This window comes from Streptomyces sp. NPDC056486 (genome assembly GCF_042795295.1).
Lineage (GTDB): Bacteria > Actinomycetota > Actinomycetes > Streptomycetales > Streptomycetaceae > Streptomyces.
Genome location: NZ_JBHTSF010000074.1, coordinates 1 through 44,210 on the forward strand (window position 1 = coordinate 1; position 44,210 = coordinate 44,210).

Annotated in this window: 40 protein-coding genes and 1 pseudogene; 20 read left to right on the plus strand and 21 right to left on the minus strand. The window is 69.9% G+C overall.

Translation table 11 applies throughout. The features are described 5' to 3' along the window. From ACFQ7F_RS26205 to ACFQ7F_RS26235, 7 genes and pseudogenes are all read right to left on the minus strand, one after another. Positions 1–185, minus strand: a pseudogene (locus ACFQ7F_RS26205) (glycosyltransferase); the annotation flags it as partial. Between the two features lie 196 nt (positions 186–381). Further along, complete coding sequence (locus tag ACFQ7F_RS26210) at positions 382–816, minus strand: PPOX class F420-dependent oxidoreductase (RefSeq protein WP_383274732.1); 435 nt, start codon at positions 814–816, stop codon at positions 382–384. Between the two features lie 67 nt (positions 817–883). After that, positions 884–1,981, minus strand: a complete 1,098-nt coding sequence (locus ACFQ7F_RS26215; RefSeq protein WP_383274735.1) for a YhcG family protein — start codon at positions 1,979–1,981, stop codon at positions 884–886. Between the two features lie 99 nt (positions 1,982–2,080). Next, positions 2,081–2,863 (minus strand): VOC family protein, encoded by a 783-nt coding sequence (locus ACFQ7F_RS26220; protein WP_383274738.1) that lies wholly within the window; start codon positions 2,861–2,863, stop codon positions 2,081–2,083. Between the two features lie 73 nt (positions 2,864–2,936). Beyond that, positions 2,937–3,110 carry a DUF397 domain-containing protein gene (locus ACFQ7F_RS26225; protein ID WP_383274741.1) on the minus strand — a complete coding sequence of 58 codons (174 nt, stop codon included), beginning with the start codon at positions 3,108–3,110 and terminating at the stop codon, positions 2,937–2,939. After that, entirely contained in the window at positions 3,107–3,298 is a 192-nt protein-coding gene (locus ACFQ7F_RS26230) for a DUF397 domain-containing protein (RefSeq protein ID WP_383274744.1), read from the minus strand. Before ACFQ7F_RS26230 ends, ACFQ7F_RS26225 begins: the two co-directional genes overlap by 4 nt. Further along, positions 3,295–4,197: a helix-turn-helix domain-containing protein gene (locus tag ACFQ7F_RS26235; RefSeq protein ID WP_383274747.1), complete on the minus strand. Its 903-nt coding sequence runs from the start codon at positions 4,195–4,197 to the stop codon at positions 3,295–3,297. Before ACFQ7F_RS26235 ends, ACFQ7F_RS26230 begins: the two co-directional genes overlap by 4 nt. Positions 4,198–4,530: 333 nt before the next feature. On the opposite strand from ACFQ7F_RS26235, the gene ACFQ7F_RS26240 reads away from it, so the two are divergent. Further along, a complete protein-coding gene (locus ACFQ7F_RS26240) occupies positions 4,531–4,950 on the plus strand; it encodes an ATP-binding protein (protein ID WP_383274750.1) in 420 nt (139 codons plus the stop codon). Here ACFQ7F_RS26240 and ACFQ7F_RS26245 read toward each other — a convergent pair. Continuing rightward, positions 4,940–8,056 (minus strand): NACHT domain-containing protein, encoded by a 3,117-nt coding sequence (locus ACFQ7F_RS26245; RefSeq protein WP_383274753.1) that lies wholly within the window; start codon positions 8,054–8,056, stop codon positions 4,940–4,942. The genes ACFQ7F_RS26240 and ACFQ7F_RS26245 overlap by 11 nt on opposite strands. A gap of 500 nt (positions 8,057–8,556) precedes the next feature. Between ACFQ7F_RS26245 and ACFQ7F_RS26250 the strand changes: the two genes are divergently transcribed. Next, positions 8,557–9,219, plus strand: coding sequence for a M23 family metallopeptidase (locus tag ACFQ7F_RS26250; RefSeq protein ID WP_383274756.1), 663 nt, complete (start codon positions 8,557–8,559; stop codon positions 9,217–9,219). Positions 9,220–9,256: 37 nt separating this feature from the next. Here the strand turns inward: ACFQ7F_RS26250 and ACFQ7F_RS26255 are convergent, their stop codons facing one another. Continuing rightward, complete coding sequence (locus ACFQ7F_RS26255; RefSeq protein ID WP_383274759.1) at positions 9,257–9,868, minus strand: TetR/AcrR family transcriptional regulator; 612 nt, start codon at positions 9,866–9,868, stop codon at positions 9,257–9,259. A gap of 171 nt (positions 9,869–10,039) precedes the next feature. Here ACFQ7F_RS26255 and ACFQ7F_RS26260 point away from each other — a divergent pair, with 171 nt between their 5' ends. Continuing rightward, positions 10,040–11,749 carry an MDR family MFS transporter gene (locus ACFQ7F_RS26260; RefSeq protein WP_383274762.1) on the plus strand — a complete coding sequence of 570 codons (1,710 nt, stop codon included), beginning with the start codon at positions 10,040–10,042 and terminating at the stop codon, positions 11,747–11,749. A 139-nt stretch (positions 11,750–11,888) separates the two neighbouring features. On the opposite strand, the gene cseC is transcribed toward ACFQ7F_RS26260, so the two are convergent. The 5 genes from cseC to ACFQ7F_RS26285 all read right to left on the minus strand — a co-directional run bounded on the left by cseC (position 11,889) and on the right by ACFQ7F_RS26285 (position 16,425). Then, entirely contained in the window at positions 11,889–13,259 is a 1,371-nt protein-coding gene (gene cseC / locus ACFQ7F_RS26265) for a two-component system sensor histidine kinase CseC (RefSeq protein ID WP_383274848.1), read from the minus strand. 66 nt (positions 13,260–13,325) lie between these two features. After that, positions 13,326–14,039 (minus strand): two-component system response regulator CseB, encoded by a 714-nt coding sequence (gene cseB, locus ACFQ7F_RS26270; protein WP_383274765.1) that lies wholly within the window; start codon positions 14,037–14,039, stop codon positions 13,326–13,328. A 9-nt stretch (positions 14,040–14,048) separates the two neighbouring features. Next, positions 14,049–14,669 (minus strand): hypothetical protein, encoded by a 621-nt coding sequence (locus tag ACFQ7F_RS26275; RefSeq protein WP_383274768.1) that lies wholly within the window; start codon positions 14,667–14,669, stop codon positions 14,049–14,051. Between the two features lie 20 nt (positions 14,670–14,689). After that, positions 14,690–15,238, minus strand: a complete 549-nt coding sequence (locus ACFQ7F_RS26280) for a SigE family RNA polymerase sigma factor (RefSeq protein WP_383274771.1) — start codon at positions 15,236–15,238, stop codon at positions 14,690–14,692. 254 nt (positions 15,239–15,492) lie between these two features. Continuing rightward, positions 15,493–16,425, minus strand: a complete 933-nt coding sequence (locus ACFQ7F_RS26285) for an A/G-specific adenine glycosylase (protein ID WP_383274774.1) — start codon at positions 16,423–16,425, stop codon at positions 15,493–15,495. A gap of 281 nt (positions 16,426–16,706) precedes the next feature. Between ACFQ7F_RS26285 and ACFQ7F_RS26290 the strand changes: the two genes are divergently transcribed. Further along, a complete protein-coding gene (locus tag ACFQ7F_RS26290; RefSeq protein WP_383274777.1) occupies positions 16,707–18,305 on the plus strand; it encodes a sensor histidine kinase in 1,599 nt (532 codons plus the stop codon). 13 nt (positions 18,306–18,318) lie between these two features. Beyond that, positions 18,319–18,972: a response regulator gene (locus ACFQ7F_RS26295; protein ID WP_383274780.1), complete on the plus strand. Its 654-nt coding sequence runs from the start codon at positions 18,319–18,321 to the stop codon at positions 18,970–18,972. A 6-nt stretch (positions 18,973–18,978) separates the two neighbouring features. Here ACFQ7F_RS26295 and ACFQ7F_RS26300 read toward each other — a convergent pair whose 3' ends face one another. Then, on the minus strand, positions 18,979–19,632 hold the full coding sequence (locus tag ACFQ7F_RS26300; protein ID WP_383274782.1) for a phosphatase PAP2 family protein: 654 nt from the start codon (positions 19,630–19,632) through the stop codon (positions 18,979–18,981). A gap of 185 nt (positions 19,633–19,817) precedes the next feature. Here ACFQ7F_RS26300 and ACFQ7F_RS26305 point away from each other — a divergent pair, with 185 nt between their 5' ends. Beyond that, positions 19,818–20,636: a hypothetical protein gene (locus ACFQ7F_RS26305; RefSeq protein ID WP_383274785.1), complete on the plus strand. Its 819-nt coding sequence runs from the start codon at positions 19,818–19,820 to the stop codon at positions 20,634–20,636. 92 nt (positions 20,637–20,728) lie between these two features. On the opposite strand, the gene disA is transcribed toward ACFQ7F_RS26305, so the two are convergent. Together disA and radA are read right to left on the minus strand one after the other, a co-directional pair. Further along, positions 20,729–21,853, minus strand: coding sequence for a DNA integrity scanning diadenylate cyclase DisA (disA, locus tag ACFQ7F_RS26310; protein ID WP_383274788.1), 1,125 nt, complete (start codon positions 21,851–21,853; stop codon positions 20,729–20,731). A 79-nt stretch (positions 21,854–21,932) separates the two neighbouring features. Continuing rightward, positions 21,933–23,342: a DNA repair protein RadA gene (gene radA / locus ACFQ7F_RS26315; protein WP_383274791.1), complete on the minus strand. Its 1,410-nt coding sequence runs from the start codon at positions 23,340–23,342 to the stop codon at positions 21,933–21,935. 198 nt (positions 23,343–23,540) lie between these two features. On the opposite strand from radA, the gene ACFQ7F_RS26320 reads away from it, so the two are divergent. Continuing rightward, positions 23,541–25,265, plus strand: a complete 1,725-nt coding sequence (locus ACFQ7F_RS26320) for a hypothetical protein (protein WP_383274794.1) — start codon at positions 23,541–23,543, stop codon at positions 25,263–25,265. An 82-nt stretch (positions 25,266–25,347) separates the two neighbouring features. On the opposite strand, the gene ACFQ7F_RS26325 is transcribed toward ACFQ7F_RS26320, so the two are convergent. Beyond that, positions 25,348–26,199, minus strand: a complete 852-nt coding sequence (locus ACFQ7F_RS26325; RefSeq protein WP_383274797.1) for a hypothetical protein — start codon at positions 26,197–26,199, stop codon at positions 25,348–25,350. Positions 26,200–26,270: 71 nt separating this feature from the next. Between ACFQ7F_RS26325 and ACFQ7F_RS26330 the strand changes: the two genes are divergently transcribed. From ACFQ7F_RS26330 to ilvD, 4 genes are all read left to right on the plus strand, one after another. Then, positions 26,271–27,203: a Ppx/GppA family phosphatase gene (locus ACFQ7F_RS26330; protein ID WP_383274800.1), complete on the plus strand. Its 933-nt coding sequence runs from the start codon at positions 26,271–26,273 to the stop codon at positions 27,201–27,203. 157 nt (positions 27,204–27,360) lie between these two features. Then, a complete protein-coding gene (locus ACFQ7F_RS26335) occupies positions 27,361–28,185 on the plus strand; it encodes a sugar phosphate isomerase/epimerase family protein (protein WP_383274803.1) in 825 nt (274 codons plus the stop codon). Then, positions 28,182–28,826, plus strand: a complete 645-nt coding sequence (locus tag ACFQ7F_RS26340; RefSeq protein ID WP_383274806.1) for a TetR family transcriptional regulator — start codon at positions 28,182–28,184, stop codon at positions 28,824–28,826. Before ACFQ7F_RS26335 ends, ACFQ7F_RS26340 begins: the two co-directional genes overlap by 4 nt. Positions 28,827–28,988: 162 nt before the next feature. After that, positions 28,989–30,842, plus strand: a complete 1,854-nt coding sequence (gene ilvD / locus ACFQ7F_RS26345; protein ID WP_383274809.1) for a dihydroxy-acid dehydratase — start codon at positions 28,989–28,991, stop codon at positions 30,840–30,842. A gap of 114 nt (positions 30,843–30,956) precedes the next feature. Here the strand turns inward: ilvD and ACFQ7F_RS26350 are convergent, their stop codons facing one another. Beyond that, positions 30,957–31,529 carry a helix-turn-helix domain-containing protein gene (locus ACFQ7F_RS26350; protein WP_383274812.1) on the minus strand — a complete coding sequence of 191 codons (573 nt, stop codon included), beginning with the start codon at positions 31,527–31,529 and terminating at the stop codon, positions 30,957–30,959. A 134-nt stretch (positions 31,530–31,663) separates the two neighbouring features. Between ACFQ7F_RS26350 and ACFQ7F_RS26355 the strand changes: the two genes are divergently transcribed. The 4 genes from ACFQ7F_RS26355 to ACFQ7F_RS26370 all read left to right on the plus strand — a co-directional run bounded on the left by ACFQ7F_RS26355 (position 31,664) and on the right by ACFQ7F_RS26370 (position 35,422). Next, positions 31,664–33,196, plus strand: coding sequence for an MFS transporter (locus tag ACFQ7F_RS26355; RefSeq protein ID WP_383274815.1), 1,533 nt, complete (start codon positions 31,664–31,666; stop codon positions 33,194–33,196). Positions 33,197–33,215: 19 nt separating this feature from the next. Further along, complete coding sequence (locus tag ACFQ7F_RS26360; protein ID WP_383274818.1) at positions 33,216–33,866, plus strand: SAM-dependent methyltransferase; 651 nt, start codon at positions 33,216–33,218, stop codon at positions 33,864–33,866. Between the two features lie 53 nt (positions 33,867–33,919). Next, complete coding sequence (locus ACFQ7F_RS26365; RefSeq protein WP_383274821.1) at positions 33,920–35,011, plus strand: alkene reductase; 1,092 nt, start codon at positions 33,920–33,922, stop codon at positions 35,009–35,011. A 117-nt stretch (positions 35,012–35,128) separates the two neighbouring features. After that, on the plus strand, positions 35,129–35,422 hold the full coding sequence (locus ACFQ7F_RS26370) for an SH3 domain-containing protein (protein ID WP_383274824.1): 294 nt from the start codon (positions 35,129–35,131) through the stop codon (positions 35,420–35,422). Positions 35,423–35,474: 52 nt separating this feature from the next. Here the strand turns inward: ACFQ7F_RS26370 and ACFQ7F_RS26375 are convergent, their stop codons facing one another. Then, on the minus strand, positions 35,475–37,784 hold the full coding sequence (locus tag ACFQ7F_RS26375; protein ID WP_383274827.1) for a PQQ-binding-like beta-propeller repeat protein: 2,310 nt from the start codon (positions 37,782–37,784) through the stop codon (positions 35,475–35,477). A gap of 260 nt (positions 37,785–38,044) precedes the next feature. Here ACFQ7F_RS26375 and ACFQ7F_RS26380 point away from each other — a divergent pair, with 260 nt between their 5' ends. From ACFQ7F_RS26380 to proC, 5 genes are all read left to right on the plus strand, one after another. After that, a complete protein-coding gene (locus ACFQ7F_RS26380) occupies positions 38,045–38,560 on the plus strand; it encodes an EamA/RhaT family transporter (protein WP_383274830.1) in 516 nt (171 codons plus the stop codon). A gap of 95 nt (positions 38,561–38,655) precedes the next feature. Beyond that, on the plus strand, positions 38,656–39,420 hold the full coding sequence (locus tag ACFQ7F_RS26385) for a class I SAM-dependent methyltransferase (RefSeq protein WP_383274833.1): 765 nt from the start codon (positions 38,656–38,658) through the stop codon (positions 39,418–39,420). 520 nt (positions 39,421–39,940) lie between these two features. Continuing rightward, a complete protein-coding gene (locus ACFQ7F_RS26390) occupies positions 39,941–40,759 on the plus strand; it encodes an ABC transporter ATP-binding protein (protein ID WP_383274836.1) in 819 nt (272 codons plus the stop codon). Continuing rightward, entirely contained in the window at positions 40,756–41,493 is a 738-nt protein-coding gene (locus ACFQ7F_RS26395; protein WP_383274839.1) for an ABC transporter permease, read from the plus strand. The genes ACFQ7F_RS26390 and ACFQ7F_RS26395 overlap by 4 nt, the downstream gene beginning before the upstream one ends. Before the next feature lie 88 nt (positions 41,494–41,581). Further along, on the plus strand, positions 41,582–42,394 hold the full coding sequence (gene proC / locus ACFQ7F_RS26400; RefSeq protein WP_383274842.1) for a pyrroline-5-carboxylate reductase: 813 nt from the start codon (positions 41,582–41,584) through the stop codon (positions 42,392–42,394). 59 nt (positions 42,395–42,453) lie between these two features. Here proC and trpS read toward each other — a convergent pair whose 3' ends face one another. Beyond that, entirely contained in the window at positions 42,454–43,464 is a 1,011-nt protein-coding gene (gene trpS / locus ACFQ7F_RS26405; RefSeq protein WP_383274845.1) for a tryptophan--tRNA ligase, read from the minus strand. Positions 43,465–44,210 lie beyond the last annotated feature (746 nt).

A 44,210-nucleotide genomic window follows, 5' to 3' on the forward strand; every position in this document is an offset into this window, starting at 1 on the left:
ACCGAGCGCACGGTCGGACCGAGCGGCACCAGTGGCACGCCGACGCGCGCCAGGAGCGCCGCGAACTCCTCGTCCGGCGGCGCGCACACCCGCGCCTGCGCGCCGAGCTCGCGCAGCGCCACGGCCAGTGCGGCCAGCGGTTCGATGTCTCCGCGCGATCCCCAGCTCGTCAACAGCACTCGCACTTCGGGCTCCCATTTCCGCAGGATGTGGCCTGTCGGCCGCCGATTCTGCGGCAGGAGCCGGGGCTTGTAGCAAGCCCCCCAGTGAGCTATACGTTGGAAAGGGAGAGGGGTGCGCTGGGCCGCACTGCAAGAAAGTCCCGCTGGACCGCGCCCCCGCACGGCGTGTCGCGAGACTTTCCTGCAATCCCCATCTCCATCAGGCCAGGCTGGTGCCGTACACGTTGTCGACCGTCATCGTGATCAGGACCCTGCGGTCGGAGACCATGACCTCGCGGTACTCGTCCCAGTTCGGGTGCTCGCCGGCGGCGGCGCGGTAGTAGTCCACCAGGGCCTCGACCTCCGGGCCGTCCGGGTCGGTTCCGGGGCCGGTGAGGGTGGCGGTGCCTTCGACGGTGGCCCAGGCGCGTCCGTCCGAGCTGGTCACCTCCAGCGTGGCGCGGGCGTCGCGACGCAGGTTGGCGAACTTCGCGGTCTTCGCCGTCGTCGATACGCGGATGACGCCTGCGGAGCGGTCGTACGACGGCATGACGGGCGAGAGCTGCGGGCGGCCGTCGGACTTGATCGTCGCCAGTACGCCGAGGCTGCTCCGCGCGAGCAGGGCGTGGGCATCGAAGTGCGTGTCTGTGGTCATGTCTGGCCCAACTCGCCGCTGAGGGCGGGGTATTCCGGCCCTCGCTGGGCCAGGCGGATGGTAGTTCTCAGGCCTCGACGCCGTCGATGGCATCCTGGACCACGCGTGACAAGTCCTCCTCGGTGGGGACCAGTTCACGATCCGCCGGCTTGAGCGTCGAGTAGGACGTGACGGCCATCGGGTTGTTGCTGGCGTCGAGAGCGAGCTGCACGGCAGCCTTGTTGTGGCTGGCTCCGAGGAGGAAGCCGATGGTCGCGTCGTCGCGTCGCGGGTCGCGCACCAGCTGATCGACCACGCTGACGTAGAAGTTGAGCTTGCCGACGTGTTCGGGGCGTACGTCCTTCGTCTTCAGCTCGAAGACGAAGTAGCGGTGCAGCTTCAGGTGGTAGAAGAGCAGGTCGATGCGGAATTCGTCGCCGCCGATGACAACGGGGTACTGGCGGCCGACGAAGGCGAATCCGACGCCGAGTTCGGTGAGGAAGCGGATCATCCCGGCGATGATCGCCTCTTCGAGCTCACGCTCGGCGTGGTGCTTGTCGAGCCCGAGGAAGTCGAGGCGGTACGGGTCTCGTGCCAGCTCCTTGAGGGTGTCGGAGCCCTCGGGGACGGTCGCAGCGAAGTTGTTGGCGGCGGAGCCCTGGGTGAGGTGAAGACCCTGGTGGATGAAGCGGTCCAGGATGGCGCGGGACCAGCCGTTGCGGACGGCTTCGGCGGTGTAGAAGTCCAGCTCGGGGCGGGTTTCGAGCTTGGTCATCAGGACGGTGATGTGGCCCCAGGGCAATTGTCCAACAGGCTGTTGGACAATTGGGTCCGGCCAGGTGCGGGCCATCTTGTGCATGTACATCAGGTTGCTTCGGGAAAAGCCGCGTTGGCTCGGGAAGGCTGTTTTGAGATCTGCGGCGAGCCGGGACACGACCTTCGTGCCCCAGCCCTCTTGTTGCTGACGGACGAGGATCAGCTTTCCGATCTGCCAGTACATCTGGACCAGTTCGGTGTTCACGGCCCGTTGGGCGCGGGTGCGTGCGCCTGCGACGGTCTCCTTGACCTCGCCCAGGAGGTCGCCGTACCAGGACGGCAGGGTGTTCGGGTGCGGCTGGGCGGGGACGGTGGCCTTGGGCTCGGGGTCGGGCTTGATCCCGGCTTTGGCCTCGGTGTTCTTGCGCATGAGGCCGAGAATTGCGTACGAGGCCTTTACAGGTGGGGAGTTGGTGTCACATCACCCGATTGGGTGGTTGCGTCCGCCCCGGTCGTGCTGCGGTGCGGTTCAGAGCCTCGTGATGACCGAGAACTCATTGCCGGCGGGGTCGGTGAGGGTCGCGATGCGGCCGTACGGGATGTCCTGTGGGGCGGTGGATGTGCCGCCGCCTGCTGTGGCCTTCTGCGCCACCGCGTCGGTGTCGGCCACCTCGAAGGTGGTGGCCCACATTGATGCGGGGGAGGTCGACGCGGGGTCGGCCGGGGTGCCGAAGATTCCGCCGATCTCGTGGCCGTCGGGGCGGCGTAGGAAGGTGAAGTCCGCGTCCGGCATGACGTCGTTGAGGTCCAGGGTGTAGCCGAAGACGGAGCTGTAGAACGCCCGGGCAGGCCCGGGGGACGGGGTGCGCATGTCGTTGCGGACGAGTGAGCCCGGCTCGTTCACGACTTCGCAGCCGATGTGCGTGTGGCTCTGCCAGAGACCGAAACGGGCGCCTACCGAATCCTCGGCGACGGCCATGCGGGCACCCTGGCCTGCGATCTCTTCCGGTCCCTTGAGCAGGGTGCCGCCCGCCTCCGTGACGCGCTTGGCTGTGGCGTCGCAGTCGGCGGTGGCGAAGTGCATGTTCCATCCGAAGCCTGTGATGGCCTCGGCCTGCGTGATCCCGGCGACGGGCTTGCCGTGCAGCAGACATGTCGCGCTCCTGCGCCGCCGCCCGCCCTCCGTGGGCTCCTCGGAGTACTCCCAGCCGAAGAGCGCGCCGTAGAACTCCAGCGCACGGTCGTACGCGGGCACGCGGAGGTCGATCCACGTGGGGGTGCCGTCGGGCTGGGCGGTCGTTACGTGGCTCATCGTTCGCTCGCTCCTCGTGTCCATCGGGGGAGGGGAGCGCTGACGTTAGGCGGCAAGTAGGTCAGGGGCCGGCCTATTTGAGGGTACGTATCAGTACGGCGAGGGCGGCGGTGGTTGTGGTGAGGGTTGTCTCCGGGGCATCGCTCTCACGGAGGCGCACGGTGTCGTCGGAAGTGGCGGAGACGTAGAGGCAGTTGTCACCTCCGGCTTCGCTGAATGTGGATTTCTGCCACGTGATTTCCGTCATCGGTACGTCCTCGCTGTGAGGGTGCGTATCAGTGCGGCGAAGGTGGGGGGTGTGGTGGTGAGGGTTGTTTCCGGGGTGTCGCTCTCGCGGAGGTGGATGGTCTTGGTGGCGGGGGTTGCGGCGACGTAGACGCAGTTGGCGCCGCCTCCTTCGCTGAACGTCGACTTCTGCCAGGTGAGTTCGGTCATCGGGGTCCTCCGCTGTGGGTGTACAGGATGTGCTGGACGAGGCCCCAGGAATCGGGCCCCTCATGGCCATCCGGTGTGTCCTCGCGGGCGAGCGCGGGGAGTGCGCTTTGGGCCAGCGCGGCGATGGTCGCTTGATACTGGGCCACGGCGGTGGCGTCGTGCAGGGTCATGCCTGCGGCAGGGTGCTCGACGAAGACGGTCTCCAGCCCAGGCACGCCCGGTGCGATGAGCAGGAAGGGGGCGCTTCGCCACGCCTGCGTCCCTTGGTCGAAGGGGAGGATCTGGATCGTCACCTGCGGATTGGCGGCGATGTCATTCAGGTGGGCCAGTTGCCTTCGCATGATGTGCGGGTCGCCGACGACCATGCGCAGGGCAGCTTCGTGGATGACGGCATGCAGCTGCGGAGGGCGCTCCCCGGACAGGACACTCTGGCGTGCAAGACGGAACCTCACGAGGGTGTCGATCTCGGCGGGTGTGGCGTCGGGCCGGGCGCTCCGGAAGAGGGTGCGCATGTACGGCTCCGTTTGGAGCAACCCAGGGACGAGCAACGTTTCGTAGCTTGCGATGGCAGTTGCGCGGTCTTCTAGTTCCGCCAGGTCGAGCACCTGTTGGGGCAGCGCCTTGCGGTACTCCGACCACCACCCCTTGCCGTTGCTCTCCGACATGCGAACCAGCTCATCGATGTACGGGCTACTAGTGCACCCGTACTTGCCGACGAGGGTGCGGAGCCGTTCCGTGGAGATGCCGGTCCTGGCCGCCTCGACGTGCGTCAGGTGCGGACGCCCCATGTCGATCAGCGCAGCCGCTTCGATGAGATTGAGCCCCGCGTTCTCGCGCAGCTTCCGTAGCTCGATGCCGAGCCTTCGCTGGCGCTCGGTGATGCGCAGCCGCAGTGCCAAGGTTGGACCTCCTGGGAGTTCGGGCTCAGTTTGCCGCGTTAGTCGCGAAGGATCCACCGATCGAGGCAACTAGGTTGCACTAGTGGGCCGTTGTTGCTTACGTTGAGTACGGCGACGCTCACACGCTGATGGTGGAAGCCTCGTTGTCGACGCAGCACAACCCTGCCTGACCGCAGAAGCGCACTGCCCGATCCAAGTTGCCGTGCCGGACGGGGACTTGTTCGCGAGGGGCAGTAGGCCACTGCGGCCGGGCGACGCTCAGCAGGGCAGGCGAATCACCGTCACAGCGAACCCCCACAGCGAACCCCCGACGCGCGCCTTGGAGGCGTCTCAATGGGCGTAACCGTGCATGACTACTCCGCATGCGGGCCCGAGCCCGAACTCCCCCAGACCTACACCCTGTTCGCCCCCGCCGACGCCAGCTCCCCGAAGATCTGCCGCGACTTCGTGCGCAGCGCGCTGGTCACCCTGGGGCTCGGCCACCTCGCCGACGTCGCCGCGCTCTGTACGTCGGAGCTGGTGACCAACGTCCTTCAGCACGCCAAGGGTGACGTGCACTTGAGAGCCGCTGTCGCCGCGACCCACGTACGCATCGGCGTGTATGACGGGAGCCCACAACTGCCCTCGCCCCGACGGGCGCCCGCCGAGGACGAAGACGGGCGGGGGCTCTTTCTCGTGACCGCGTTGTCGGATGTCTGCGGGGTGACGCCGACCGGTGGCGGTAAAGAGGTGTGGTTTCAGCTCAATCGGTGATCTTGACACTGAGGTACGCGGCCAGCGAGATGCGGGCGGGTAACGCGTCAAGTCCGACCGCTGGAGGGACGGGAACCTGCAGGTTCTCCAGGGTCGGGTGGTGGGCGAGGGGGGCCACATCGAGAGGTCCCTGCCTGTTGGACGCCTCGATGGCTATGCGCTTGACCCCGGGCAGGAGTTGCCCGATGCGGCGCATCGCCGTATGCCAGTCCCGTGTGGCAGACAGCTGCAGGTCCGTGATGCCCGGCAGGCTCAGCCCGGCAGGGGCGCCGGCAAGGCTCTCGGACGGCAGTTCCAGGTAGGTGAGTCGGGGGAGACGGGTGAGCGCCTCCCACTCCGTGACGGAGTCCGGGCTCCCGTCCCCGAAGGAGATCTCCTCCAGCCCGACCCACCTTTCGAAGGCGTGCGGGCTCCACGCGTAGTAGTGGCTACGGATGAGCTCAAGGGAACGCACCGGGGCGTCGGCAGGAAACATCGCCAGGCTCCACGGCTCCTGGATGTCTGACAGGCGTAGGTGCTCCAGCCCGCTCAGTGCGTCGAGAGCCTCGGTCGTGAGGTCGGCCGGACAGATCATGAGCGTCAGGAGTGTGGGCTCGCAGGTGGTCAGCAGGCGGGACGCGACTGCGGGGGAGACCCCGGCCCTGATGTCCAGGTGCTTCGGTCGTAGCCCCAACCGCTCCAACTCCGCCGCTTGTTCGTCGCTGTGGATGGTGAAGTGCGTTTCACCGTCGTCGAGATGAGCGATGATCTGTTCCGCGTACGGTCGGCACTCGTATCGATGCCACGCCCACATCAGCTGGCTGCGCACTCCGAGGTGGGGGAGCTGCGCAAACCGGGCGAGGAACGGGATCGCCGCCTCGGACTGCACGTGCGTCGCCGTGATCGTCACCTCACGGGCCTCGAATTCGTTCAGACCCTCCGGACCCGGCAGCAGGTCGAGCACCATGGTGCCCACCTTGGCGAGCGCGCGGGCTTCCTGCGGTCCGACCGGCGGGATCAGCGCCGCCATCCGCTGCTCCACCTCCCTGCGAACCCCGGGCGTCAGCTCCGCCGCATGCTCCAAGCAGGCCGCCGCCAGCAGATGAACCCGCTTGCGCCCCTGGTCGTCCGGGTCCCTGTCGCCCCGACCGATCAGTTCCCGGAGAATCTCCACTCGCTCACGCGGCCGTGCCTGCGCCACGGCCATGCGGATGACGTCCGCCCACTGGTCATCCGTCGCGTGCCGGGCCAGAACCCCGAAGTCTCCGTTGTCCAGCGCCGCCCGCGCTCCCAGGAAGTCCTGGAACGTGCGGTGGATGAAGTCGACCGTGCCGCGTCCCGGCTCACGGAGGAGCCCGCTGCGGTGGAGGAAGTGGCCGAACACCGCCCGCGCATCGCCCAGTGCGGCCAGCTCCGGGACGGCGGGCAGAGCGTCCGCGATGATCGACTCCGCCCGTGAACGGTCCATCACCGTACGGCCGTTGCGGAGCAGCCAGTAGGCGAGGCGCTGGAGGAGCTGTAGCTGCGGCTCCTCCCTCAGCTCCGGTACGTGCATGTCGCGCTCGCGGTCCCGGCGGATCAGCAGCATCGACAGCGCCGCCGAGTACAGATCCTTGCGGCCCAGCGGGAGGAAGCCCCGCCGGTCCCTGTGCAGCGCGCAGATCAGACCGCACATCAGCGGGTTGGTCGCGAGGCGGCCGAGGTCCGGCTTCACCCCTACCGCTTCCAGGAGCTGGCCCTCGTACGCGAGGAGGGGTTCGTCCTCCTCGGGCGTACCCGTGCGGGCCGCCCCGTGCCAGCGGTGGATGAACGCGGCCACCTCCGACCGGCTCATCGGCAACAGCGTCAGCTCCGTGAAGCCCTGCTCCGCCAGCCAGTCCTCACGTATCGCCGACGGGCGCGACGTCACCAGCCACCGGTTGCCGGGGTACGCGTCGATCAGGTCGCTCAGCCACGCCCGTGTGCGCGTGCGCTCCGAGTCCGGGATCTCGTCGATCCCGTCCACCAGGATCAGTGCGCGGCCGGCCGCCAGTACGCGGGACTCCCAGCCCTTGGGCTGTGTCCCGGCCAGCGGGGAGCCGACCGCCGAGAGGAAGTCCGCCGGGGCGGGCAGGCGCTCGCCGTGGCGGGTGAGGGTGCGCAGGGGGAGTACGTAGGGGATGCGGTCGTAGAGGTAAGCCATGCGGGCGTCATCCACGGTGCCCCCTGTGGCGCTCACCGCCAGCCACTGCGCCAGCGTCGTCTTGCCGGAGCCCGCCTCGCCCCGCAGGAGCACGCGGTCGTGGTCCGCCAGCGCCTGGTCGGCGGGGCGGGACGTCGGGGCCGACTCGTCGACCTGGTCCGCCCACTGAGCGTAGGCGGGGCCCGCATCGGCCAGGGCGTCGGCCACTTCCTGGGGCTGCAGCTGATACTTGCCGAACCGCTCCGTCGCCTCCAGCGACATGTACGCCGCGTCCAACGGCCACCGCCCCGGCGAGTTCGCCAGATCGATCCCGAAGATCGTCAGCTTCCCGTGCTTCTTCGCGACGTACGCGAGATACCGCTGCTCAAAGGCCACGTCCTCCGCTCCCGGCAGCGGACTCCGCGCGATCAGCTCGTCCACCTTCGCGATCAGCTCGTCCTGCCGACGGCTCTGTGCCACCAGCGTCGCGGCCACGAAGGTCGACCGCTGCGTGAAGAACTGCAGGATGTGCAGGCACGTCGTGTCGAGCAGCCGTTCATAGAAGTACGTCGCGTCCGCCGACAGGCCCCGCTCCGGGGCATCGGCCGCGTCCCGGAGCCGGGCGGCCAGAGCGGTGTGTCCCAGCTCGACCGCCTCCACGTCGCTCAAGGACAGATCGCCCAGTGCGTGCAGGGTGCGGGCCAGGGCGTCCACGACCGCCTGTCGCTCGTCGGCGGTGATGGCCCGTTCGCCGGTGCGTAACGCCTGGTGGACCAGGTCCCCGGCCAGCTTGGCCAGATCCTTCTCCGTGAGGGTCCGCTTCTCGCCCCTGAAAGACACGAGCCCCGACAGCCGCACCGGCCTGTCCACCAGGCCCGCGCCTGGTCCCTCCCGTACGAACAGCTTCTTGATCAGAGGGGCTACGACGCCGGAGGCGAGCCGGGCGCCTATGACCGCGGGATCCATGCGCCGCAGCGTAGTGCCCGTCACATTCCGGAGGTTGTGGATCTCGGGGGTCGGTGACATGACGCACAGGCGTTATGTCCGGTACTAGGCGGAATAGTGGGAGCGCTGGGGGCGGCGGCAAGGACCTTCGGTCTGCGGCCTCCGGGACCTTCGCCTCGGCGGGGCGGCCGGGTTCCGGTGAGGGCCGGTGTTGGCTCGGGGGGCCTCTCCGAAGTGGGGTTAAACCCGACGTCCGGGGGTGAATCCGGCAACTAGTTGAAGGGGGAATTGTCTGAATTTGGGGGTGTCAAGGGGGAGAAAGTCGGGTGGATGGCTACGGCTTTAGGTAGTAGATGGGGGGTTTGGGCGGGTGGCCGGGTGCGGGTTACCAAGGGATGGCCAACCCGGCGGGACGCAGAGCTGCGTATGCCGGGTCGCTTTATGGCCCGGCTTGTGCCGGGTGCCCTTACGTCCCGGCATGCGCCGCATGCCACACGCTCCCCATCCCGGAGGCCATCCGCATGTCGAAGCGCGCCACGTCCAACCAGTCCGGCCTGTCCCTGCTCCGTACGCGGACGGCCGTCGTCACCGTCGCCACCGTCGGGCTCGGCGCCTCGGCAGTTCTCGGGTCGGGGGTCGCGGCCGCTGCGGACACCGCCAAGGGCGGCGCGCTGCCCGGCGTCTCCGCCGGCTCGATCTCGGCGCAGGCCGACGCGCAGGCCAAGGCCGCGGGCAAGGCCAAGCAGGCCGCCGCCAAGAAGGCCATCGCCTGGCAGGACCCGGTCGACAAGTACACGCTCTCCGCGGGCTTCGGCCTCGGCGGCAACATGTGGTCCAGCAAGCACTCCGGCCAGGACTTCGCCGTCTCGATCGGCACCTCCGTCGAGGCCGTGCACAACGGCACCGTCGTGAAGGCCGGCGGCAACGGCGCCGGGGACGGTCCCGCGTACGGCAATGCCATCGTGATCAAGCACGACAACGGCACGTTCTCGCAGTACGCGCACCTGTCGAAGATCGACGTGCGCGTCGGCCAGGCCGTCGGCGCCGGTCAGCACATCGCCGCTTCCGGCAACACCGGCAACTCCAGCGGCCCGCACCTGCACTTCGAGATCCGTACGACGCCGAACTACGGCTCGGCGGTCGACCCGGTCGCGTTCCTGCGCTCCAACGGCGTCAACGTCTGACCGAGACGTCTGACCGAGACGTCCTACGGGCGGTTCTTCAGGGGCCCTCGTGTGCCCGTGTCACCAGTTCGATGGCGACCTCCAGGATGGCCTTGCGCTTCTCCTCGGGGTCGCCTTCGACGTCCTTGAGCACGAACATCCCGCCGTGCATCGTGAACAGAGCGCTGAAGCAGCGCACCTGCGTCGTCATCGGCGTGCCCGGCTCCCTGAGGATGTCGAGCAGGCTGATCATGCGGTCCTTGAAGGTCTCGCCCGTCTTCAGGTCCCGCATCGTCGCCTGGTTCTCCTGCATGAAGCGGAAGAGCGGTGACGCGTCCTTGAGGATCTCGCTGTAGCGGGTCAGGATCGTCCGCTTGATCTCCAGCGTGCGCGGCTGGTCCTTGCCCCACTCCACCAGCTCGTCGATGGGCCTTGTCAGGTCCTCGAAGATGCTGGTGAGGATGTCTTCCTTGGTCTTGAAGTGGTAGTACAGCGCCGCCTTCGTGACCCCAAGACGTTCCGAGATCTCGCGCAGCGACGTCTTCTCGTAGCCCTGCTCGGCGAAGAGTTCGAGGGCCACGTCCTGGATGCGCTGGCGGGTGTCCCCGCGGCGCTGCTGCTTGCCGCTGCCCGTGTTCGTGCCCGTGCCCGCGCCTGTGCCCGTGACCATGGTGGTGCTCCTCGGCTCCCTCGACTCGAATCCTTGGACCCGATTTTACTTACTTGACGCCCGGCTAGTTAGGGGTCTAGTTTCCCTCAGTGTAGTCAGCTTGCCGGTCGGCAAGTAAGTGGCGGCAAGCGAGTGACAGCAAGCAGTCGGGTGAACCGGGGAGTGGGGAACATGGCGGAGATCAAGAAACAGACGGGGGAGCAGACGGAGCCGGGGGGACCGGCGAAGGACGCGCCGCAGCCGCGCAGCGTGCGCGTCGTGATGATGGCGCTGATGGTCACCATCCTGCTCGCGATGCTCGACAACATGATCGTGAGCCCCGCGATGCCGACGATCGTCGGTGACCTCGGCGGCATGGAGCACCTGTCGTGGGTCGTCACCGCGTACATGCTGGCGACCGCGGCCTCGACGCCCATCTGGGGCAAGCTCGGCGACATGTACGGGCGCAAGGGCGTCTTCCTCACCTCCATAGTCATCTTCCTGGCCGGTTCGGTGCTCAGCGGCATGGCGCAGGACATGGGCCAGCTGATCGGCTTCCGTGCCGTACAGGGACTCGGCGCCGGCGGTCTGATGGTCGGCGTCATGGCGATCATCGGTGAGCTCGTCACGCCGCGGGAGCGCGGCAAGTACATGGGCATGATGACCGGCGTCATGGCGGTCGCCATGATCGGCGGGCCGCTCGTCGGCGGCACCATCACCGACCACCTCGGCTGGCGCTGGGCCTTCTACATCAACCTGCCGCTCGGCGCCGTCGCCCTCGCCATGGTGACCGCCGTACTGCACCTGCCGAAGAAGAAGGCGAAGGGGCGCATCGACTACCTCGGTGCGGCGCTGCTCACCGTCGGCATCAGCTCGCTGGTCCTCGTCACCACCTGGGGCGGCACCGAGTACGCCTGGACCTCGACCGTGATCATGGAGCTCATCGCGATCGGTGTCGTCGCGCTCATCAGCTTCGTCATCGTGCAGAAGAAGGCCGCAGAACCGATCCTGCCGCTGCACATCTTCCGCAACCTCAACTTCACGCTGATGGCGGTGATCGGCTTCCTCACCGGCTTCGTGATGTTCGGCGCGATGCTGTTCCTGCCGCTCTACCAGCAGGCGGTGCAGGGCGCGTCGGCCACCAACTCCGGTCTGCTGCTCCTGCCGATGCTGCTCTCGATGATGGTCGTCTCGTTCTTCTCGGGCCGGTTCACCACCTCCACCGGCAAGTACAAGATCTTCCCGATCGCCGGCACCGTACTGATGGTCCTCGGTCTGTTCCTGCTCTCCACGATGGACACCGACACCACGCGGTTCATGGCGGGCGTCTACATGGCGGTGCTCGGTGCGGGCATGGGCTGCCTGATGCAGATCACCATGCTGGTCGCGCAGAACAGCGTCGAGATGAAGGACATGGGCGTCGCGTCGTCATCGGCCACGCTCTTCCGTACGCTCGGCTCCTCGTTCGGCGTCGCGATCATGGGCGCGCTCTTCAACAGCCGCGTCGAGGACACGATGTCCGAGCGCGCCGGGCAGCTTGGCGGCAAGATCACCGAGCAGTCCGCGCAGCTGGACGCGGACAGCCTGCGGAAGCTGGCCGCGCCGGTACGGGACGCGTATCAGCACGCGGTGTCGGCCGGTACGCACTCCGCGTTCCTGCTTGGCGCGATCATCGGGATCGCTGCGCTGATCGCGGCGTTCTTCGTCAAGGAGGTTCCCCTGCGGGGGGCCGGGCCGAAGGACGCCGAGCCCAAGGGCTCCGGGGACTCCGAGGCGAAGGACTCCGAGCAGCGCAACGACTCCGAGCAGCCCAAGGGCTCCGGGGCCGAGAAGCCGGCCGAGGGGAGCGCGGCTGGGGACGCCGCACCTGGGGCGCGGGAAGCGGTAGCAGAGTCCGTCTGACCTGCGGTCCCACTCCCTCGGCTGAACGGGCCCCGCACCTTCTGGTGCGGGGCCCGTTTTCCGCTTTTCGCTGCCCACAACGCAGGCCGAACGGCGGCTACTCGTAGCGGAACGGCGGCTACTTGCAGCCGAACGGCAGCTACTTGTACTTGTCCGGGAGTTGCAGCATCGGGAAGCTGCCCGTGTTCGTCGGGGCGTGCTCCGGGAGCCAGAGGACTGCCACCGCGCCCTCCGCCGGGTCGTCGGGGCCCGCGCCCACGGGGGCAACGTTGCGGAACGTGAGCCTCGCGCCGAGGACCCGCGCCTGGCCCGCCGCGATCGTCAGGCCCAGGCCGTGGCCGACGCCCGCGCGGTCCGTGCTGCCGGTGCGGAAACGGCTCGGGCCCTCGTCCAGGAGCCCTGTCGGGAAGCCGGGCCCATGGTCGCGGACCCGCACCACACGGCCCTCGACGCTGACCTCGACCGGCGGCTTCCCGTGCTTGGCCGCGTTGGCGAGGAGGTTGCCCAGGATGCGCTCCAGGCGGCGCGGGTCGGTGGTGACCTCGGACTCGTGCACCACCGTCACCCGCACGTCCGAGTTGAGGACCGTGATCCGGCGCGTCACGAACTCGCCGAGCATCAGGTCCTGCAACTCGGCCCGCTCGGTCGCGCTGTCAAGACGCGCCACTTCCAGTACGTCCTCGACGAGCGTGCGCATCGCCTGCGCCCGGTCCCTGACCAGCTCGGTCGGGCGGCCGGGCGGAAGCAGTTCGGCCGCCGTGAGCAGACCCGTCACCGGCGTACGCAGCTCGTGCGCGATGTCCGCCGTCACCCGCCGCTCCGCTTCGAGCCGCTGCTTGAGCGCGTCGGCCATCGCGTCCACCGAGCGCGCCAGATCGTCGGTCTCATCGCGTACGACACCGCCGATGGCGTCTCGTACGCTGACGTCCGTCTGTCCCTGAGCGACCTCCTGCGCCGCGGTCGCCGCCTTGCGCAGACGCCGGGAGAGCTGGCCACCGATGAGCACGCCGAGCGCGCAGCCGCCGAAGACCACCGAGATGGAGCCGATGACCAGGGCCTGGTCGAGGTCCCTCATGACGGTGGCGCTGCGGTCGGTGAAGCGGGTGTGCAGCGACAGGATGTGGCCGTCGCTCAGCGGCACCGCCGCCCAGATGTCGGGTACTCCGCCCCCGTCGTCCTCCACGTACGTCGCGCGGCGCCCGGCGAGCACCTTCGCGAGGAGCTCCTTGGGCATCGCGGGGTCGTCGACCTTCATGCCGAACTGCGAGGTGCGCCCGGACGTCTCGTAGATCCGCTGGGCGTACAGAATCCGCTCGTCCTGCACGTCGCGCGCGTTGTCGAGCATCGAGACGCGCGCCGCGTTGTGCACGACCAGGCTCAACGCCACCGCGACAAGGGCGCCGACCAGCGCGATCGCCGCGCTGATCTTCCAGCGCACGCCGGTGCGCAGGCGGGCGCCAAGGCGTGCACGCACGCGGGCGCGCAGCGCGGCCACCGTCCTCCTGCTCATACGTCCCCCGGAATGCGCCTGGTCGTCGAAATGCGCCGCGCCATTGAGTTCAGCCATGCTGGCGGCTCATGCCTTGAGCTTGTAGCCGAAGCCGCGGACCGTCTCGATCCGGTCCTGGCCCACCTTCGTACGCAGGCGCTGCACATGGACGTCGACGACGCGGGTGTCACCGCCCCAGCCGTAGTCCCACACGCGCTCAAGGAGCTTGTCGCGGGAGAGGACCGTGCCGGGCGCGGACGAGAACTCGAGGAGCAGGCGCATCTCGGTCGGCGTCAGCGCCACCGGAGCGCCGTCCCTGCGGACCTCCATGCCCTCCGTGTCGATCTCCAGATCGCCGAAGTGCAGCACGCCGCCGTCCATCGAACCGGCCTCACCGGCGGCGGGCCCCGCCGAGTCGGGCCCGCTCGCGTGGCCGAAGCGGCGCAGCACGGCGCGGATCCTGGCCACCAGGACGGCGCCGTCGAACGGCTTCGTCACGTAGTCGTCGGCCCCCGCCTCAAGGCCGAGTACGACATCGATGGAGTCGGCACGCGCCGACAGCATGATCACCGGGACCGTGGACTCGTCGCGGATACGGCGGCACAGCGAGACGCCGTCAAGGCCCGGCACCATCACGTCGAGCAGGGCGATGTCCGGACGGTCGGCACGGAACGCCTCCAGGCCGAGCAGGCCGTCGGGCATCGCGGTGACGACGAAGCCGTCCCGTTCGAGCGCGAGCTGCGTCGCCTCGCGGATGACATCGTCGTCCTCGACGAACAGGACATGGGTGTGCTCTGCCATCGGGTGCTCTCAGTTCTCCGTCGGGGCGGGAGCATCGCCGCCCGCCGCGCTGCTGTAGCGATTGCGGATGCGGTCCGTCTCCCGGAAATGGTTGGCGGCCCACTCATACGTGATGACGTCCTCGCCGGATGGATACGACACCGGATCGCCCTTCTCGTACAGCTGCTTGGTGACGACCAGATTGCCCCGGTCGATCTCCGCGTAGACGGGTGGCTCCTCGTCCTGGAAGACATTCTCGTACTTCTTGCCCTCGGTGCGATACACATAAGTGCTGGTACCGACCGCATCGCCGCAGGTCATGATGTTGATGACGACGTCGGCCGCGGAGCCTGCGGTCAGGTTGCCGTACGAGACGTCCACCGGGTACTCGTCGCCGACGCAGGGCTTCAGATCGCGCTTGACCGCCTGGCTGACCTTCGGGTCGTCCTCGACGATCCTCACCGCCTCACGGGCGGTGGGCGGCGAGGGCGCGGACGTCTCCGAAGGCGAAGGGGACGGAGACGGGGACATCACCGCCTCGCCCCGGTTGCCGGGGCCCTCGTCGCGGGCGCCGGAGCCGCCGGTCGAGCAGGCGGACAGCAAAAGGCCGATGGCGGCGAGCGCGACCCCTGCCGCGCTCCCCGCCTTCATGCTTCTGCCGGACCGAGTGCTTAGGCCGCGCAACGCTCCCGCTCCTCACGTTCGAGCGCGCCGGTGGCGGGCCCCTCGTGGTCCCGGCTCTCCAGCTCCTGGCGGAGCCGGGCGAGCGCCCGGTGCAGTGTGCTCTTGACCGTTCCCGCCGACATGCCGAGTGCCGCGGCGGTCTCCTCTGTGGACATCTGCTCCCAGTGTCGCAGCACGACGACGCTGCGCTGCTTGGGTGCGAGCACCTTCATGATGTCCATCAGGAGGGCGCGGTCCGCATGCTGTTCGGTGGAGTCGTCCACGCTCGCGTCGGGCAGCTGCTCGGTGGGGACCTCTTCGAGCTTACGGGCCCGCCACCACTCCGTACGCGTGTTGATCATGACGCGGCGCAGATAGGCGTCCGCGAGCCGCTTGTCGGCTATGCCGTCCCAGCGGCCGTACGTCCGCACGAGCGCGGTCTGAAGCAGGTCCTGGGCGTCGACGGGGTCGGGGACCAGGCGCCGGGCACTGCGCAGCAGGGCGTCCTGCCGTGTGCGGACGTACTCTTCGAACTCGAGCACCTCACCGTGCGCCATCTCTGACCGCCTCTCGTTCCCACCGACTGCTTCGACCGCTGTCCTTGCCTGTGCGGTACTGAAATGAAGCTACGGACGGCTTGTCACGAGGCTGTGCGGAGCAGCCAGCGGAGGGCGCACGGCCTTCCGTCGGTTGTGTAACAGATGTAGGCGGGGCGTAAATCGAAGGCGTGTATCAGACGATCTGTCAGTTTCTTCGGTTCGTTTGAGCTGCTTCAGCTACTTCAACTGTTTCAGCTGCTTCAGCTGCTTCCTCAGGTGAGGGGCAGACGGTAGAGGTTCCCGGCGAGTGGCTCGACGAGGCCGTCGGAGACGAGCCCGTCCAGAGCGCGGGCCCGCTGCACGGGCTCGTCCCACACCCGGTCGAGGGTCGCCAGCGGTACGGGAGCCACAGCCTCCCGAAGCACCGCGAGCAGCTTGCCGCGCACCTGGCGGTCCGTACCCGCGTACGTCTGGCCCCGGCGGGCCGGACCCTGGTGCGCCGGTTTGCCCGCCGTCTGCCACGCGCACTGCTCGGCGATGGGGCAGCGCGCGCAGTTCTCGTTCCTGGCGGTGCAGACGAGGGCGCCGAGCTCCATGGAGGCGGCGGCCCAGCGGGACGCCGTGCGCTCGTCGTCGGGGAGGAGGGCGCGGGCGAGCTTGCGCTCGGCCGCGGTGGTGGCGTTGGGCGGGTACTGGACGCCGGTGACGGCGCGGGCGAAGACGCGCCGCACGTTCGTGTCGAGGACGGCGTGGCGCTGGCCGTACGCGAAGGAGGCGACGGCCGCGGCGGTGTACTCGCCGATGCCGGGCAGCGCGAGCAGCTGCGCGTGCTTGGCCGGTACGTCGCCGCCGTGCCGTTCCGTTATGGCGACGGCGGCGCCGTGCAGCCGGAGCGCGCGGCGGGGGTAGCCGAGGCGTCCCCAGGCGCGGACGGCTTCGCCCGGGGCTTCCTTGGCGAGATCGGCGGGGCGGGGCCAGCGGGCGATCCACTGCTCGTACACGGGCAGGACGCGGTTGACCGGCGTCTGCTGCAGCATGAACTCGCTGACCATCACGCCCCAGGGCCCGGCGTCGGGCCGACGCCACGGCAGATCGCGCGCGTTCGCGTCGAACCAGGCGATGACGGGGCTGTGCAGGGCCTCGCCGGAGGGCTCGGGGGTGTCTGACATCGGCATGGGCGGCATGGGCTTCGTGGGCGCAGTCATGGCATGACGATCCTGCCATGGGGGCGGCGGGCCGCGGGCCAGGCGGGGCGGTTGCTTTCTCGATCATGGTGATGCGGGGCGATCGGGCGGGTCGGTCAGGGCGGTTGCTTTTCGTCGAGGGGTGATGCGGGGCAATCGGGCGGGTGGGCGGGAAGGCTTGTTCGGTCAAGGGAGACGCGGGGTGATCGGGCGGGTGGGTGGGGGAGGCCCGCCCGCCAAGACCCAAGGACCTGACGATCGGCAGAGGCGCCCGCAAGGACCCGGGAAGTAGCGTCACGGACGTGAGAAGCAGACGCAGGGCGGACGCCCTCCTCTGGGCCGCCCTGGCCATCCCCGCGCTGACCGTGGACCGGATGGGCCTGAACGAGCCCCGCCCGGCCTGGCAACAGGCCGCAGGAATCGCGGTACTGGGCCTGGCCGCAGCAGTCTGGCGCCGCTGGCCCCAGATCGGCTTCGCCGCAGCAGCAGGCCTGGAGCTCGCAGCGGCGCCCTCCCTGTTCACGCTCTCGTACGGCACCGCCCTCGCCGTGTTCGCGCTGCTCATGGGCCGCAAAGCCACCCGCGTCCGGCCCGCGCTCCTCCTCTTCGGGGCCATCGCCCTGCTGGGCACAGCCAAGATCGTCGTACGCGGGGTCGACCCCGTCGTGGAGTGGCTCGTCCTCATGGGGACCCTGCTCTTCGGCGCGGTCTTCCCGTGGCTCGCGGGGCGCTACCTCCGGCAGGGCAGGGAACTCGCCGCCGCAGGATGGGCCCGCGCCGGCCAGCTGGAGCGCGAGCAGCGCATCGTCGCCGACCGTGCCCGGCTGCGCGAGCGCGCCAGGATCGCCCAGGACATGCATGACTCCCTGGGACACGAGCTGAGCCTCATCGCGGTACGGGCCGGCGCGCTGCAAGTGGCCGCCGATCTGCCCGAACGGCACCGTGGCGCCGCAGCCGACCTGCGCGTGGCCGCGTCGGACGCCACGGACCGGCTGCACGAGATCATCGGGCTGCTGAGGGAAGAGGGGGACGAGGTCGCACCGCTGGCCCCGGCGGGCGAAAGCGTGCGGGCCCTGGTCGAACGGGCCGCGGACTCGGGCCTGCCGGTCCAGTACGTAAGGGGGGATGCGCAGGAGCAACGTACGGAATCGCCCCGAACGGACGAGACCGAGCGGACCGTCCACCGAATCGTCCAGGAAGCCCTGACCAACGCCGCCAAGCACGCACCCGGCGCCTCCGTCACCGTCGAGGTGAGGGCGACGGCCGTCGTCGTCACCAACGGACCCGCCAAGGAGCCGGGTTCGGGGCCCGGTGTCGGCTCAGGCCTCGTAGGCCTGCGGGCCAGGATCGAAGACCTGGGCGGCACCCTCGACGCGGGGCCGCACGACGACGGATTCCAAGTCGTCGCACGGCTCCCCACAGAGGGCGAGGAACCGCTCCCGGCGACGCCCGCCTCCGCCGGACCCGGACCCGGACCCGGACCCGGACCCGGCCACGGCCCCGCGTACGCGAGACGCCGGACCGTGCTGGCCTTCGGAGCCGCCCTGGCCACCGGAGTACTTCTCGTGGGCGGCGCCTTCGCCTGGTACGCGTACTCGCGATCGCACGCCGTCCTCGAACCGGCCGACTTCGCCCGCCTTACGATCGGTCAGCCACAGGCCGACGCCGTACGACTGCTGCCCGACAGAGACGCGTCCGATCCGCCCGACGAGCGCGCCCCGACCCCGCCCCCCGACGGCGCCGACTGTCGCTACTACCGCGCCAGCGGCGAACTCTTCGTCACAGTCGAGCACTTCAGGGTCTGTTTCGACGACGGGGTCCTCGTGGAGAAGAGCGTGATCCCCAAGGCCGGTGTCGGGACCGGAGCCGTCAGCGAAGTGCGGGAGCACGTGAAGGAGTGAAGGAGTGGGTGCGGTGATCCGCGTACTGCTGGCCGACGACGAGGCGATGATCCGCGCGGGCGTCCGCGCGATCCTCGGCGCGGGCGAAGACATCGAGGTCGTCGCGGAGGCCGGTGACGGCAGGGAGGCTGTCGCCCTCGCCCAGGCCCATCGGCCGGACGTCGTGCTGCTCGACATCCGCATGCCGGGGCTCGACGGCCTGGCCGCGGGCGAGGAGATCGTACGGACGGTGCCGGGCACCGCGGTCGCGATGCTGACGACCTTCTCCGAGGACGCGTACGTGGCGCGGGCGCTGAGCGGCGGAGCCACCGGCTTTCTGCTGAAGTCCGGCGACCCGCACGAACTCATCGCGGGCGTACGCGCGGTGGCCGGTGGCGCCGCCTTCCTCTCGCCCAAGGTGGCCCGTCACGTCATCGACGGATACGGCGCACAGCGCATGGGCCGCGGCGCTGACGCCCGCGCCAGGACCGCGGCCCTCACCCCGCGCGAGCGCGAAGTGCTCGGGCTCGTGGGGGAGGGGCTCTCCAATCCGGAGATCGCCGCCCGGCTCCATCTGGTGGAGGGCACGGTCAAGGCGTACGTGAGCGCGGTCCTCGACCGGCTCGGGGTCAAGAACCGCGTCCAGGCGGCGATCGTCGCCTATGAGGCGGGACTTGTGCGGCTCTGACGCCGCCTAGCGCCGGTGCGACGCGGGCCGCCGGTGCGATGTCGCGTCCGGCGTCGGGCTGCCCGGGCCCGCGAACCACCTGACGACGCCCGTCGACGACCCGCGCATCGTCTCGACGACACGTGCCACGGGGCGAGTCGCCAGACGTACGAGGAGGAAGGCGAGCGCGGCTCCGAGGAGCAGGCCCACCCCTACGTCATGCGGATAGTGCACGCCCACGAAGACCCGCGAGAACGCCATGAGCACGGCCATCGGCAGCGTGAGCGCCGCGATCCGCGGCCAGGCGAGCGCGAGCCCGACGGCCGCGGCGCCCGCGATCGTCGAGTGGTTGCTGGGGAAGGACCAGTCGCCGTAGGCCGGGCATTCGACGATCGAGTTGAGCGCCCCGGAGACGGCCCGGCACGGGCGTTCCTCGTCGACCGCGGACTTGAGCAGCTCGCTGCACACGTAGGCCACCGCCGTGACCAGGGGCGCGAGAACGGCTATCGCGAGGGCGCGGGGGTCACCGCGCCGTGCCCGCCACCAGGCGACGATGAAGAGCACGCCGAAAAGCAGCAGTCCGAGCTCCGTCCACACCTCGGCGAGATGCTGGAACCAGGTAGGGGTGTCGTGGGCGAAGTCGGTGACATCGCGATAGAGATCGTCGTCCATGGTGTCCATGATTACGGACGGTACGGAGTAGGTCCGAATCGTCACATCCGGCGATCGTCCCGTCACAGCCCCTGACGAAAGACAGGGGTACCGGAAGCGGAACCATTGGCTCCGTGATGATGATCCGTAAACTTTGTTGCTCTGAGCGGCGGGTGGGGCAGGACACGGCGCGGATCTCTCGTAAGGTTTGGGCCGTGGGATCTATGCGCAATCCGGTCGGGCCGCTTCCCTCCAGTATTTACTGGCGTCGGCGGGCCGTTCTGCTGTCCTTGGTCGGGCTGATGGCTCTGTTGGTCGTGTGGGTGCTCACCCTGGGGGGTGGGGGCCAGAAGAACGGCGCCGACGGCCCGTCGGGCTCCGGCCCCGCCACGTCCATCACGCCGGGACCTTCCGAGTCCGGGCCCGCCATCAGTCAAAACCCGGGCGGGCGCGACGAGTCGGACGACGAGAACGGCTCCGGCTCCGGCTCCGGTGGCTCGGGCGGCGGCTCAGGTGATTCCGCGGGGTCCGGCGGCTCGGGTGACTCCGGCGGCGGAGACGGCAGCGGCTCTGACGACGGCGCCAAGGGCGGCGGCGGTGCGGGCGGACAGCTGCCCGCGGGGTCGAGCCTCCCCAACTGCGCGAGCGATGACGTGAAGTTGAAGCTGCGGAGCGTTCACAACAGGTACGAGGTCGGTGAGAAGCCGAAGTTCGAGCTCATCGCCCAGAACAGTGCGGGCAAGGCCTGCAAGGCGGACCTCGGCGGCAAGAAGACGGTCATGACGATCACTCAGGCCGACAGCGACAAGGTGATCTGGTCCTCGGAGGACTGCCCCGCGGGCGGCGGGAGCCTGCTGCTCCGGGTGCCGGGCGACGGGCGCGTCACGCACACCGTCGAGTGGAACCGCCGGGGGAGCGAGCCCCACTGCGCGACGCCTTCGGCGGGGAGTGCGGCGCCGGGGACGTACCTGGTCGAGGCCAAGTCTTCCGGGCTTGGATCGGCGCAGGCTTCGTTCGTACTCGAAGAGGGCTGATCGCGGGGTAATCGGGCGGGTGGGCGGGAATCCCCACCCACCCAGCAGCGCCACCCACCCAGCAGCACCCTCTAGACGTACCGCCAGTACCGCTAGACGTACCGCTCCAAGATCGACGACTCGGCGAGCCGCGAGAGCCCCTCGCGAACGCTCCGGGCGCGCGCCTCCCCCACCCCGTCGACGGTCTGCAAGTCATCGACGCTCGCAGCGAGAAGCTTCTGCAGCCCCCCGAAGTGCTCGACAAGCCGGTCGATGATCGCGCCGGGCAGGCGCGGCACCTTGGCCAGGAGGCGGAAGCCCCGCGGGGAGACCGCGGAGTCCAGGGCCTCCGGAGAGCCGGTGTAGCCCAAGCCTCGCGCCACGATGGGCAGTTCGAGCAGCTCCGCGTGCGAGAGCTTGTCCAGTTCGAAGAGCGCCTCTTCGACCGTGCGGGAGCGCTTCGCGGTCGGCTCGGGGACATAGTCCCGGACGACCAGCTCACGCTCGGGCTCGACGCCCGCGATCAACTCGTCCAGCTGGAGGGCGAGGAGACGGCCGTCGGTGCCGAGCTCCACCACGTACTCGGCGATCTCCGTGGCGATACGGCGCACCATCTCCAGGCGCTGGGCGACCGCCGTGACGTCGCGGACCGTCACCAAGTCCTCGATCTCCAGGGCGGACAGGGTGCCCGCCACCTCGTCGAGGCGCAGTTTGTAGCGCTCCAGGGTCGCGAGGGCCTGGTTCGCGCGGGACAGGATCGCCGCGGAGTCCTCCAGGACCTTGCGCTGACCGTCCACGTAGATCGCGATGAGGCGCATGGACTGGGAGACGGAGACCACGGGGAAGGTCACCTGCTTGGACACGCGGTCCGCGGTGCGGTGCCGGGTGCCCGTCTCCTCGGTGGGGATCATCGGGTCGGGGACGAGCTGCACGCCCGCCCGCAGGATCTTGGTGACGTCCTTGTCGATGACGATGCCGCCGTCGAGCTTGCAGAGCTCGCGCAGCCGGGTCGCCGTGAACTCGACGTCCAGGATGAAGCCGCCCGTACACATGGATTCGACGGTCTTGTCCCAGCCGAGGACGATGAGCCCTCCGGTATTGCCGCGGAGGATGCGCTCGAGTCCGTCGCGCAGGCCTGTGCCGGGCGCGACCGCGCTCAGGGAGGCACGCATCAGCCCGTCGGCACCGGAGCTTCCACCGGACTTGCCGGGAGCTGACGCCCGGTCGTTGGCTGCCACTGCACTCCTCGGGTCGCGGGTTGTCCCAGCCCCGGTCCACACGACTGCTTCGTACGGATGGGCGAGACCAGGGCAAAGTCTACCGGCGCTCTTCGTCCTTCCGTGGGGCCTCTCTGCGACGCGACGTCGGAAGAACCCGCAGCGCGTCCCCCATGTCGGCGACTTCGATGACCTTCATACCGGGCGGGACCTTGCCCGGGTCGGCCGGAACGAGGGCGTGGGTGAAGCCCAGACGGTGCGCTTCGGACAGTCTGCGCTGGACCCCCGTGACCCGTCTGACCTCCCCCGCCAGGCCCACTTCGCCGATCGCGACGAGATTCTTCGGCAGCGGGGTGTCGCTCGCCGCGCTGGCCAGGGCGAGGGCGATCGCGAGGTCGGCGGCCGGCTCGGAGAGTTTCACTCCGCCGACCGTCGCGCTGTAGATGTCGCGCTTGCCCAGGGCGGTGATGCGGCCGCGCTGCTCCAGGACGGCCAGCATCATCGAGACGCGAGAGGTCTCAAGGCCGGACGTGGTGCGGCGGGGGGAAGGGATCTGGGACTCGACGGTGAGGGCCTGGACCTCGGCGACCAGGGGGCGGCGGCCTTCGAGCGTGACCGTCAGACAGGTGCCGGGGACGGCCTCCGTGCGGCGGGTGAGGAAGAGGCCGCTGGGGTCGGCGAGGCCGGTGATGCCCTCGTCGTGCAGTTCGAAGCAGCCGACCTCGTCCGTCGTCCCGTAACGGTTCTTGACGCCCCGGACGAGACGCAGGCGCGCGTGGCGGTCGCCCTCGAAGGACAGGACGACGTCCACGAGGTGCTCAAGGAGGCGGGGTCCCGCGATCGCGCCGTCCTTGGTGACATGGCCGACCAGGAGCGTGGACATGCCGCGCTCCTTGGAGGCGCGGATCAGCGCGCCCGCCACCTCGCGGACCTGGGCCATGCCGCCCGGCGCCCCGTCGATCTCCGGGGACGCGATCGTCTGGACCGAGTCGAGGATCAGGAGGGACGGCTTCACCGCGTCCAAGTGACCCAGAACGGCGGCGAGATCGGTCTCCGCCGCCAGATAGAGGTGGTCGTCGATGGCCTTGATGCGGTCGGCGCGCAGTCGGACCTGGCTCGCCGACTCCTCGCCGGTCACATAGAGCGTGCGGTGCTCGTCGCTCGCCGACTTCGCCGCGACGTCCAGGAGCAGCGTCGACTTGCCGACGCCCGGCTCGCCCGCGAGGAGCGCCACGGCGCCGGGGACGAGGCCGCCGCCGAGGACGCGGTCGAACTCGGGCACTCCGGTGGAGCGCGCGGTGGCCTGGCGGCCGTCGACCTCGCCGATGGGCAGGGCGGACGAGGTGACACGGCCGGGGGCCGTGGTGCGGACCGCGGGCGCGCCGTACTCCTCGACCGTCCCCCAGGCCTGGCACTCGGGGCAGCGGCCGAGCCACTTGGCCGTCTGCCAGCCGCACTCGGTGCAGCGATAGGACGGCCGGTCTTTGCCGGACTTCGTACGGGTGGCCATGAACCGAACCGTAGCGGGCACCACTGACAGTGGCGCACGCGATCCGGTCCGCCCGGGGCGGGAGCCACGGAAGCAACCACGGGAGCAGTCACGGAATCACGGATTCCTGTCCCCTTTTGAGGGATCTGTTCACCCGTAAGGATTAAATGTGCTCAAGGTGGAGGAAGGCCCCGCCATCATCCGCCTAACTTCGCACGGGTGATGAGCAGCAGGCCGGAAACCCCCACGCAAGCAACCGGCGCACACCGGGCGCATCGAGACGCGCGCCAGCGCGTTGTGCCCCGCTCGGTGCCCCAGGCGCCCCCCGCACGCTATGAGCCCTGTCTGGACGGCCTGTTCACGTACTGCCTGTCCGTGCTCTGCGATCACGACGCCGCGACCACCGCCCTGGGTGACGTGCTCGCCGTCGCCGAGCGCCGCGGCTCACGTGGCCCCGCCGGCGAGGCCGAACTGAAGTCCTGGCTGTACGCACTCGCCCGCTGGGTCTGCCTGCGCGCCCTCGCCGACGCCAAGCGCAAACGGCAGGGCGCGCACGCCTCCGGATCGGCCGCCCGGGTCCCGAAGCCCGGCGAGTCCGCCGAGTCCGGCGAGTCCGGCGAGTCCGCGGCGCCGCCGGACGAGACGGAGCGGCAGCGTCGCCGTGAACTCGCCCAGCTGGCCTGGCCGGAGGCCGCGGGCACGACGCCCGAGCAGCGCGAGGCCCTGGAACTCGCCGTGCGCCACCAGCTCTCCCCGAAGGAGGTCGCCGCGGTCATCGGGATGGACGTCGCAAGGACCCGCGACCTCCTCGCATCCGCCGCCTGCGAGGTGGAGCGCACCCGGGCCGCGCTCGCCGTCGTGGAGACCGGCACCTGTCCGATCGTCGCCCGCCTCACCGGCGACAACCAACTCCTCCTCGGCACGGCCTTGCGCCGCGAGCTCGTCCGGCACGTCGACGACTGCCCGCGCTGCCGCCTCACCGCCGAGCGCGCCGGAGCAGGGGCCTGGCCCGGCACAGCGGTGTCCCCGGCCGCGCTGCCCGTCATCGAGGCCCCGCGGGCCGCCGTGCACGTGGCGATGGCGCATGTCCCGCGCGCGCGGGGCGGCGGTCCGCGCTTCGACCGGCGCGGATTCCCGATGGACCCCAAGGACCATGCCGCCCGCCGCGACCGGATGCGCGCGCGTGCCGTGACGACGACGGTCGTCGCCACCGTGGTGGCGGCGCCGGTGCTCGCGCTCTGGGCGGCGTATCGCGGGGCACCGCTGACCGGCGAGGGCCAGGACGGCCGCTCGGTCAGCGCGAGCGAGTCCGGGTCCGACGCGGTGAACGGCGACCGCAGGCGCGAGGACTACGAGAACGCGGGCAACGCCGACACCCCGCCCGACCCCCGCTTCACCGCGGGCAGCCACTCGCCGGACGTCTCCGTGGAGGTCATCAGCGCCGGATCGCCGCCGTCCCGCTCGGGGACCGGCGCGGGACGCCTCACCGTCCAGGCGCAGTCGATCCGCGGTACGACACTGATCACGCTCTCCGCGTCAGGGGGCGAGCCGGTCCACTGGTCGGCGAGCGCGGGGGTGTCCTGGCTCAACCTGAGCCGGTCGTCCGGGACGCTCGCGCCAGGGCAGACGGCCACGATCCGGGTGTACGTCGACCGTGCGCGGGAGCCGGCGGGCCACTGGAGCGCACGCATCTCCATCGCCCCCTCGGGGGCGATCATCTCGATCGGCGGGTACGGCAACGGATCGGGCCGCCCGACACATCCCGGCCCCAGGCCGACCTCGGTTCCGCCGAAGCCAAGGCCGACCCCTACGACCCCGGACCCGACACCGTCGACCCCGGACCCGACCCCGACCACCCCGGACCCGACCCCGACCCCGTCGGACCCGGGCAACTCGACACCGCCGCCCAACGACAGCGGCGACCCGAGCCCGAGCGAGGGCTAGGCGAGTTCAGCCCGTCCGGCGCTTGAGGACGAACTCGGCGGAGCCGGTGATGACGGCACGCAAGACACGGCCCAGCCGGATTTCAGCGAGAGGGATCCGCCGGATGCGGCGCAAGCAGAGGCAGCTGAGAAGCGAGCCGCTCCTCGCACAGCGACGCGAGCCGGTCGTAGCCCTCCTTGCCCATCAGCTCCGTCAGCTCGGGCCGATAGGACACGTACACCGGGTCACCGGCACCGTGCGCCGACGTCGCCGACGTGCACCACCAGTGCAGATCGTGGCCACCGGAGCCCCAGCCCCGCCGGTCGTACTCCCCGATGGACACCTGCAGGATGCGCGTGTCATCGGGCCGGTCGATCCACTCGTACGTCCGCCGGACCGGCAACTGCCAGCAGACGTCCGGCTTCGTCTCCAGCGGCTCGCGCCCCTCCTTCAGCGCCAGGATGTGCAGCGAGCACCCCGCGCCCCCGGCGAAACCGGGGCGGTTCTGGAAGATGCAGGAGCCGTTGTACGGGCGGGTCTGGCGCTCGCCGTCGTCGTCCGTCGCCACCCAGCCGGTTTCCGTACCGATGTCGTGGTGCTGCCAGATATCAGGAGTGAGCCGCGCCACCGACTCGGCGACCCGCTTCTCGTCGTCCTCGTCGGAGAAGTGCGCGCCCAGCGTGCAGCAGCCGTCGTCCGCCCGGCCCGCCTGGATGCCCTGGCAGCCACTGCCGAAAATGCAGCTCCACCGAGAGGTCAGCCATGTCAGATCGCAGCGGAAGACCTGCTCGTCGTCCGCGGGATCCGGGAACTCCACCCAGGCGCGGGCGAAGTCGAGGCCCTTCTCGTCCGGCTGCGCCTTACCCGGCTTACCCGGCTTCGCAGGCTTCTCCGGCTTCCCCGACTTATTCTTCGGCTTCGTTTTGTCGGTCTTCGCCTTTTTCGTCTTTGGCACGTCTCCAGGGTATGCGCGCGGTACCCGGTCCGAGGACCAGCGACAGCCGTACGCGCAGTAGCGTTCCGTATATGAGACTCGGTGTCCTGGACGTAGGTTCGAACACGGTGCATCTGCTGGTGGTGGACGCCCACCCCGGCGCGCGCCCGCTGCCCGCGTATTCGCACAAGGCGGACCTGCGCCTCGCCCAACTCCTCGACGACGCCGGGGCTATCGGCCCCGAAGGCGTCGATCTCCTGGTCGCCACCGTCCGTGACGCGATGGAGGCCGCGGAGGACAAGGGCGTGGAGGACCTCCTGCCGTTCGCGACCTCCGCGGTGCGCGAGGCGAGCAACGCCGATCAGGTCCTGGCCCGGGTCAGGGAGGAGACCGGCGTCGATCTGCAGGTCCTCACCGGCGCGGAGGAGGCCCGCCTCACCTTCCTCGCCGCCCGCCGCTGGTTCGGCTGGTCGGCGGGAAAGCTCCTGGTCATCGACATCGGAGGCGGCTCCCTCGAAATCGCGTACGGCATCGACGAGGAGCCGGACGCGGCGGTCAGCCTGCCGCTCGGCGCAGGCCGTCTGACGTCTTCCTGGCTGAGCCAGGATCCGCCGGACCTCGCCGACGTGAAGGCGCTGCGGCGGCACGCGCGCGCCCAGATTGCCCGCACGGTGGGGGAGTTCAGCCGCTTCGGCGCCCCGGACCACGTCGTGGCGACGTCGAAGACGTTCAAGCAGCTGGCCAGACTCGCGGGCGCCGCACGCTCCGCCGACGGCCTCTACGTACAGCGCGAACTGAAGCGGAAGTCTCTGGAGGACTGGGTCCCGCAACTGGCCGCGATGACGGCCGAGGAGCGCGCCGAACTGCCCGGAGTCTCCGAGGGGCGGGCCGGGCAACTGCTCGCGGGAGCGCTCGTCGCCGAGGGTGCGATGGATCTCTTCGGCGTCGAGACCCTTGAGATCTGCCCGTGGGCGCTGCGCGAGGGCGTGATCCTGCGCAGGCTGGACCATCTTCCGACGTCATAGGGCGGTAGTCGGCGATAGCCGGCGGTAGTCAGGGCACAACCGCGCTCGACAGTGCGTAGGCGCGTGTCTCCCCGCCAGTAGACATACGTCACATAGGACTCGGGTGTGTGGGAGACCACCTCCCCGGTGCCGATGCGAGGCCCGTACGCTGTCCCTCGTGGCAGAACCAGTGGTGCGCATCCCGGATGCGAAGGTCGCCCTGTCGACGGCCTCGGTCTATCCGGAGTCGACGGCGACGGCCTTCGAGATCGCCGCACGTCTGGGCTACGACGGTGTCGAGGTCATGGTGTGGACCGACCCCGTCAGCCAGGACATCGAGGCCCTGCGCAGACTCAGCGACTACCACCAGATCCCGATCCTGGCCGTCCACGCGCCGTGTCTCCTGATCACGCAGCGCGTGTGGTCCACGGATCCCTGGGTCAAACTCCAGCGCGCGCAGACCGCCGCCGAGAAGCTCGGCGCGTCGACCGTCGTCGTCCATCCGCCCTTCCGCTGGCAGCGTGGATACGCGAACGCCTTCGTCGACGGCATCTGGCGCATGGCGAACGAGACGGACGTCCGCTTCGCTGTCGAAAACATGTACCCGTGGCGTTACCGCGACCGCGAGATGCTCGCCTACGCCCCCGACTGGGACGTCACCAAAGAGGACTACCGCCACTTCACGGTCGACCTCAGCCACACCGCGACCGCCCGCACGGACGCGATGCAGATGATCGACCGCATGGGCGACCGCCTCGGGCACGTCCACCTCGCCGACGGCAAGGGCTCCGCCAAGGACGAGCACCTGGTGCCGGGCCGCGGCACCCAGCCGTGCGCCGAACTCCTGGAGCGCCTCGCGACGAGCGGCTTCGACGGGCACGTCGTCATCGAGGTCAATACGCGACGCGCGATGTCCAGCGCCGAACGCGAGGCGGACCTCGCCGAGGCCCTCGCCTATACGCGGCTGCATCTGGCGTCCGCGGTGAAGGTGCCCCGGTCGTGACCAAGGCGGCACAGGGCGGTGCGGCACAGGGCGGTGCGGCTCCGCGCCGCAGGGGACGTCCTTCCCGTACGCAGTCCGCCGAGGGCCCCGCGACGCGCGACCGCATCCTGGAGGCGGCCCGCACCGAGTTCTCCGCCCATGGGTACGAGAAGACGTCCGTGCGCGGGATCGCCAAGGCGGCCGGGGTGGACTCGGCGCTCGTGCACCACTACTTCGGTACGAAGGAGCAGGTCTTCGAGTCGTCGATCGCGGTGGCCTTCGCGCCCGCGCTCGACGCGCCCGCGGCGATCGACGAGGGCCCGCTCGACGGCGTCGGCGAGCGCCTGACCCGCTTCATCTTCGGCGTCTGGGAGAACCCCGCGACCCGCGTACCGCTGCTCGCGATCGTGCGTTCGGCGGTGAACAACGACACGGCGGCGGCCGTTTTCCGCCGCCTCATCGCGGCGCAACTGCTCAGCAGGGTGGCGCGCAGGATCGACCAGCCTGACGCGGAGCTGCGGGCGGAACTGGCGGCGGCGCAGCTGGTGGGCACGGCGATGCTGCGGTACGTGATCCAGGTGGAGCCGCTGGCCTCCGCCGACCCGGAGGCGATCATCGCGCGGATCGCACCGGTGGTGCAGGGGCATCTGACGGGGCCCTGATCCCGTCGGCCACCTCTTGTCGTCGCCCACCTCATGCGGTCGGCCGCTCACCGAGACAGTCGTCCCATTATTCGGACGGGCTGTCCAGATCGTGGAGCGTCGGCGTACCCTCGAAAACAGTCGATTCCTATGTCTCTGAGATCTCAGAAGGAGCGAGCGACGATGCCCGAGCTCAGGTCCCGCACAGTCACCCACGGCCGCAACATGGCGGGCGCACGCGCCCTTATGCGTGCCTCCGGTGTACCCGGCGCGGACATCGGGCGGAAGCCGATCATTGCCGTCGCCAACTCCTTCACCGAGTTCGTGCCGGGCCACACCCACCTGCAGCCGGTCGGCCGGATCGTCTCCGAGGCGATCGTCGCGGCGGGCGCCATCCCGCGCGAGTTCAACACGATCGCGGTGGACGACGGCATCGCGATGGGCCACGGCGGCATGCTGTACTCGCTGCCCTCCCGCGACCTGATCGCGGACAGCGTGGAGTACATGGTGGAGGCGCACTGCGCCGACGCCCTGATCTGTATCTCCAACTGCGACAAGATCACCCCCGGCATGCTGAACGCGGCCCTGCGCCTCAACATCCCGACGGTCTTCGTCTCCGGCGGCCCGATGGAGGCCGGCAAGGCCACCCTGGTGGACGGCACCGTCCGAAAACTCGACCTGGTCAACGCGATCAGCGACGCGGTCGACGAGAGCGTCTCGGACGAGGACATCCTCCGCATCGAGGAGAACGCCTGCCCGACCTGCGGCAGCTGCTCCGGCATGTTCACGGCCAACTCCATGAACTGCCTGACCGAGGCCATCGGCCTCTCCCTCCCCGGCAACGGCTCGGTGCTCGCCACGCACACCGCCCGCAAGGCGCTGTACGAGCGGGTGGGCGAAACGGTCGTCGAGATCACCAAGCGGTACTACGACGGCGACGATGACTCGGTCCTGCCGCGCAACATCGCCACGCGAGCCGCCTTCGACAACGCCATGGCGCTCGACATCTCCATGGGCGGCTCCACGAACACGATCCTGCACCTGCTCGCCGCCGCGCAGGAGGCCGAGCTCGACTACACCCTGGCCGACATGGACGAGGTCTCGCGCCGCGTCCCCTGCCTGGCCAAGGTCGCCCCGAACGTCGCGCCCGGCGGCACGTACTACATGGAGGACATCCACCGCGCCGGCGGCATCCCCGCGATCCTGGGCGAGCTGTACCGCGGCGGCCTCCTGAACGAGGACGTGCACACGGTCCACTCCCAGTCCATCAAGGACTGGCTGGAGACCTGGGACGTGCGCGGCGGTTCTCCGTCGGACGAGGCCGTCGAGCTGTGGCACGCGGCCCCGGGCTGCGAGCGCTCGGCGACCGCCTTCTCCCAGTCGAAGCGCTGGGCCACCCTGGACACGGACGCCGCGGGCGGCTGCATCAGGGACATGGCCCACGCGTACTCGAAGGACGGCGGCCTCGCGGTCCTCAAGGGCAACCTCGCCGAGGACGGCTGCGTCGTGAAGACGGCGGGCGTCGACGAGTCGATCTGGACGTTCGAGGGTCCCGCCGTGGTCTGCGAGTCGCAGGAAGAGGCCGTCGACAAGATCCTCAAGAAGCAGATCAAGGAAGGCGACGTGGTCGTCATCCGCTACGAGGGCCCCAAGGGCGGCCCCGGTATGCAGGAGATGCTCTACCCCACCTCCTTCCTGAAGGGCCGCGGCCTCGGCAAGGCCTGCGCCCTGGTCACGGACGGCCGCTTCTCCGGCGGTACGTCGGGCCTGTCGATCGGCCACGCGTCACCCGAGGCGGCGTCCGGCGGCACGATCGCCCTGGTCGAGGACGGCGACCGCATCCGCATCGACATCCCGAACCGCGGCATCGAACTCCTCGTCCCGGAGGAGGAGCTGACGGCCCGCCGCGACGCCCTCGGCGGCGTCTACGCCCCCAAGTCCCGCGAGCGCAAGGTCTCGGCGGCACTGCGGGCGTACGCGGCGATGGCCACGAGCGCGGACCGCGGCGCGGTGCGGGACGTGTCGAAGCTGGGCTAGCGCCCACCTTTTGACGGTGTTCGATCGCTGGACCGGGCTGGATACATCCAGCCCGGTCCAACGTCGTTTCAGCCCGTCGTGGGGTTGCCGGATCGGCAAGAGCACCGTCAGACCTCAGGAGGCGGGGCGGGCGCGCAGGTGGGCGCGCTCGCCCTGCTTGCCGAAGATGACAAGCAGCTCCACCGGCTGGTCGTTGTCGGAGCCGAGCCAGTGCGGGACGTGGGTGTCGAATTCCGCGACTTCCCCCGGCGTCATGACCAGGACGCGGTCGCCGAGGTGGAGGCGGAACCTGCCGTTGAGGACGTAGATCCATTCATAGCCCTCGTGTGTCCGGAGCTCGGGCTCGGCGGACGTGGGGCTGATGACGAGTTTGTGCGCGTGCATGCCGCCCGGCCTGCGGGTCAGCGGCACATACGTCATGCCGTCGCGGGTGACGGGGCGCAGATGAAGGCGGGGATCGCCCGTCTCCGGAGCGCCGACGAGCTCGTCGAGCGGGACGTTGTAGGCCCGGGCCAGGGGCAGCAGGAGTTCCAGGTTGGGTTTGCGGCCGCCGCTCTCCAGGCGGGAGAGCGTGCTTTCCGAGATCCCGGTGAGTTCGGCGAGGGCGGCCAGCGTGATGGCGTGCCGGCGGCGCAGGTCCCGCAGCCGGGGGCCGACGCCGGCCAGCACGTTCTCGAATTCGTCCATGCACCGCATCTTGCTGAACCGGCATGAAGGATTGCAACTTTTCGGGGCTCGGTCGCACTCTCCTGGCGACGTGAGCCACGCACCTCGTGGCTCACCGAGGCAATCCCGCCCCTCATCGCTCAGGAGAGCTGCCGATGTCTACTCCCGCCCGCACCGCTGGGAAGGCCCCGGATGCGGATGCCCCGGATGCGGATGCGCCGGATCCCCGCCGGTGGATGGCGCTGATCGTCGCGTCGGTCGCCACCCTCATGGTCGTCCTTGACGTGTCCATCGTGAACATCGCACTGCCGCAGGCGCAGAGCGACCTCGCGATGGGCGACGCGGACCGCCAATGGATGATCACCGCTTACGCACTCGCCTTCGGAGGACTGCTGCTCCTCGGCGGGCGCATCGCCGACTTCGCGGGACGCAAGCGCATCCTCGTCATCGGCCTGCTGGGCTTCGCGGCGGCGTCCATGCTCGGGGGTCTGGCGCCCGACCCGGGCACTCTGTTCACCGCACGCGCCCTGCAGGGTGCTTTCGCCGCGCTCCTGGCACCCGCGGCGCTCTCCCTCATCACCGTCGCCTTCACCGACCCCAAGGAACGTGCAAAGGCATTCGGGATCTTCGGCGCGTTCCAGGGCGGGGGAGGAGCCGTCGGGCTTCTCCTGGGCGGTGTCCTCACCGAGTACGCGGGCTGGCGCTGGTGCATGTACATCAACGTCCCCATCGCCCTGGCCGTGGCTCTCGCCGCCCGGCTCTCCGTCCGGGAGAGCCGCGCCGCAGGCGACCGGCACTACGACCTTCCCGGCGCTCTGCTGGTGACCGGTGGTCTTGTCGCCCTCGTCTACGGCTTCACCCGGGCCGCCGACGGCGGAGGCTGGACCGCTCCCGCCACAGTGATCGTCCTGGCGGCCGCAGTCCTGCTCCTCACCGCGTTCGTGCTCGTGGAACGCCGCACCGCCCACCCTCTGCTGCCGCTGCGGGTAGTCATGGAACGCAACCGTGCCGGAGTGTTCCTGGCCAACCTCCTCATCGGCGCAGGCATGTTCGGCATGAACCTCTTCATGACGTACTTCCTCCAGGTCAACCTCCACTACACGCCGCTGCAGGCCGGCATCGCCTTCCTGCCCTTCAGCGCCGGGATCATCGCCACCACCACACTCGGCGCGCCCCTCGTCACCCGTTTCGGCCCGAAGCTCCCGATGGTCGCCGGCACCGCTCTGGCCACGGCAGGGCTGCTGTGGCTCACCCGCCTGGACAGCGCATCCGGCTACACCGGGGAGGTCCTGCCGACCCAGATCCTCGTGAGTGTGGGCCTGGGCCTGTTCTTCATGGCAGGCCCCAACGTCGCGCTGTCCGGCGTCGACCCACGCGACGCCGGAGTCGCCAGCGCCGCACTCACCACCAGCCAGCCGATCGGCGCGGCCCTCGGCCCGGCACTCCTCAACACCCTCTACCTCGCCGCCGTCACCGGCTACCTCGACCCCCGCACCCCGGCCGGCGGCGAAGCATCCCGCGCCCTGCAGCTCCAGGGCTTCCTGCACGGCTACCGCATCGCGTTCATCGTCGCCGGTGCCCTCCTGGCCGCAGCCGCCCTCGCCCTGACCGTCCTGGTGAAAACACCCAGGACCCCCAAAACGCCCAAGACCCCCGCGGACACACTGCCCGCTGCCCCCACCCACTGACCGGAAAGGCGCCACCCCGATGAACGACCCCACCCAAGGAGATCAGGCCCCTGCCGATGCGGCACGGTTCTGGGAGAACCTCTACCGCGGCAAGGACGCCGTGTGGAAGGGCGACCCCAACCCGGTGCTCGCCGAAACCGCCGCACAGTTCACCCCGCCCGGACGGGCCCTGGACCTGGGCTGCGGCGAAGGCGGCGACACCGTCTGGCTCGCGACCCACGGCTGGCACGTCACCGCCGTCGACATCGCTCCCACCGCACTGCGACGCGTCACCCGGCACGCAGCCCGCGCAGGCGTCGCCGACCGCGTGAGCGCCCAGCAGCACGACCTCGCCGAAACCTTTCCCACCGGGACGTTCGACCTCGTCAGCGCCCAGTACCTCCAGACCCCCTACGACCTGCCCCGCACCGACGTCCTGCGCCGGGCCGCCCACGCCCTCACCCCCGGCGGGCTCCTCCTCCTCGTCGACCACGGCTCGGTGCGCCCCTGGGCCTGGAACACCGACCCCGACACCCGCTTCCCCCGCCCCGAGGGAATCTTCGACGAACTCGCCCTGGACCCCGCCCGGTTCACCCCCGCCCGCCTGGCGTCCCCCGAGCGCGAGGCGACAGGCCCTGACGGCCGGAAAGCAACCGTGACCGACACCGTCGTCGCCGTCCGGCGCACCTGAGAACCCACCGCACCCCACCCCACCTCACCCCACTGTCTTTACAGGAGCCCTCCATGGCAGACCTCTTCGAACCGGTGACCGTCGGCAAGTGGACACTGAACAACCGCATCGTCATGGCACCCATGACCCGCAACCGCGCCACCCCCGACGGCGTACCGACCGACCTCATGGCCACCTACTACGGCCAGCGAGCCACCGCCGGGCTGATCATCACCGAAGGCGTGCAGCCAAGCACCGTGGGCCAGGGGTACATGAACTCACCCGGCCTGCACACCCCCGCCCAGACCGCCGCCTGGCGCACCGTCGCCGACGCCGTCCACCAGCACGGCGGGCGCATCGTCGCGCAGATCATGCACGCCGGACGCATCTCGCACCCCGACAACAAGCACCACACCGAAACCGTCGCCCCCAGCGCCATCGCCGCACCCGGCGAGATGTTCACCGCCACCGGCCCCCAGCCCCACCCCACCCCCCGAGCGCTGCGCACCGACGAAATCCCCTCCGTCATCGACGAATACGCCCACGCCGCACGGGCCGCCGTCGACGCCGGACTCGACGGCATCGAGCTCCACGCCGCCAACGGCTATCTGCTCCACCAGTTCCTCGCCCCCAACACCAACCAGCGCACCGACTCCTACGGCGGCACCCCCGAGGCACGCGCCCGCTTCGTCATCGAGGTCGCCCAGGCCGTCTCCGACGCCATCGGCAGCGAGCGCGTCGGCATCCGCATCTCACCCGCCATCAACCTCCACGGCGCCATCGAGGACGACACGGACGACACCGCCATCACCTACCGCACGCTCGTGGACGCCCTCTCCACCATGGGCCTGGCCTATCTGCACACCATCGGAGACCCCGTCACGCCCCTCATCGAGGACCTCTCCCACCGCTTCGCCGGTTCTCGCATCGTCAGCAACGGCTGGGACCCGGTCACTGACGCCGCCATCGCCCAGGCCCTCCTCGACGACGACCAGGCTGACCTCGTCGCCGTCGGCCGAGCCTTCATCGCGAACCCCGACCTCGTACAGCGCTGGCAGACCCAGGCACCCCTGAACCAGCCCGACATGAAGACCTTCTACGGCGGCGACCACCGCGGTTACACCGACTACCCGTCCATGTATCCGTCCCCTTATCCGTCCATGTGACGAGAGCCCGGGTAAAGAAGACCAACCACCGCAACCACCCCACCCCGCCCTCGCGTCCACCCAGTGACGAACATGCCAAGGGCGGCCCGGAGCCGCCGCTTCACGGGGGAGAGAAGCATGAGCGAGAACGTCATCGCACCAGAGTCCGCGGAAGAGATCGAAGCCGCGGCGGCGACGTCGTACCCGATCGTCGCGGACGTCAACGTCCGCTCAGGGCCGGGCACGTCGTACGGCAAGGTGGGCAGCCTCTCGGCAGGAGCCCGAGTGACGATCCTCTGCCAGAAGCCGGGCGAGAAGGTCACGGGTCCGACCGGCACATCGAAGCTCTGGGACCGCATCGGCAGCGGCCGCTACGTCTCCGACACGTACGTCCGCACGGGCAGCAGCGGCTACGTGGCACCCCGCTGCTGAGCCACAGCCCGGCACGCACGCACCACGCACCACGGAAGCCGCCGAAGTCAGCTCACTCGGACTTCGGCGGCTTCGTCGCGTCGAACGTGAAGACCGTGTTCTCGGCCGCCGCCACAACCACCACACGGCCCGAAACCGCGACCCGCGGACTCGCGTTCGTGTCACCGGTGAGCCCGTCCGCCCGCGGCCCCGTGCTCCAGAGCGGCTTGCCGCTCCGCGTGGAGAGGGCGACGACCCGCCCGCTGGCGGAGCTGAAGTACAGAGCGCGTCCAGCCCCAGCCCCAGCCTCGGTTCCAGCCCCCGCGAGAACCGGCCCCGAAGCGCCCTCCACACTCGTCTGCCGCGACCACTTCTGGCGGCCGGTCGCGGGATCCACCGCGCTGATCCGCCCGGTCGGCTCGGCGAAGTAGACGGTGCCGTCCACGATGCCGGGCGTCCCGTCGTACGTCTTCTTCAGCGGCCGGGACGCGACGCGACCGCTGTCCGGGTCGACCCGCAGCGCCTTGTCGTAGCCGAGAAACTCGGGCCCGTTCATCCGCTGGTGAAGGAGTACGAGCTTGCCCTCGTCGACACCGATCGGGTGCACAGGCCCCTGGACCGCGATGCCCTTGCCGAACGTCCCCGAATTGAGGTCGACGGTGTGGAAGGCGGGGTGGCGCACGTCGACGTTCGCGATTTCGGCGGCCGGCGCGCACATCGCGTACATCCGCTGACCGGCCGCGACCGGCGTGCACTCCGAGCCCGCGGGGAACGGCGTCGACCAGAGGGTGCGTCCGGTGCGCGCGTCCCTGGCCTCGACCCGTGTACGGCCCGTGTCGACGGACAGGACGGTCGAGCCGGACAGGACCGCGTCGTTCGTCCGCCCGGCGACGGCCGTCGACTGGCCGCTGATCGGCCGGGACCACAGTTCCTTGCTGGTGTCGGCGTCCAGGGCCACCAGTTTTTCCGTCTGCCCCGATCCCTCCGGCGGGAGGCGGTAGCCGAGGACGGTGTCGTTGGTGGCGCCCACGATGTGCATGCCCTGCGTGGGCACGCCGGGGCTCTTCACCTTCCAGACCTCTTTGCCGTCGGAGATCCGAAGCCGGGTCGCGACGACCCCGCCGCCCCCGCAGAACAACGCGTCCTTGCGCGGTACGCAGCGCACCTCGTCCGGGATGCCGCGCTCGTTGGGCACGGTCGTGCGCCACGGCCGGAAGCCGTCGGGCAGGGGCGCTTCGGCCGCCGCGACCTTGCTGTCCTTGCCGCTGCCGTCGCCGGAGGGGGCGTCGGACGAGCGGAGCTGGAGCGTGGCGATCCCGCCCCCGAGCACGGCCACGGCGACGGCCGTGGCGAGCACGGGGCGCCAACGGCGGCGCGAGCCGCGGCCGACGAGGGTGCCTTCACGCGAGCCGTCGACCGCCTGGGTGACGCCGCCACTGTCACCGGTATCGGCACCCGCACCGCCCCCGGTCCCGGCACCCGCACCGCCCCCGGCCCCGGAACCCGTGGACCGGTGATGCTGCGTATGCGTGTCCCGCGTACAACTGCCCTCCACCCCCGACGCCGCGTCCCCCAGCTCGCCCGGCAGGTCCCGCAGCCGCTCGAGCAACTGGTCCGCCGACGGGCGCGCGTCCGGGTCCTTGTCCAGGCACGGCTCGACCACCACGCGCAGGGCGGCCGGTACGGCATCCAACTCCGGCGGCTCGTGCACGACTTGATACGCCGTCATGTACGGGCTGTCCGCGTCGAAAGGACCCTGCCCCGTCGCCGCGTACACCAGCAACGTACCCAGCGAGAAGACGTCGGACCGTGGCCCGACCCCACGCGGCGCCTGCAACTGCTCAGGCGACATGAACGGCGGCGTACCTATGACCCGCCCCGTCATCGTCAGCGTCTGCTGGTCCGCGGCGCGCGAGATGCCGAAGTCGATGACGCGCGGGCCCTCGGGCGAGAGCACGACGTTCGAGGGCTTCAGGTCGCGGTGCACGACGCCCACGCGGTGGATGTCACGCAGGGCCTCGGTCAGGCCGATGGCGAGTGTGCGCAGGTCCGGGCCGGTCAGCGGGCCCGTCTCAGCGATGCGCTGGGCGAGCGTGCGCCCCTCTATATAGGTGGTCGCCATCCACGGATACTCGGCCTCCGGGTCCGCGTCGACCACGGCCGCGGTGAAAGCGCCGCTCACCCGCCGCGCCGCCGCCACCTCCTGCCGGAAACGGATGCGGAACTCTTCGTCCCCGGCGAACTGCTGGTGGATCAGCTTGATCGCGACAGGGCGACCCGATGCCGTACGTGCCAGAAAGACCGTGCCCATGCCGCCCGAGCCGAGCCGTGCCTCGAGCGGATAGCCGCCGATCTCAGCTGGGTCACCTCCGCGGAGCGACACTCTCCCGACCTCCCGGTCCTCCCGTGCATCAGTTCCCGCATGGGTCCGTTTTTTTATCCCTGCCTCACAAAGTAGCCGCCAAGTGGTAGGGCAGGGCAAGGCGGGGGACGAATAGGGCGAGCCTGCCCACGGACCGCCACGCACCCACTCCGCCGCGTATTCACGCCGCCACACCCGCGTCGCCACGCGTCTGCGCCGCCACGCGCCTCCGCCGACCCGCACCCGCATGCATCGCGGCCGCCCCGGGCGATACTCGACGGGTGAGCGCAGATTCCAGCACCCCCGACCGCACGGCGGCGACGGCCACGACGGCCCCAGGCCCGCAGCCCGAGCCCCTCCGCTTCTTCGGCACGACCTGGGTCGGCCACGACAACGGCTACGGCGCGCGCCGCGCGGGCGTCGCGGCAGGATCGCTGCTCGCCGCCGCGGCCGGCTGCTTCGTGCTGCGTTTCGCGTACGAGGGCATGGCGGTCGCGGACGTGGGGGCGTTCGTGAACTTCCTGGTCCTCATCATGTTCTCGATCTGCAGCGCGATCGCCTTCCGCCGCGCCTGGGAGGGCTTCACCCGCCGCCACGACCCCGCGTCCCAGTCGTCGATGCGCGGCCTCATGACGATCGGCTTCGTCGGCGTCCTCCTCGCGTACTTCTTCCGCTCCCTGACCGAGGCCCCCGGCGAACAGCTTCACCGCGAGGAGTACGAGGCGGCCCGCGAGCAGTACGCGAAGCGCACGTCACGGCGTACGGGCAACCCGTCCCGGAAGAAGAAAAAGGCCTGAACGGCACGGAGTGAAGCAGGGAGGAGTGGCGGAGTAGAGGAGTGGCGGAGTAAAGGAGTGACGCGCCCCGGGGCCATGGGTCGAGACTGAACCGCATGACTGCAGCCCCTTCGCGCCGCGCTCACTCCTTCAACGCGGCAGCCGCCCAGTACGCGGCCCACCGCCCCTCTTATCCACCCGCCCTCTTCGACGCCGTCGAGAACCTGGCGGGCCGCCCCCTCACCGGCGCCCGTGTCCTCGACGTCGGCGCCGGCACGGGCATCGCGACCACCCTCCTGGCCGACCGCGGGGCCCACGTCGTCGCGGTCGAGCCGGGCGAGGGAATGGCACGGGAGTTCCGCCGCACGCTGCCGACCGTGCCCCTGGTGCGGGGCGACGGCGACAGCCTGCCGTTCGCCGACGGCTCGGCCGACTTCGTCACGTACGCCCAGGCCTGGCACTGGACGGACCAGGAACGCTCCGTCCCGGAGGCCGTCCGCGTGCTGCGCCCCGGCGGCGCGCTCGCCCTGTGGTGGAACATCGCGGACCCCGAGCTGGAGTGGATCGCCGCGCAGGACGCGAGGATCGCCCGCTGCCTGGGTTTCGACGACGGCGCGCAACGCACCGCGGACCGGACGAGCGAGCTGACGAAGGCCCTGGACTTCCGCCGGGACCGGGTCCGCTGGAGCCGCCGCATTCCTCTCGACTCCCACCTCGCCAACATCGGCAGCCACTCGGCCTTCCTGGTTCTCGGCGCGGAACGCACGGCGGCTTTCCTCGCCGAGGAGCGCACGGAGCTCCTGAAGGTCTTCCCGGACGGGATGGCGCAGGAGAGCTACGTGACCGACCTACTCCTGGCGACCCGCCCCGACGACTCCTGACCCTCCCCGTACGCCAGCAACTGCCACCGCTCACAGGCCACCGAAGGCCGGGGCGCTGCCCCACCGCCCCGGTGGGGGGCGCCGGGAGCCGAGCGCCCGTCGCCCTGGTGCGGGTGTCGAGGGCCGGGGCGCTGTTCATCGCCCCGGTGGGGGTGGCGAAAGCCGGGCGCTGCTCGTCGCCCCGATGGGGGGCGCGGAAAGCCGGGGCGCTGTTCATCGCCCCGGTGGGGGTGGCGAAAGCCGGGCGCTGCTCGTCGCCCCGGTGGAGGTGCCGAAAGTCGGGTGTTGCTCATCGCCCCCGTGGACGGCGCCGAAAGCCGAGCGCCCCATCGCCCCCGTGAAGGGCGCCGAAAGCCCAGTGCCGCCCACCCTCCGGCGCGCGGCACCAACCGGCCGGGCGCTGTCCGCCAGCCCCTTCACGCCCCCCCATCACACCTCCCGGTCACACCCCCCGTCACACCCCCCGAAAACCCCCACCGGCCCTTGACGCCCCCGACGTCCTGCGCGCAATAATCATCACATGATGAATATCGACGAGGAACCACCCGCCATCGAGGCGATGGACCTGACCGTCGTCCGAGGCCCCCGCACAGTCCTCCGCGACCTGGACTTCACCGTCCCGAAGGGCCAGATCACCGGCCTCCTGGGTCCCTCCGGCTGCGGCAAATCCACGCTCATGCGCGCGACAGTCGGCACCCAGGCCAAAGTCACCGGCACCCTGAACGTCCTCGGCCACCCGGCAGGCGCCCCCGGTCTCCGCTCCCGCATCGGCTACGTCACCCAGCACCCCTCCGTCTACGACGACCTCACCGTCCGCCAGAACCTGGACTACTTCGCCGCCGTCCTGGACCCCGGCCGCGGCCCCGCCGCCCAGCGCCGCCACGACCACGTCACCCGAGTCATCGACGACGTCGACCTGACGACCCACGCCGACGCGCTCGCGGGCAACCTCTCCGGAGGTCAGCGCAGCCGCGTCTCCCTGGCGGTGGCCCTCCTCGGCGCCCCCGAACTCCTCGTGCTCGACGAACCCACCGTCGGCCTCGACCCCGTACTCCGCCGCGACCTGTGGAACCTCTTCCACTCCATCGCCGCCGACCGGGGCACCACGATCCTCGTCTCCTCGCACGTCATGGACGAGGCCGAACGCTGCCACCGCCTCCTCCTCATGCGCGAGGGCGAGCTCCTCGCCGACGACACCCCGGACGCCCTGCGCACCCGTACCGCCTCCGAAACCGTCGAAGCGGCCTTCCTCCACCTGGTCGACGAGGCCGTCGCCGCCCAGCACGACACCACCGCCCCCACCGGAAGCACCACCCCCTCCACCGGGAGCCACCGATGAACGTCCACCGCACCCTCGCCACCGCGGCCCGTGTCCTGCGACAGCTCCGCCACGACCCCCGCTCCATCGCGCTGATGCTGCTCGTCCCCTGCGTGATGCTGCTGCTCCTGCGCTACGTGTTCGACGGCAGCCCGGCGACCTTCGACTCCATCGGCGCCTCGCTCCTCGGCATCTTCCCCCTCATCACGATGTTCCTGGTGACCTCCATCGCCACCCTCCGCGAACGCACGTCCGGCACCCTCGAACGCCTCCTCGCGATGCCACTGGGCAAGGGCGACCTCATCGCGGGCTACGCCCTCGCCTTCGGATTCCTCGCCGTCATCCAGTCGGTACTCGCCACCGGCCTCGCCCTGTGGGCCCTCGGCCTCGACGTCACGGGATCCGCCTGGCTGCTGCTCCTGGTCGCGCTCCTCGACGCCCTGCTCGGCACGGCCCTCGGCCTCTTCGTCTCCGCCTTCGCGGCCTCGGAGTTCCAGGCGGTCCAGTTCATGCCGGCGGTGATCTTCCCCCAGCTCCTCCTCTGCGGCCTGTTCACCCCACGCGACAAGATGGCGCCGGTCCTCGAATCGATCTCGAACGTCCTCCCCATGTCGTACGCCGTGGACGGCATGAACGAAGTCCTCCGCCACCCCTCCGTCACCGGCGACTTCGTACGCGACGCGGTGATCGTCGCGGGCTGCGCCGTACTCGTCCTCGCCCTGGGCGCCGCCACCCTCCGCCGCCGCACGGCCTGACCCACCAATGCGAGGATGACCCGAACAGAACGACCCCAGATCGACCCCAGATCGACCCGCTGAACCGCACCCGGAGGGTGACCCACACATGCCCCAGCCCGTCGCAGTCCTCGGCACCGGCAAGATCGGCGAAGCCCTCCTCAGCGGAATGATCCGGGCAGGCTGGGCCCCCGCCGACCTCGTGGTCACCACCCGCCGCTCCGAACGCGCCGCGGAACTGCGCACCCGCTACGGAGTCGACCCCGTCAGCAACGCGGAGGCCGCCAAGCAGGCCGGCACCCTCATCCTCGCCGTCAAGCCGCAGGACATGGGCCGCCTCCTCGACGAACTCGCCCCCCACATCACCTCCGACCGCCTGGTCATCAGCGCCGCCGCCGGCATCACCACCTCCTTCATCGAGGAGCGCCTCGCCGACAGCACCCCCGTCGTCCGCGTCATGCCCAACACCCCGGTCCTCGTGGACGAAGGCATGTCCGTCATCTCGGCAGGCAGCCACGCCACCGCGGCGCACCTCGCCCACGCCGAGGAGATCTTCGGCGCCGTCGGCAAGACCCTGCGCGTCCCCGAGACCCAGCAGGACGCCTGCACCGCCCTCTCCGGCTCAGGACCGGCGTACTTCTACTACCTGGTCGAAGCCATGACCGACGCGGGCATCCTCCTCGGCCTGCCCCGCGACAAGGCCCACGACCTCATCGTCCAGGCCGCGATCGGCGCCGCCGTGATGCTCCGCGACAGCGGCGAACACCCGGTCAAGCTCCGCGAGAACGTCACATCCCCGGCGGGCACCACGATCAACGCCATCCGCGAACTCGAGAACCACGGCGTACGAGCAGCCCTCATCGCCGCCCTCGAAGCAGCCCGCGACCGCAGCCGCGAACTGGCCTCCGGCAACAACAGCTGACGTCCGCGCCGGGGGGCGCGCAGTATCCGCGCCCCCCCCCACGCCCCCACGGCCCCTGCCTACGGCACCTCGCTCACCGGCGGCAGCAGGCCGATCGCCCGATAGGCGGTGTCCACCGTCGGCCTGGCCATCTCCCTGGCCCGCTCGGCCCCCCGCCGCAGCACCTCATCCACATACGCGGGATCGGCGACCAGCTCCTTGTGCTTCTCCTGCAGGGGCCGCAGGATCTCCACCACGGCGTCAGCGGTGTCCTTCTTCAAAGCCCCGTAGGTCTCATACACACCGCTCAAGCCCTCAGGACTCCCGCCTTCACAGGACGCCAGGATCTCCAGAAGATTCGAGACACCCGGCTTGGTCTCCCGGTCGTACTCGACCTCGCTCCCGCTGTCCGTGACAGCGCGCAGGATCTTCTTCCGCACGACGTCCGGCTCGTCGAGCAGATAGACGATCCCGGCCCCGGCACCGCCGGACTTCCCCATCTTCGACATCGGATCCTGCAGATCCATGACCCTGGCCGCCACCTTGGGATACGTGGCCCGCGGCACCACGAACGTATGGCCGTACCGTTGGTTGAACCGCACCGCCAGATCCCGGGTGAGCTCGACGTGCTGCACCTGGTCGTCACCGACCGGCACCTGGTCCGCCCCGTACGCCAGGATGTCCGCCGCCATCAGCACGGGATAGGTGAGCAGCGAAAGCCGCACACTCCCGCCGCGGGCCCGCTCGAGCGCGGATTTCTCCTTGTACTGGATCATCCGCCGCATCTCGCCGTCCGTCGCGACGCACTCGAGCAGATACGAGAGCCGGGCGTGCTCGTCCACATGACTCTGTACGAACACGGTGGCCCGCTCGGGATCGATCCCCGCCGCAAGCAACAGCGTCGCCGCCTGTCGACTGAGCCTGAGCACCCGACCGGGATCGTGATCCACGGTCAGGGCGTGCAGATCGACGATGCTGAACAGCGACTCGGCGCGGTGCTGATCAACCTCTGCCCACTGGCGCACGGCGCCCAGGTAGTTCCCCAGGGTCAGATGCCCCGTCGGCTTGATCCCGCTGAAGATCCTCGTCATCTCTCCACCTCCTGGTCAGGACCACCGGCCCGACGACCGGGCTCCGGGTCCTCCAGGGGGAGAAACAAGAACGGCCGCCGAGTCGGCAGCCGTTGAGTACATGCGTGTGTACGGCCGCCGTCAGGCGGCCCACCACAGCTGGGTGTGCGCATGCGTTGTCACGCCTCCTACAGTAGCGAGCGAGGGACGGCACGGACCAGGGTTGACACGCCCAGACCGCGTACGTAGTGTTCTCCGAGTTGCCCGACGTGAGCGTCGACCCTTGGTCGGTCCCCGGGCAGCCATTCCGCAAGAACAGAACCATTCAAACGATCGATGACGTGTCATCTTCGATGTCCCGTCGTCTGCTCGTTTTCATGCGCTTTTGCGAAATGAGGAATCCGCGTTCGAAAGGACGCCCCGATTTGGATCGGGAGCCAGGATTCCGCTAAAGTCTCACTCGTCGGAACGGCCCAACAGCCGGGAAGACAAACCCCGCTGACTGGGAATCAGGCCCGAAAGGATCTGGTAGAGTCGGACTCGCCGGAAAGGGAAACGCGAAAGCCGAAAGGCCGGAGCGGAAACCTGAAAGGCGCCGAGGGAAATCGGACACGAAAGAGTCTGATAGAGTCGGAAACGCAAGAACGAAACACAGCAAGACAAAATGAAACGCCGAAGGGAAGCGCCCGGAGGAAAGCCCGAGAGGGTGAGTACAAAGGAAGCGTCCGTTCCTTGAGAACTCAACAGCGTGCCAAAAGTCAACGCCA

Bases quoted from the DNA above. Each gene is read 5' to 3' on its own strand.
- ACFQ7F_RS26210 (WP_383274732.1), bottom strand. From the start codon at position 816: ATGACCACAGACACGCACTTCGATGCCCACGCCCTGCTCGCGCGGAGC.
- ACFQ7F_RS26215 (WP_383274735.1), bottom strand. From the start codon at position 1,981: ATGCGCAAGAACACCGAGGCCAAAGCCGGGATCAAGCCCGACCCCGAG.
- ACFQ7F_RS26220 (WP_383274738.1), bottom strand. From the start codon at position 2,863: ATGAGCCACGTAACGACCGCCCAGCCCGACGGCACCCCCACGTGGATC.
- ACFQ7F_RS26225 (WP_383274741.1), bottom strand. From the start codon at position 3,110: ATGACGGAAATCACGTGGCAGAAATCCACATTCAGCGAAGCCGGAGGT.
- ACFQ7F_RS26230 (WP_383274744.1), bottom strand. From the start codon at position 3,298: ATGACCGAACTCACCTGGCAGAAGTCGACGTTCAGCGAAGGAGGCGGC.
- ACFQ7F_RS26240 (WP_383274750.1), top strand. From the start codon at position 4,531: ATGGGCGTAACCGTGCATGACTACTCCGCATGCGGGCCCGAGCCCGAA.
- ACFQ7F_RS26245 (WP_383274753.1), bottom strand. From the start codon at position 8,056: ATGGATCCCGCGGTCATAGGCGCCCGGCTCGCCTCCGGCGTCGTAGCC.
- ACFQ7F_RS26250 (WP_383274756.1), top strand. From the start codon at position 8,557: ATGTCGAAGCGCGCCACGTCCAACCAGTCCGGCCTGTCCCTGCTCCGT.
- ACFQ7F_RS26255 (WP_383274759.1), bottom strand. From the start codon at position 9,868: ATGGTCACGGGCACAGGCGCGGGCACGGGCACGAACACGGGCAGCGGC.
- ACFQ7F_RS26260 (WP_383274762.1), top strand. From the start codon at position 10,040: ATGGCGGAGATCAAGAAACAGACGGGGGAGCAGACGGAGCCGGGGGGA.
- cseC (WP_383274848.1), bottom strand. From the start codon at position 13,259: ATGAGCAGGAGGACGGTGGCCGCGCTGCGCGCCCGCGTGCGTGCACGC.
- cseB (WP_383274765.1), bottom strand. From the start codon at position 14,039: ATGGCAGAGCACACCCATGTCCTGTTCGTCGAGGACGACGATGTCATC.
- ACFQ7F_RS26275 (WP_383274768.1), bottom strand. From the start codon at position 14,669: ATGAAGGCGGGGAGCGCGGCAGGGGTCGCGCTCGCCGCCATCGGCCTT.
- ACFQ7F_RS26280 (WP_383274771.1), bottom strand. From the start codon at position 15,238: ATGGCGCACGGTGAGGTGCTCGAGTTCGAAGAGTACGTCCGCACACGG.
- ACFQ7F_RS26285 (WP_383274774.1), bottom strand. From the start codon at position 16,425: ATGACTGCGCCCACGAAGCCCATGCCGCCCATGCCGATGTCAGACACC.
- ACFQ7F_RS26300 (WP_383274782.1), bottom strand. From the start codon at position 19,632: ATGGACACCATGGACGACGATCTCTATCGCGATGTCACCGACTTCGCC.
- radA (WP_383274791.1), bottom strand. From the start codon at position 23,342: ATGGCCACCCGTACGAAGTCCGGCAAAGACCGGCCGTCCTATCGCTGC.
- ACFQ7F_RS26330 (WP_383274800.1), top strand. From the start codon at position 26,271: ATGAGACTCGGTGTCCTGGACGTAGGTTCGAACACGGTGCATCTGCTG.
- ilvD (WP_383274809.1), top strand. From the start codon at position 28,989: ATGCCCGAGCTCAGGTCCCGCACAGTCACCCACGGCCGCAACATGGCG.
- ACFQ7F_RS26350 (WP_383274812.1), bottom strand. From the start codon at position 31,529: ATGGACGAATTCGAGAACGTGCTGGCCGGCGTCGGCCCCCGGCTGCGG.
- ACFQ7F_RS26355 (WP_383274815.1), top strand. From the start codon at position 31,664: ATGTCTACTCCCGCCCGCACCGCTGGGAAGGCCCCGGATGCGGATGCC.
- ACFQ7F_RS26360 (WP_383274818.1), top strand. From the start codon at position 33,216: ATGAACGACCCCACCCAAGGAGATCAGGCCCCTGCCGATGCGGCACGG.
- ACFQ7F_RS26365 (WP_383274821.1), top strand. From the start codon at position 33,920: ATGGCAGACCTCTTCGAACCGGTGACCGTCGGCAAGTGGACACTGAAC.
- ACFQ7F_RS26370 (WP_383274824.1), top strand. From the start codon at position 35,129: ATGAGCGAGAACGTCATCGCACCAGAGTCCGCGGAAGAGATCGAAGCC.
- ACFQ7F_RS26385 (WP_383274833.1), top strand. From the start codon at position 38,656: ATGACTGCAGCCCCTTCGCGCCGCGCTCACTCCTTCAACGCGGCAGCC.
- ACFQ7F_RS26390 (WP_383274836.1), top strand. From the start codon at position 39,941: ATGATGAATATCGACGAGGAACCACCCGCCATCGAGGCGATGGACCTG.
- ACFQ7F_RS26395 (WP_383274839.1), top strand. From the start codon at position 40,756: ATGAACGTCCACCGCACCCTCGCCACCGCGGCCCGTGTCCTGCGACAG.
- proC (WP_383274842.1), top strand. From the start codon at position 41,582: ATGCCCCAGCCCGTCGCAGTCCTCGGCACCGGCAAGATCGGCGAAGCC.
- trpS (WP_383274845.1), bottom strand. From the start codon at position 43,464: ATGACGAGGATCTTCAGCGGGATCAAGCCGACGGGGCATCTGACCCTG.